The sequence below is a fragment of the Pseudomonas sp. FeN3W genome (assembly GCA_030263805.2).
GTDB classification, from domain to species: domain Bacteria; phylum Pseudomonadota; class Gammaproteobacteria; order Pseudomonadales; family Pseudomonadaceae; genus Stutzerimonas; species Stutzerimonas stutzeri_G.
Genome location: CP136010.1, coordinates 515970 through 573640, shown reverse-complemented (window position 1 = coordinate 573640; position 57671 = coordinate 515970). Strand labels below are relative to the sequence as shown.

Here is a 57671-nt window from a genome sequence, read left to right as displayed (position 1 = left end):
TAGCGAATACGCCGCGGTGCACGAGCGCGGGCTACAGGTAAACAGTGCCGTTCATGGATCGTTGTTGTTGGAGCGGCCGCAGGTCTATCGCGATGCGGCAAAGATGCCGGCGTGCGACTGGTTGCTGGTCGGTGCCAAAAGCACCAGCAATGAAGCACTCGCGCCGATCATCGCGCAGCTGGCCGCTCCTGATTGCAAGGTCGTTGTACTGCAGAACGGTTTGGGGGTGGAAGATGCCATCAGGCCATTCCTCCCTGACACCGTACATCTGCTCGGTGGCTTGTGTGCGATCTGTGCCCATCGCTCGGCGCCCGGCGTGGTGGAGCATCAGGCACTGGGCGGGGTGAATCTCGGTTACCACTCGGGACCTGCCAGCGGCGACGAGCAGGCGCAACTTGCGCTGCTGAACGCGATGGTCGAGATGTTCCGTCAGGCAGGCGTGGACTCATCGCCGATGCCCAGCCTGGCACAGGCGCGCTGGATGAAGCTGGTGTGGAATGTCCCGTTCAACGGGCTGTCGGCGTTGCTCGACGCGGGCACCGAGTCACTGCTCAGTAGCGATCACTCGCGCGCGCAGGTCAAGGCGATCATGCAAGAGGTCTGCACGGCGGCGCACGCGCTGGGCTGTTCGCTGCCGGAGGACTTTCCGGAAAAGCTGCTGATGGGCACTGCGCGTATGCCCGATTACCTGCCCAGCATGTATCACGATCGTTTTCAGAACCGGCCGATGGAGCTTGAAGCGATCTATGCGGCACCGCTCGCTGCCGCAGCGCAGGCTGGCGTTTCGATGCCCAGGACGGAGATGTTGTATCACCTGTTGCGTTTTCTGGAGCAGCGCACTGGCGGCTGAGCAAACGCCGGGCCCGATTTTCGCCGCGCTGCTAAGCTCAACGGCAGTCGCGGCGAGTCAGACCAAAGGTCGCACAGCAAACGCCAGGCGGAACATCTATCATCCGTTGGCGCGTCGCTCATAAGGTTATAAGTGTTGCGGCAGGCGCAGTGGTGCCTTTGCCTTGAGGGATTTCTATGAAGCTTCAACAACTGCGTTACATCTGGGAAGTGGCGCACCATGACCTCAACGTTTCGGCAACGGCGCAGAGTCTGTTCACCTCGCAACCCGGGATCAGCAAGCAGATCCGACTGCTGGAAGACGAGCTCGGCGTCGAGGTGTTCGCCCGCAGCGGCAAGCATCTGACCCGTGTCACGCCAGCGGGGGAGCGCATCATCACGACGGCAGGCGAGATCCTGCGCAAATGCGAGAGCATCAAGCAGATCGCTCAGGAGTTCTCCAATGAAAAGAAGGGAACCCTGAGCATCGCCACCACCCATACCCAGGCGCGCTACGCGTTGCCCCAGGTCATTAGCAGCTTTATCAAGCAATACCCTGACGTTTCCCTGCACATGCACCAGGGTACGCCGATGCAGATCGCCGAGATGGCCGCCGACGGCACCGTCGACTTCGCCATTGCCACCGAAGGACTGGAGTTGTTCGGTGATCTGGTGATGATGCCCTGCTATCGCTGGAACCGTTGTGTGATCGTGCCTCAGGGGCATCCGTTGGCAAAGCTCGAAAAGCTCACGCTCGAAGCGCTCGCCGAGCATCCAATCGTGACCTACGTGTTCGGCTTCACCGGTCGGTCCAAGCTCGACGAGGCGTTCGGGCATCGCGGGCTTTCGCCGAAGGTGGTGTTCACCGCTGCCGACGCCGACGTGATCAAGACCTATGTGCGGCTTGGGCTGGGCGTCGGCATCGTTGCGCGGATGGCTGTGGATTCCAAGCTCGACTCGGATCTGGTGGTACTGGATGCCAGCGAGCTGTTCGAATCCAGCGTGACCAAAATCGGCTTCCGTCGCGGCACCTTCCTGCGTGGCTTCATGTGCGACTTCATCCAGCAGTTTGCCCCGCACCTGGATCGGGACATGCTGGAGAAGGCGATCCAGTGCCGTAATAAGGCAGAGCTGGATGAGCTGTTCGACGGTATGGAGCTGCCGACTTATTGAGTCACGCAGAGCAGGCCGGGAGCCCAGCCTGCTGTCCTTTTATCGTTGCTTTGCTGCCGGTCTTGGCTGAGCGTCAGTTCTTGGCGATCAGATTGCCGGCATGCAGCCCGCATTCCTTGTGGGTGGCTTCTTCCCACCACCAGCGTCCTTCACGCTCGTGCTGGTTGGGCAGAACCGGGCGGGTGCAGGGCTCGCAGCCAATGCTGATGAAACCGCGCTCATGCAGGCTGTTGTAAGGAATTTCCAGCATGCGGATGTAGCCCCAGACTTCCTCGCTGGTCATCTGCGCCAGCGGGTTGAACTTGTACAAGGCGTTTTCCACTGTGGAGAAGGCCGTATCCAGTTCAAGCACCGATACCCGGCTGCGCGTGCCGGGGCTCTGGTCGCGGCGCTGCCCGGTGGCCCAGGCGCGGACGGTGGACAGCTTGCGGCGCAGCGGTTCGATCTTGCGAATCCCACAGCATTCGCCGTGACCGTCACGATAGAAACTGAACAGGCCTTTCTCGTTTACCAGCGGCTGCAGTAATGCCGGGTCCGGAGTCATGATCTCGATTGCGATGCCGTAATGTTCACGCACCTGTTCGATGAACCGGTAGGTTTCGCTATGCAGTCGTCCGGTATCAAGGGTGAACACCTTGACGTTCTTGTTCAACTTCCAGGCCATGTCCAGCAGCACCACGTCTTCGGCGCCACTGAAGGAAATCCACAGGTCATCGCCAAACAGGTCGAAGGCGAGCTTTAAAACGTCTTGCGGGGATTTCTCGGCGTAGGCGGTGGCCAATGCGGCGACGTCGATAGATGGGCTCATCGGGCGGCTTCCTTATAGATGGCAATGGCGCTTCGGCGCTCTGAGGCGGCGGATGGTAGCAAAAGGCATTTATGCCGCTAAATAACGTTTAGGTACTCTGATCAGCTGCTTCGGGTATAAGCCTTGCGTTGCTTCAGTGGCGAGCTGCCGTTAGAGTGCCGCCTTCAATTTTCTGCATTGAGGAGTGGCCCCGTGGAAATAGCCTGTCTCGACCTGGAAGGTGTGCTGGTTCCGGAAATCTGGATCGCCTTTGCCGAGGCCACCGGAATCGAATCGCTCCGGGCGACCACGCGGGACATTCCCGACTACGACGTGCTGATGAAGCAGCGCCTGCGCATCCTGGATGAGCACGGCCTGAAGCTCGCCGACATCCAGAAGGTGATTGCGACGTTGAAGCCGCTGGAAGGTGCAGCGGAGTTCGTCGACTGGCTGCGCGAGCGCTTCCAGGTGGTGATCCTGTCCGACACCTTCTACGAATTCTCGCAGCCGCTGATGCGCCAGCTGGGATTCCCGACGCTGCTTTGCCACCGCCTGATCACTGACGAAAACGATCGCGTGGTCGACTATCAGCTGCGTCAGAAAGATCCCAAGCGCCAGTCGGTCATCGCGCTGAAGAGCCTGTACTACCGCGTGATCGCCGCGGGCGATTCCTACAACGACACCACCATGCTCAGCGAAGCCCATGCCGGCATCCTGTTCCATGCGCCGGACAATGTCATCGCCGAGTTCCCGCAGTTCCCGGCAGTGCATACCTTCGACGAGCTGAAGCAGGAATTCCTCAAGGCATCGAATCGCAGGTTGGCGCTCTGAAAGCAGCGGCAAGCCGCAAGCCATAAGCTGCAAGTAAAAGTTTGACGGGCGTTTGGGCGCCGCTCCGCACACTGATTAGCTTGCAGCTTGCAGCTTGCAGCTTGCAGCTTGCAGCTTGCAGCTTGCAGCTTAAAGCCCCTCCAGCGTTCTCAGCAGAACACTCACCTTGTCGATCGACTCCTGGTACTCCGCCTGCCAATCGGAGTCGGCGACGATGCCGCCGCCGCCCCAGCAGCTGGCTTGTCCATCGCGGATGAGCAGTGTGCGAATGGCGATGGAGCTGTCCATTTCCCCCCTGACATCGACGTACAGCAACGATCCGCAATAGATTGCACGCCGGGTCGGTTCCAGCTCGTCGATGATCTGCATGGCACGAATCTTCGGCGCTCCGGTGATCGAGCCGCCGGGAAAGCTGCCGGCCAGCAGATCGAACGCATCGTGCTCATCGGCCAGTTCGCCGGTCACGCAGCTCACCAGGTGGTGCACGTTGGGATAGCTTTCCAGTGCGAACAGCTGCGGAACGCGCACGCTGCCGACGCGGCAGCTACGGCCGAGGTCGTTGCGCAGCAGGTCGACGATCATCAGGTTCTCGGCGCGATCCTTGTCGCTGGCGAGCAGTGCTTGCGCTTGTGCAGCGTCGCTGTGCTCATCCGCACCGCGTGGTCGAGTGCCTTTGATCGGGCGGGTTTCCACGTGGCCCTGCTGCAGGCGCAGGAAGCGCTCCGGCGAGAGGCTGGCAATGGCGCCGTCTTCCAGTGCGACGAAGCCGGCGTACGGCGTTGGGCAGGCTTCTCGCAGTGCGCGATAGGCGCTCCATGGGGCACCCGAGCAGCCGGCACGAAAACGCTGAGTGAAATTGACCTGGTAGCAGTCACCGGCCTGGATATAGGCCTGAATACGCTCGATGCCGTTCCGGTACGTGTCGACAGAAAGATCGGCGGTGAAACGGCTGTGCAGCCTGAACGGAGCGCTTTTGGCGGCGGTGGCTGAATTGAACAGCGCGATCAGGCGCATCTGCTCGGTGGAAGTCGTTGTCGGGTGAAACACTAACTGGCTGGTCTGCCGATGGTGATCGCTGATCAGCGCCCAGCCATAAAGGCCGAAACGTGCCAGTGGCAGACCGTTGTCGTCGAGGGCGCGCTGGGGCAGGGTTTCGAGGCGGGTACCGAAGTCGTAGCTCAACAGGCCGATCAGCCCGCCGGCAAACGGCAGCTCGCAGTCCTCGGGCAGGTCGGCAGAGCCCAGTTCGCGCAACGCCTGGCGCAAGCGCTGGAAGAAATCACGTCCTGATTCATCGTCGCGTGGCTCGTGCACAGCCAGCGGCCAGGCGCTGAGAATGTCGAAGCGTCCACGCTCGGCCTTCGGCCTGCCCGAATCGAGCAGTACCGCGCCAGAAGCATGGTGGATGCGCTCGAACCAATAGGTGGGATCGGCCTGATAGGGCAGGGCGTGCAGCGTGCAGATGGGCATGGGTCGAGTCGATGAGGGGGCAGCCCGAGAGGATACGCGGGCTGCCCGGCTTGCGTCATTCAGGCGTGGGGCGGGACGTGGCCGAACAGCTCTTGGGAGAACTTCACCCGCTCCTCCGGCGTTTCCTGGATGCCTTTCTCCTTGAGTTCCGCCAGGCGGTTCTCGACGGCATGAGCCCGGTGCGTCAGTCCGCAGTCGTTGGCGATCTGGATGTTCAGGCCAGGGCGCGCGTTCAGCTCGAGAATGAGCGGGCCCTTTTCCTGATCGAGCACCATGTCGACGCCGATATAGCCGAGCTCGCAGAGCTCGTAGCAGCCGGCGGCCAGTTTCATGAAGCCGTCCCAGTTCGGCAGCTGAACGCCGTCCACCGCGTTGGTGGTGTCCGGGTGTTTGGTGATCTTGTTGTTCAGCCAGGTACCGCGCAGGGTGATGCCGGTAGCCAGATCCACGCCGACGCCGATGGCGCCCTGGTGCAGGTTGGCCTTGCCACCCGATTGGCGGGTCGGCAGGCGCAGCATCGCCATGACCGGGTAGCCCATCAGCACGATGATGCGGATGTCCGGCACACCTTCGTAGCTGATGCTCTTGAAGATGGGGTCGGGCGTGACGCGATATTCGATCAGTGCGCGGTCACGATGGCCGCCCAGCGAGTACAGCCCGGTGAGGATATTGGAGATCTGATGCTCGATCTCCTCGTGGGTCATGATCTTGCCCGAGACGGTCTTGTAGCGGCCCTCGAAACGGTCGGCGATCACCAGAATGCCGTCGCCGCCGGCCCCCTGGGCCGGCTTGACGACGAAGTCTGTGTGGTCCTTGACGATATCCTTGAGCTTGTCGATGTCCCTTTCGGTCTCGATGATCCCGTACATCTCCGGCACATGAATGCCGGCCTCGATGGCGCGCTCCTTGGTGATGATCTTGTCATCGACGATCGGGTACAGGTGGCGCTTGTTGTACTTGAGCACATAGTCCGCGTTGCGGCGGTTGATGCCCATGATTCCCTTGGCCTCGAGGGCCTTCCACGTCTTGATCAGACCGAACATGGCTCAATCCTTCAAAAAGGCTTTGAAGCGGAACAGCTCGGTCAGGCGGTAGCCGCGGTAGCGACCCATCGCCAGCATGAAGCCCACCATGATCAGCAGCACCGCCGGGAAGGTGAAGATGAAGTAGGTCAGCTCCTGAATGTTCATCAGCATGAATGCCAGGCTCGCGGCGATCAGGGTGCCGACCGCCACCTTGAAGGCATGGCCGCCGCCACGTTCTTCCCAGGTGATCGACAGGCGCTCGATGGTCATGGTCAGAATCACCATCGGGAACAGGGAGACCGACAGCCCGCGTTCGAGGCCGAGCTTGTGGCTGAGCAGGCTGATCACCGCGATCAGCACCACGACGAAGGTCAGCACCACCGACAGGCGCGGCAGCATCTGCAGCTTGAGGTGTTCCAGGTACGAGCGCAGCGACAGGCCGAGTGCGGTGATCAGCGTGAACAGGATGATGCCGAAGCCGATCTGGGTTTCGCGGAACGCCAGGGCGATCAGCACCGGGGTGAAAGTGCCGAGGGTCTGCAGGCCGCCGAGGTTGCGCAGGATCAGGATCACCAGCACGCCGATCGGGATCATGATCATGATCTGGTAGGTCTGCTGGGTCTGCAGGGGCAGGCCATACAGCGAATACTCGAGGAAGTCGGCGTCGGTATTCTCGTCGGTCAGCTTGGCCAGGCGGATGGCGTTCATTTCGCTGTTGTTGAGCGTGAAGGTCACCTGCGGATTGCGTCCGCCTTCCAGATTGATCAACGGCTCGTCACCGGTCCACCAGACCAAGCGGTCATTTGGCAGGCCTTGCTCGCCGGTGCCTGGGTTGAAGAACAGCCACTTGTCGCCGTTGAAGCTGCGTAGCCAGAGCTCCGGAGTTTGCGGCTGCTCGGCATTCAGGCGAATGGTATGCACACGCTCCATCGGCACGTGAGCGATGGACAGCAGCAATTCGATGACGCGCGCCTTGTTCGGGATGGATGCATCGCCGCCCAGGAGCAGCTTGACGTTGTCATCGTTGGGATTGTTGACCCGCTTGATGGCTTCGCTGATGAAGGTCTCGACGTCCGCCGAGTGCTGGCGAATGGGGGAGAGCAGGGCTTCGGCGGCGATCTTCTCGGCGCCTTCGACCGGAATGCTGTCGCGGAAGATCGGGCCGCTGGGCTTGGTCTGCTCGCCGCTGTAGCGCTTGGTCAGAACCAGGCGGTAGTAGAGGGTCTGGTTGCCGCTGGCGCGACGCGCCGACCAGGTGACACGGCGGTTGCCGTCGACGCGGTTGATGCTGACGCCGTAGTTGTTGGAGATGAAGCTTTCGTTGAGGCTGACGAACTCCTGGTTCAGCGGCGGTACGAACATCTGCAGCTTGACCGGCTCGCGCGGGCTGGCCTGGAACTCGACCTTGGCGTCGATATTCCACAGGTCATCGGTTTCGTCTTCGGTAACCGGAATGCCCAGTATGAAGATCTGGTAGGCGGTGATCGAAATTCCCAGAGCGACGAGGATGAAGATCAGGATTTTCAGATGCAGAGTGAGAGCGCGCATGGGTATTACTCGTCAGCGTCGGATTCGTTGAGGCAACCGGGTTTGCCGGCAATAAAGGTGCGACTGGGGTCGACCAGGGCGCCGAAGCGGGTGAGCGCATCGGAACCGATCAAAAGTGGGTATTGGAAAGCGGTACGGTCCGTGAGGTTCACTTCGATTGTGCGTTTGGCCTTGCCCATGCACAGATCGAGCTCGATAACCGGGCGCGCTGTATAGGTTTTTTCCTCTTCCGGATCATAATCGCCAGCCCGGCGTTTGATCTTGCTGATGCGCGCCAGCGGGCGCTCGATGGGATGTGCGTGGGCGCTGTCGACGGCGAGGTAGAAGCGCACCCACGACTCGCCTTTACGTTTGAATCGGGTGATGTCACGCGCACTGAGCGAAGCGGTCTGGGCGCCGGTGTCGAGCTTGGCTTCCACTTCCAGATCGAAGTCGGGGATTCCAACGTGTTCGTTCAGACCGTAAATCGTGTTGTCGGCAGCGATGCCGATCGCGGGCAGGAGCAAGGTACAGAACAGCAGGAAGTGGGCTTTTACTCTCATGGAACCTGTTGTCTTTAAGGAAGGGATGACTGGATATCGAGCGGCGACAGGCATTGCGGGCAAGCGCCGGGGGCGCGAAAGGCTGGCATTCTAGCATGCTGGTTTCCCGGTGCTACAAGGCGCTCTTGGCCGGCTCAAGCTAGCTCGACCAAGGCTGCCGCTTTTACGACTTTAGTAAAGGTGTCGACAATCTGTGGCGGCGGTCTGTTGACTGGTCGGCAATGCAGGCGTACTTTCGCCGCATCGAAAACTGAATTGTCGACAATCATGCTGGATACCGTTGAGCTTCATCCATCTGCGCAACAGCTCGACAGTGGCACCCTGGCCGAGCACGTGTTTCGTCTGATCCAGGCGGCCATCGTCAAGGGCGAGATTGCCCCGGGTAGCAAGATCTCCGAGCCGGAGCTGGCGCGTACCTATGGCATCAGCCGCGGGCCGCTGCGCGAGGCGATCCATCGGCTGGAAGGGCAGAAGCTGCTGGTTCGCGTGCCGCATGTTGGTGCGCGGGTGGTGTCGCTCAGCCATGCCGAACTGATCGAGCTCTACGAGATTCGTGAATCACTGGAAGGCATGGCCTGCCGCCTGGCGGCCGAACGCATGAGTGAGGCGGAAATCGACGACCTGCGCCGGGTACTGAGCACCCATGAGCGCGATGAGGCGTTCCAGGCCGGTGTCGGCTACTACCAGCAGGAAGGCGACTTCGACTTCCATTACCGAATCATCCAGGGCAGCGGCAACCGCACGCTGGCCAAGCTGCTGTGCGACGAGCTTTATCAGCTGGTGCGCATGTACCGCATCCAGTTCTCCACCACGCCGAACCGTCCGCATCAGGCCTTCGCCGAACATCACCGGATTCTCGATGCCATCGCCGAACGCGATGGCGAGCTGGCGGAGCTGCTGATGCGCCGCCATATCGCCGCTTCCAAGCGCAATGTCGAACGCCACTTCACGGGCGTTCTTGAGCAAACACCACATGAAAGGGGTAATGCATGACTCTTCCTTCTGCCGGTCAGCGTTTCCGTGACGCCGTCGCCAGCGAGCATCCGCTTCAGGTAGTCGGCGCGATCAACGCCAACCACGCCTTGCTGGCCAAGCGCGCCGGCTTCAAGGCGATCTATCTGTCCGGCGGCGGCGTCGCGGCCGGCTCGCTGGGTCTGCCGGATCTTGGCATCACCGGCCTCGACGACGTACTGACCGACGTGCGTCGCATCACCGACGTCTGCGATCTGCCGCTGCTGGTGGACGTGGACACCGGTTTCGGTTCCTCGGCCTTCAACGTGGCGCGCACCGTCAAGTCGATGATCAAGTTCGGCGCGGCGGCGATCCACATCGAGGACCAGGTCGGCGCCAAGCGCTGCGGCCATCGTCCGAACAAGGAAATCGTTTCGCAGCAGGAGATGGTCGATCGCATCAAGGCGGCCGTCGATGCGCGCACCGACGACAGCTTCGTGATCATGGCGCGTACCGATGCGCTGGCGGTGGAAGGTCTGAACTCCGCACTGGATCGTGCCGCTGCCTGCATCGAGGCCGGTGCGGACATGATCTTTCCCGAGGCCATCACCGAACTGGCGATGTACAAGACCTTCGCTGATCGGGTGAAGGCGCCGATCCTGGCCAACATCACCGAATTCGGCGCGACTCCGCTGTACACCACCGAAGAGTTGGCCAGCGTCGACGTCTCCCTGGTGCTGTACCCGCTGTCGGCGTTCCGCGCCATGAACAAGGCGGCCGAGAACGTTTACACCGCGCTGCGCCGTGACGGCACGCAGAAGAACGTGATCGACACCATGCAGACCCGCATGGAGCTCTACGATCGCATCAACTACCACACGTTCGAGCAGCACCTCGATGCGCTGTTCGCGCAGAAGAAGAACTGACGAGAGGGCCCCGCTGGGTTTGCCAACGGGGTCTTTGCGATCCATTTTTCAACGTGATTTGCAGTATCCAGAACAAATCCAAGAAGGAGATAGCAATGGCTGAAGCAAAAGTTTTGAGCGGCGCGGGCCTGCGTGGACAGATCGCCGGACAGACCGCCCTGTGTACCGTGGGCAAGACCGGTGCCGGGTTGACCTATCGTGGTTACGACGTGCGTGACCTGGCGGCCGAATGCGATTTCGAGGAGGTGGCCTACCTGCTGTTCTACGGTGAACTGCCGAATACTCAGCAGCTGGCCGATTACAAGAATCGCCTGAAGACCATGCGTGACCTGCCACAGGCACTGAAGGAAGTGCTCGAGCGCATCCCGGCAAGCGCCCACCCGATGGATGTCATGCGTACCGGTTCGTCGGTGCTTGGCACGCTGGAGCCGGAGCTCAGCTTCGACCAGCAGCGCGATGTGGCCGAGCGCCTGATGGCCGCTTTCCCCGCGATCATGTGCTACTGGTATCGCTTCACCCACGACGGTGTGCGCATCAACTGCACCAGCGACGAAGAGACCCTGGGCGGGCATTTCCTCGCGCTGCTGCACGACAAGAAGCCGAGCGATCTGCACGTCAAGGTGATGAACGTCTCGCTGATCCTCTACGCCGAGCACGAGTTCAACGCCTCGACCTTCACCGCGCGTGTCTGTGCTTCGACCCTGTCCGACCTCTATTCCTGCGTGACGGGCGCCATCGGTTCGCTGCGTGGCCCGCTGCACGGCGGCGCCAACGAAGCGGCGATGGACATGATCGAGCAGTGGCAGAGTCCGGAAGAAGCTCGCGAAGCCATCCTCGGCATGCTCGAGCGCAAGGACAAGATCATGGGCTTCGGCCATGCGATCTACAGCGTTTCCGATCCACGCAACGAGGTCATCAAGGTCTGGGCCAAGAAGCTCGCTGACGAAGTGGGCGATACCGTGCTCTACCCGGTCTCGGTGGCCGTCGACGAAACCATGTGGGAGCAGAAGAAGCTCTTCCCGAACGCCGACTTCTACCATGCGTCCGCCTATCACTTCATGGGCATCCCGACCAAGCTGTTCACGCCGATCTTCGTCTGCTCGCGCGTTACCGGCTGGGCGTCCCATGTGTTCGAACAACGCAGCAACAACCGGATCATTCGGCCGAGCGCCGAGTACATCGGTCCGGAGCAGCGCAAGGTTGTCCCGATCGCCCAGCGTTGATCGGAGCGGGGAGCTCGTCGCCGGGCTCCCCGAACCTCGCCCCACAGAACATTACTGGATTGAGTTCTTCCGGCATGAATACAGAACACCGCAAACCTTTGCCAGGCACTGGGCTTGACTACTTCGACACCCGCGAGGCGATCGAAGGTATTCAGCCGGGTGCCTACGACAAGCTGCCCTATACCTCCCGCGTACTGGCCGAACAGCTGGTGCGTCGCTGTGAGCCCGAAGCGCTGACCGATTCGCTGAAGCAGATCATCGAGCGCAAGCGCGACCTCGATTTTCCGTGGTATCCGGCTCGCGTGGTCTGCCACGATATCCTCGGTCAGACCGCGCTGGTCGACCTCGCCGGCCTGCGTGATGCGATCGCGGAGCAGGGCGGCGATCCGGCCAAGGTCAACCCGGTGGTGCCGACGCAGTTGATTGTCGACCACTCGCTGGCGGTGGAGTATGCCGGCTTCGATCCGGAAGCGTTCGAGAAGAACCGTGCCGTCGAGGAGCGTCGCAACGAAGACCGCTTCCACTTTATCGAGTGGACGAAAACGGCCTTTAAGAACGTAGATGTCATCCCGGCCGGCAACGGCATCATGCACCAGATCAACCTGGAGAAGATGTCGCCGGTAATCCAGGCCCGCGGCGGCGTGGCCTTCCCGGACACCTGCGTCGGTACCGACTCGCACACGCCGCATGTCGATGCGTTGGGTGTGATCGCCATCGGTGTCGGCGGCCTGGAAGCGGAAACCGTGATGCTCGGCCTGCCGTCGATGATGCGCCTGCCTGACATCGTTGGCGTGCGCCTGACCGGCAAGCGCCAGCCGGGCATCACCGCCACCGATATTGTTCTGGCGCTGACCGAGTTCCTGCGCAAGGAGCGTGTGGTCGGGGCTTGGGTCGAATTCTTCGGTGAAGGTGCCGACAGCCTGACCATCGGCGATCGCGCGACCATCTCCAACATGTGCCCGGAATACGGTGCCACCGCTTCGATGTTCTACATCGACCAGCAGACCATCGATTACCTCAAGTTGACCGGTCGCGAGCCGGAGCAGGTTGCGCTGGTCGAACAGTACGCCAAGGAAACCGGGCTGTGGGCGACCGCGCTGGAAGGCGCCGAGTACGAGCGCGTGCTCGAGTTCGACCTGTCCAGCGTGGTGCGCAACATGGCCGGTCCGAGCAACCCGCACAAGCGCTTGCCGACCTCCGCATTGCACGAGCGTGGCATCGCCGACGAGGCCAAGCTGGCCGCTGCACGTGCCGAAGAGGCCGAAGGTCTGTTGCCGGATGGTGCGGTGATCATTGCCGCTATTACCAGCTGTACCAACACCTCCAACCCGCGCAACGTGGTCGCCGCCGGCCTGCTGGCGAAGAAAGCCAACGAGCTGGGCCTGTTGCGCAAGCCATGGGTGAAAACGTCCTTCGCCCCGGGTTCGAAGGTGGCCAAGCTGTATCTGGAAGAAGCGGGCCTGCTGCCGGAGCTGGAGAAGCTCGGTTTCGGCATCGTCGCCTATGCCTGCACCACCTGTAACGGCATGTCCGGCGCGCTGGATCCGAAGATCCAGCAGGAAATCATCGACCGCGACCTGTACGCCACCGCCGTGCTGTCCGGTAACCGCAACTTCGATGGTCGCATCCATCCCTATGCCAAGCAGGCGTTCCTCGCCTCGCCGCCGCTGGTGGTCGCTTATGCCATCGCCGGTACCGTGCGCTTCGATATCGAACAGGATGTGCTGGGCACCGACAAAAGCGGAAATCCGGTCACCCTGAAGGATCTCTGGCCTTCGGACGAGGAGATCGACGCCATCGTCGCGTCCTCGGTCAAGCCGGAGCAGTTCAAGCAAATCTACATCCCGATGTTCGATCTGGGCACCATCGAGCAAGCCAAGAGCCCGCTGTACGACTGGCGTCCGATGTCCACCTATATCCGTCGTCCGCCTTACTGGGAAGGCGCGCTGGCTGGCGAGCGCACACTGAAAGGCATGCGTCCGCTGGCGATCCTGCCGGACAACATCACCACCGATCACCTGTCGCCATCCAACGCGATCCTGCTGGATTCGGCTGCCGGTGAGTACCTGGCGAAGATGGGCCTGCCGGAGGAGGACTTCAATTCCTACGCCACCCATCGCGGCGACCACCTGACTGCGCAACGGGCGACGTTCGCCAACCCGCAGCTGGTCAACGAGATGGCGGTGGTCGACGGCAAGGTGCAGAAGGGTTCGCTGGCGCGCGTCGAGCCGGAAGGCCAGGTGATGCGCATGTGGGAAGCCATCGAAACCTACATGAACCGCAAGCAGAACCTGATCATCGTGGCTGGTGCCGACTACGGTCAGGGCTCTTCGCGTGACTGGGCTGCCAAGGGCGTGCGCCTGGCAGGTGTCGAGGTGATCGTCGCCGAAGGCTTCGAGCGTATCCACCGTACCAACCTGGTGGGCATGGGCGTGCTGCCGGTCGAGTTCAAGCCGGGTACCACGCGCCTGACCCTCGGCCTCGACGGCACCGAAACCTTCGATATCGAAGGTGAACTGTCGCCGCGCTGCGACCTGACCCTGGTCATTCACCACAAGAGCGGTGAAGAAACCCGTGTTCCGGTCACCTGCCGCCTCGATACCGCGGCGGAAGTCAGCGTGTACCAGGCCGGCGGCGTGCTGCAGCGTTTCGCCAAGGACTTCCTCGGGCAGGCGTGACCGTCCGGCCTCGTAGGGTGGATGGCGCTTTTCCATCCACCGCACCCGCCTGCGCAGTGGATCGTTGACGCGCGATCCACCCTACGGTCCATCCATTTCTCAGCCAGGAGTCACTCATGGCTCATCAACCTCAGATCAAGATTCCCGCGACGTACATGCGCGGCGGCACCAGCAAGGGTGTGTTCTTCCGGCTACAGGACCTGCCGGAAAGCTGCCAGGTGCCAGGCACTGCGCGCGACAAGCTGTTCATGCGCGTAATCGGCAGCCCCGACCCATATTCGGCGCACATCGACGGCATGGGCGGTGCCACATCGAGCACCAGCAAATGCGTCATCCTGTCGAAGAGCAGTCGGCCCGATCACGACGTCGAGTACCTCTATGGTCAGGTGTCGATCGACAAGTCCTTCGTCGACTGGAGCGGCAACTGTGGCAACCTTTCCACGGGTGCCGGCGCTTTTGCACTGCATGCCAGCCTGGTGGATGCCGAGCGTATTCCGCAGAACGGTACCTGTGTGGTGCGCATCTGGCAGGCCAATATCGGCAAGACGATCATCGCCCACGTCCCGGTCGCTGATGGCCAGGTGCAGGAAACCGGCGATTTCGAGCTGGACGGTGTGACCTTTCCGGCTGCCGAGATCGTGCTGGAATTCCTCGATCCGTCCGACGACGGCGAGGAGGGCGGTTCGATGTTCCCCACCGGCAACCTGGTTGACGAGCTGGAGGTGCCTGGTATCGGTACGCTCAAGGCGACCATGATCAGCGCGGGTATTCCGACGGTGTTCGTCAATGCCGAGGACATCGGCTATCAGGGCACGGAGCTGCGTGAGGACATCAACGGCAATCCGGACGCTCTGGCTCTCCTGGAGTCGATTCGTGTGGCCGGTGCGCTGCGGATGGGCTTGATCAAGACCGCGGAGGAGGCGCTGACCCGTCAGCACACACCGAAGGTTGCGTTCGTTTCCCAGCCGAAAAGCTATCGGGCGTCCTCCGGCAAGAACATCGAGGCAGGTGAGGTCGATCTGCTCGTGCGGGCGTTGTCCATGGGCAAGCTGCACCACGCCATGATGGGCACCTGTGCGGTGGCCATCGGAACGGCGGCGGCGGTGCCCGGTACGTTGGTCAATCTCGCGGCGGGTGGTGGCGAGCGTCAGGCCGTGCGCTTTGGGCACCCGTCCGGCACGCTGCGGGTCGGTGCCGAGGCGAAGCAGATCGACGGCCAGTGGACCGTTACCAAAGCGATCATGAGCCGCAGCGCGCGCGTGCTGATGGAAGGCTGGGTACGCGTGCCAGGCGACTCTTTCTGATGCGCTTTCAGCTGCCGGAAGCGAATTCTTCCTGCTGAAAAACGCAAAAAGTCCGCACCAAGCGGACTTTTTGTTGTCTAGCGAAGCGGCACTTATTTGAGTCGACGCTCGACACCTTTCTCCACGAGGATCTTTGCAGAAATTTCTTCGACGGAGAAATGGGTCGAGTTGATGTAGTTGATGTTCTCGCGGCGGAACAGGCTTTCCACCTCGCGGACCTCGAATTCGCACTGAGCGAAGCTGGCATAACGGCTGTTGGGTTTGCGCTCGTGGCGAATGGCGGCAAGGCGATCCGGATCGATGGTCAATCCGAACAGCTTGTCCTTGTACTCCTTGAGGGCGCTCGGCAACTGCAGGCGCTCCATGTCGTCTTCGGTCAAGGGGTAGTTGGCAGCGCGGATGCCGTACTGCATCGCCATATACAGGCAGGTCGGTGTTTTGCCGCAGCGGGAAACGCCGACGAGGATGAGGTCAGCCTTGTCGTAGTAGCGAGTGCGGGCGCCGTCATCGTTATCGAGGGCGAAGTTGACCGCCTCGATACGCTCCATGTAATTGGCGTTGTGGCTGATGGAGTGGGATTTACCAACGGAGTAGGAGGAACGTGACATCAGTTCATGTTCCAACGGAGCAAGAAAGGAAGAGAAGATGTCGATCATGAAGCCATTGGATTCGGCCAGAATGTCACGGATTTCCTGGTTCACCAGGGTGTCGAAGATGATCGGTCGGCCACCGTCCCTTTCCGCGGCATTATTGATTTGCTGTACCATGGCCCGCGCTTTTTCGGCGGTGTCTATGTATGGGCGGGTCAGTTTCGTGAAGGTAATGTTCTCGAACTGTGCCAGAAGACTCTGGCCCAGGGTTTCCGCGGTGATGCCTGTGCCATCAGAAATGAAGAAAGCAGTTCGTTTCATGTGCCTTGGGCCTTAAGTCGAGAACGGTTCCCAGCTATAGTAGGCCCTTCGCCGAGCCCGGTTGGCGGGCATTGTTACTTATTTTGCAGGGTCGGGCCACAGTCGTGCGGTCAGGCTCCGGTTGAGTTTCCAACACTAATGTGGAGAGATCACCTTGGTAGAGTACGTAGTTTCCCTCGATAAGCTCGGCAATCATGACGTTGAGCGTGTAGGGGGCAAGAACGCCTCCCTCGGCGAGATGATCAGCAACCTCGCAGGCGCGGGTGTCTCGGTGCCTGGCGGTTTCGCCACTACGGCCCAGGCCTATCGTGATTTCATGGAGCTCAGCGGTCTCAACGAGCAGATCCATGCGCTTCTCGATGCGCTGGACGTGGATGACGTCAATGCCCTCGCCAAAGCCGGCGCGCAGATTCGCGGCTGGGTGATGGAAGCTGAATTCCCGCCTCAACTGGATGCCGACATCCGCACCGCATTCGCGCAAATGTCCGGTGGTAATGACAACATGGCGGTAGCGGTACGCTCCTCGGCCACCGCCGAAGATCTGCCGGATGCCTCGTTCGCCGGCCAGCAGGAAACCTTCCTGAACATCCGCGGCGTGGACAATGTGATCCGCGCAACCAAGGAAGTGTTCGCTTCCCTGTTCAACGACCGTGCGATTGCCTATCGCGTACACCAGGGCTTTGACCACAAGCTGGTTGCCTTGTCCGCCGGCGTGCAGCGCATGGTGCGTTCGGAAACCGGCACTGCAGGCGTCATGTTCACTCTGGATACCGAATCCGGTTTCCGCGACGTGGTGTTTATCACTGGCGCCTACGGTCTGGGTGAGACTGTCGTTCAGGGTGCGGTCAATCCGGACGAATTCTATGTCCACAAGCACACGCTGGAAGCCGGTCGCCCGGCGATCCTGCGCCGCAACCTGGGCAGCAAGGCGATCAAGATGGTGTACGGCGCCGAAGCCAGCGCCGGCAAGTCGGTCAAGACGGTCGATGTCGATCAGGCCGATCGCATGCGCTTCTGCCTGACCGACGAAGAAGTGACCAACCTCGCCAGGCAGGCCATGACCATCGAAAAGCACTACGGGCGTCCGATGGACATCGAGTGGGCCAAAGATGGCGACGACAACCAGCTGTATATCGTCCAGGCGCGTCCGGAAACCGTCAAGAGCCGCAGCAGCGCCAATGTCATGGAGCGCTACCTGCTGAAGGAAAAAGGCACCGTACTGGTCGAAGGCCGTGCCATCGGTCAGCGTATCGGTGCCGGTCCGGTCAAGGTCATCCACGACGTCAGCGAAATGGACAAGGTCCAGCCGGGCGACGTGCTGGTTTCCGACATGACCGACCCGGATTGGGAGCCAGTGATGAAGCGCGCCAGCGCCATCGTCACCAACCGCGGTGGGCGTACCTGCCATGCGGCGATCATCGCCCGCGAGCTGGGTATTCCCGCTGTGGTGGGTTGTGGCAACGCCACCGAGCTACTGAAAGACGGCCAGCGCGTCACCGTTTCCTGCGCCGAAGGCGACACTGGTCTGATCTTCGATGGCGAGCTGGGTTTCGACATCCGCCAGAACTCCATCGACGCCATGCCGGAACTGCCGTTCAAGATCATGATGAACGTCGGTAACCCGGACCGCGCCTTTGACTTCGCACACCTACCCAACGAAGGCGTCGGCCTGGCCCGTCTCGAGTTCATCATCAACCGTATGATCGGCGTGCACCCCAAGGCACTGCTGAACTTCGACGGTCTGCCTGCAGATGTGAAGAGCAGCGTGGAGAAGCGCATCGCCGGCTACGACGATCCGGTCAACTTCTACGTCGAGAAGCTGGTCGAGGGCGTAAGCACTCTGGCCGCTGCGTTCTGGCCGAAGAAGGTCATCGTGCGCCTGTCGGACTTCAAGTCGAACGAGTACGCCAACCTGATCGGCGGCAAGTTGTACGAACCGGAAGAAGAGAACCCGATGCTCGGCTTCCGCGGTGCCTCCCGCTATATCAGCGATTCGTTCCGTGACTGCTTCGAACTCGAATGCCGCGCGATGAAGAAGGTCCGCGACGTGATGGGCCTGACCAACGTCGAGCTCATGGTGCCTTTCGTTCGTACCCTGGGCGAAGCGTCACAAGTCGTCGATCTGCTGGCCAAGTACGGCCTCAAGCGCGGCGAGAACGGCCTGCGAGTCATCATGATGTGCGAGCTGCCGTCCAATGCGCTGCTGGCAGACGAGTTCCTGGAGTTCTTCGATGGCTTCTCCATCGGCTCGAACGACATGACCCAGCTGACCCTCGGCCTGGACCGCGACTCCGGGATCATCGCCCACCTGTTCGATGAGCGTAATCCGGCGGTGAAGAAGCTGCTGGCCAACGCCATCCAGGCGTGCAACAAGGCTGGCAAGTACATCGGTATCTGTGGTCAGGGGCCTTCGGATCACCCGGATCTGGCCAGGTGGCTGATGGAACAGGGCATCGAGAGCGTCTCCCTGAATCCGGACTCGGTGCTCGATACTTGGTTCTTCCTGGCCGATCGTGAGATCTGACGGTTGAGTCGGTAACAGAAACGGGGCGTCAGCCCCGTTTTTGTTGGTGCTGATAATCGTCATTCCAGCGATTTCGTTCCGCCTAGAGCATCCAGCAGCTAATATGCGCGCCTAAAATGGCTGTACGCTGGATGTCGCCGTAATTTCCAAGCAGAAGGAGTTTCCCATGCAATACGTCACGCCCGATCTGTGCGATGCCTATCCGGACCTGGTGCAGGTCGTCGAGCCGCTGTTCAGCAACTTCGGTGGTCGCGATTCCTTCGGTGGCGAGATCGTGACCATCAAATGTTTCGAGGACAATTCGCTGGTCAAGGACCAGGTCGACGTCGACGGAACCGGCAAGGTGCTGGTGGTCGACGGCGGTGGCTCGCTGCGTCGTGCACTGCTGGGCGACATGCTTGCGGAAAAGGCGGCGCGCAACGGCTGGGCAGGCTTGGTCATCTATGGCTGTGTTCGTGATGTTGACGTGCTCGCGCAGACCGAACTGGGCGTCCAGGCACTAGCTAGCCATCCGATGAAGACGGACAAGCGTGGGATCGGTGATCTCAACGTTCCGGTGACGTTTTGCGGTGTGACGTTCCGTCCCGGTGAATACGTATATGCCGACAACAACGGCATCATCGTGTCGCCTGAGCCGCTTTCCATGCCGGAGTAAACCGGCTTTAAGGCTGTATTTGCCATCACTCCTGAGCCCGGCGATGCCGGGCTTTTCATGACTAGCGACGGAACGGATAGATGCGGGAAACCGAAAGCGAACAGCACGGGCTGATCCACGCCTTTGTTCTCGATGGCAGCGGCGGGGCTCGCCAGATTGCCTATAGCGATCTGCCTGAACTGCAGCTTGCGGCCAATGAGAGCGTCTGGCTGCATTGGGACCGCGGCCAGCCCCAGGCGCAGGATTGGCTGCGCAGGCGAAGCGGGCTCAGTGGGTTCGCTTGCGATGTACTGCTTGAGGAAAATACGCGTCCGCGCGTCTTGGCATTGCCGCAGGAAGAGCTCTTGCTGTTCTTGCGAGGGGTGAATCTGAACCCCGATGCCGAACCGGAAGATATGGTTTCCGTACGTGTATTTGCCGATCGAAAGCGGGTCATTTCGCTTCGCCTTCGGCCACTGCGCTCCACCGAAGTAGTGATTGGATTGCTGTCGGAGGGTAGGGGGCCGAAATCGACCTCTGAACTGCTGCTCTATTTGGCAGAGGCGATGACCGAGCGAGTCGATGACCTGGTCACTCAGCTGACTGAGCGCATTGACGCCGAGGAAGAGCGGCTCGAGGGTGATGAGCAATACACCTTGGAGCACGCTTCGATGCTTTCCTTGCGCCGGCAGGCCGCGAGCTTGCGGCGCTTCCTGCTGCCACAGCGTGAGCTCTACGGCCAGATGACGCGTAATCAACCGAGCTGGTTTGCCGAGGATGACACAGAGTACTGGAACGAGTTGAGCAACCGGCTCATCCGTTACCTGGAAGAACTCGAGATGGTCCGCGAGCGCGTGAACCTGGTGTTGGAGTCGGAACATCGCCGGTTGAGCGAGCGGATGAACCGCACCATGTACCTGCTTGCTGTCATCACCGGCTTTTTCCTGCCGCTGAGCTTTTTGACCGGGCTGCTGGGGATCAACGTGGGTGGTATTCCTGGAGCAGAGTTTTCCTACGGGTTCGTCGTTGCCTGCATGCTCATCGGCGGTGTTGCGCTGTTGCAGTGGTGGGTCCTGCGCCGACTGCGTTGGGTGTGAATGTGACTCCCACCTAACTGAAAGCCGTCTAGCCCACATACTTTAGCGAGGTTTGCATGCGCGATCCCTTTGAAGAATCCCTGCGCGACCTGCTCAACAAGCCCTCGGCTCATGACGACGACGCTTGTCTGGGCCGTGTCCTGAAAACGGCCAACCGGCAGGTTGGCGCTGGCGACCTGTTCGGACTGATCGGTCATTGGCTGCAGGCCTTGATGATCGCAGTCAGCAGCGGCTCAGGTCATGTCGCTCCGGTTTCCCGCCGGGAAACACCCAACTGTTCGTTCGATAAGGCTGACTGATCATGGAATTCGATCCCTGGACCCAAAGTCTGTTGTCGGCGATGAGCTCCCTCTGGGCCTCTGTCGCCGCGTTCATCCCCCGGTTGTTCGGCGCTTTGGTCGTCGTCCTGCTTGGTTTCGTCGTCGCGAAGCTCCTCGATACCCTGCTTTCCAAAGTGCTTGCCAAGGTGGGCCTGGACCGACTGATGGCGGGTACCGGGCTGACCAAGCTGCTGGGGCGGGCGGGGATCCGGATTCCGGTTTCCGCTCTGATCGGCAAGGTCGTGTACTGGTTCGTGTTGCTCATCTTCCTGGTTTCGGCTGCCGAATCGCTGGGGCTGGAGCGAGTATCGGCGACGCTGGATATGCTGGCCCTCTACGTACCCAAGGTTTTCGGTGCGGCACTGATCCTGCTCGCTGGCGTTCTCCTGGCGCAGTTGCTCAGCGGCCTGGTTCGTGGCGCGGCAGAGGGCGTCGGGCTGGATTATGCCAATGGCTTGGCGCGTATGGCGCAAGGGCTGGTGATCATCATCAGCATCTCTGTTGCGATCGGGCAGCTCGAGGTCAAGACCGAACTCCTCAACTATGTCATCGCCATCGTGCTGATCACTGTCGGTCTGGCAGTTGCGCTTGCGTTTGGCCTCGGTAGCCGCGAGCTGGTATCGCAGATTCTGGCTGGCATCTACGTGCGTGAGCTTTACGAGGTGGGGCAGCGAGTGAGCTTGGCGGATATCGAAGGACAGATCGAGGAGATCGGAACGGTCAAGACATTGCTACTGACCGACGACGGCGAACTGGCTTCTGTTGCTAACAAAGTGCTGCTCGAACAACGCGTTGGCAGCCGTTAGCCTTGCGATTCTGGTAAAGTACGTCGCCTTTTTTCCGGTTTGCTTAAATGGCGGCCGTGCCTCCGACTGTCGGCTCGAAGCGTCTTGACTAAAACCCCATCGTCCATATCGCGCTACGACCCCCGCCAGCTCACCGACGAAGAGCTGGTGCAGCACGCTCATGTCGAACTATTTCATATAACGCGCGCATATGAAGAGCTCATGCGGCGATATCAGCGCACGCTGTTCAATGTATGTGCGCGTTACTTGGGGAACGAGCGGGACGCCGATGATGTATGTCAGGAAGTTATGCTCAAGGTTTTATATGGGCTGAAAAACTTCGAGGGAAAATCGAAATTCAAGACGTGGCTATATAGCATCACGTATAACGAGTGTATTACTCAGTATCGCAAAGAACGCCGTAAGCGGCGCTTGCTTGACGCGCTCAGTCTCGATCCGCTTGAAGAGGCGTCCGACGAGAAAGCGCCGAAGATCGAAGAGAAAACCGGGCTCGACCGTTGGCTCGTGCATGTGAATCCGATCGATCGAGAGATATTGGTGTTGCGTTTTGTTGCTGAACTTGAGTTTCAGGAAATCGCGGACATCATGCATATGGGTTTGAGCGCAACGAAGATGCGTTACAAGCGAGCGCTCGATAAGCTGCGCGAAAAATTTTCCGATACTACTGAAACTTAATCCTGGAAATTTGTCTGATACCTTGCGAACAGCTTGGGCATACAGACAGCCGGTTTCCTTAGATTGTTCTGATTCTAACCACCAGATGGGGATTTACGGATGAAACTTAAAAACACCTTAGGCGTAGTTATCGGTTCGATGGTTGCCGCCACTTCTCTCAACGCGCTGGCCCAGGGTCAGGGTGCCGTAGAAGTGGAAGCGTTCGGTAAGCACTATTTCACCGATAGCTCGCGTGACGTGCAGCGTGACGGCGAGCTCTACGGCGCTGGCGTCAGCTACTTCCTTACCGACGACGTGTCTCTGGGCCTGTCCTACGGTGAATATCATGACCTGACTTCCAAGGATCCGGTCGGCGCCGATGGCAGTCACAAGAACATCAAGGGCAGCCTTACTTCTCTGGACGCTGCCTACCACTTCGGCGCGCCAGGCGTAGGCCTGCGTCCGTACGTCTCTGCTGGCGTGGCTCATCAGAGCATCGGTCAGGCGGCTCGTAGCGGCCGTGACAGCAGCACCTTCGCCAATGTTGGTACCGGTCTGAAGTACTACTTCACCGAGAACTTCTTTGCCAAGGCCAGCGTCGACGGCATGTACAACATCGATGCAGACGAAGCCGAGTGGATGGCTGGCGTTGGTGTCGGTCTGAACTTCGGTGGCGGTGCTCGCGAGGTTGCAGCGGTCGAGCCGACTCCAGAGCCGGCACCGGCTCCGATCGTGGACACTGAGCCGGAGCCAGCTCCTGAACTGGTCCGCGTCGAACTGGACGTCAAGTTCGATTTCGACAAGTCGCGCGTTCGTGAAGAAAGCTACAGCGACATCAAGAACCTCGCTGACTTCATGCAGCAGTACCCGCAGACCAACACCACTGTCGAAGGTCACACCGACTCCGTTGGTACTGACCAGTACAACCAGCGTTTGTCCGAGCGTCGTGCCGAAGCAGTGCGCAACGTTCTGGTCAACGAGTACGGTGTTGAAGGCGGTCGCGTGAACTCCGTAGGTTACGGTGAGTCCCGTCCGGTTGCTGACAACGCCACCGAGGAAGGTCGTCAGATCAACCGTCGCGTTGAAGCAGAAGTGGAAGCTCAGGTTCAGTAATCTGGGTTAGCTATATCTAGAAAGGCCCGGCTAGTCCGGGCTTTTCTTTGTCCGTAGGAAAAGCAACTATTTCTACGTGATGATTTTGCTGTGGCGGGTGCTGCACGGTGATGGCTGGTTGACCGACACGGCATTGCTACAGCGGATACGTGTGTAGACGTTGGTCGCCGTTTCGATGGAAGTAGACGGGCAACGACGACAGCCAGGCAATAAAAAACCCCGCCGAGGCGGGGTTTTTTATTGCTTTACGGCGTCATCAGACTTCGACGACCTTGATCTTGGCCTTCTCCGCAGCGTCACGGAATTCGGCGATCTGGTCGAAAGACAGGTAGCGATAGATATCGGCAGCCATGCTATCGATGTTCTTCGCGTACTCCATGTATTCCCCGACTGTCGGCAGCTTGCCGATAATGGAGGCTACCGCTGCCAGTTCGGCCGATGCCAGGTAGACGTTGGTGGCGTCGCCCAGGCGGTTCGGGAAGTTACGGGTCGACGTGGACACGACAGTCGAACCGGTCTGAACGCGAGCCTGGTTACCCATGCACAGGGAGCAGCCCGGCATTTCCATACGCGCGCCCGCTTTGCCGTAGATGCCGTAGTAGCCTTCCTCGGTCAGCTGGTGAGCGTCCATCTTGGTCGGCGGAGCCAGCCACAGGCGGGTCGGAATGCCACCCTTGACCTTGTCGAGCAGCTTGCCGGCAGCGCGGAAGTGACCGATGTTGGTCATGCAGGAACCGATGAAGACTTCGTCGATCTTCTCGCCAGCAACGGTGGACAGCAGGCGCGCATCGTCCGGGTCGTTCGGTGCGCAGAGCACGGGCTCTTTCACTTCGGCCAGGTCGATTTCGATCACTGCAGCGTATTCGGCGTCCTTGTCTGCTGCCAGCAGCTTCGGATCGGCGAGCCATGCTTCCATCGCCTGAGCGCGGCGCTCCAGAGTGCGGGCATCACCGTAACCCTCGCTGATCATCCAGCGCAGCATGGTGATGTTGGACTTCAGGTACTCGGCGATCGAGTCTTCCGGCAGCTTGATGGTGCAGCCAGCAGCCGAACGCTCGGCGGAAGCGTCGGACAGCTCGAATGCCTGCTCCACGGTGAGCTGGTTGAGACCTTCGATTTCGAGGATGCGGCCGGAGAAGATGTTCTTCTTGCCCTTCTTCTCGACAGTCAGCAGGCCCTGCTGAATGGCGTAGTAGGGGATGGCATGAACCAGGTCGCGCAGGGTGATGCCAGGCTGCATCTGACCCTTGAAGCGCACCAGTACGGATTCCGGCATGTCCAGCGGCATGACGCCAGTGGCGGCAGCGAAGGCGACCAGGCCGGAACCGGCCGGGAAGGAGATACCGATCGGGAAGCGGGTGTGCGAGTCACCACCGGTACCAACGGTATCCGGCAGCAACATGCGGTTCAGCCAGCTGTGGATGATGCCGTCGCCCGGACGCAGGGACACGCCGCTGCGGTTCATGATGAAGTCCGGCAGGGTGTGGTGGGTGTTGACGTCGATCGGCTTCGGATAGGCAGCGGTATGGCAGAACGACTGCATGACCAGGTCGGCGGAGAAGCCCAGGCAAGCCAGGTCCTTCAGCTCGTCGCGGGTCATCGGGCCGGTGGTGTCCTGGGAGCCGACTGTGGTCATCTTCGGTTCGCAGTAGGTGCCCGGACGTACGCCCTGGCCTTCCGGCAGGCCGCAGGCGCGACCGACCATCTTCTGCGCGAGGGTGAAGCCTTTGCCGCTGTCGGCCGGCGCTTCCGGCTTCTTGAACAGCGTGGACGGTGCCAGACCCAGCTCGGCGCGGGCCTTCTCGGTCAGGCCGCGGCCGATGATCAGCGGAATACGACCGCCAGCACGGACCTCGTCCAGCAGGACGTCGGTTTTCAGTTCGAAGGTGGTGATGACTTCATCGGTGCCGTGCTTGCAAACCTTGCCAGCGTACGGATAGACGTCGATCACGTCGCCCATGGCCAGGTTGCTGCAATCGAATTCGATCGGCAGGGCGCCGGCGTCTTCCATGGTGTTGTAGAAGATCGGAGCGATCTTGGTGCCGAAGCAGAAGCCACCGGCGCGCTTGTTCGGCACGTTCGGGATGTCGTCACCGAAGAACCACAGTACGGAGTTGGTGGCCGACTTGCGCGAGGAACCGGTGCCGACCACGTCGCCGACGTAAGCAACCGGGAAGCCTTTGGCCTTCAGTTCTTCCATCTGCTTGATCGGGCCGACCGAGCCCGGTACGTCCGGGTTGATGCCGTCGCGGGCCATTTTCAGCATGGCCAGGGCGTGCAGCGGGATGTCAGGGCGCGACCAGGCATCCGGAGCAGGCGACAGGTCGTCGGTGTTGGTTTCGCCGGTGACCTTGAATACGGACAGGGAGACTTTTTCGGCGACTGCCGGGCGGTTGGTGAACCACTCGCCGTCGGCCCAGGACTGCATCACAGCCTTGGCATGCTCGTTACCGGCTTTGGCTTTCTCGGCTACGTCGTGGAAGGCGTCGAACATCAGCAGCGTGTGCTTCAGCTGCTCGGCGGCAACTGCGCCCAGCTCGGCGCTGTCCAGCAGATCGACCAGAGTGGCGATGTTGTAACCGCCCTGCATGGTGCCCAGCAGCTCGACGGCGCGCTGCTTGCTCAGCAACGGCGAGGAGGTTTCGCCTTTGGCCAGGGCGGACAGGAAACCGGCCTTGACGTAGGCGGCTTCGTCGACGCCAGCAGGGACGCGGTTGGTGATCAGATCAACGAGGAATTCTTCTTCGCCGGCCGGCGGGTTCTTCAGCAGCTCGACCAGACCTGCGGTTTGCTCGGCGTTCAGCGGCTGGGGCACGACGCCCTGGGCGGCACGCTCTTCTACGTGTTTGCGATAGGCTTCAAGCACAGTTTTTACCCTCATCATTGGTCCCTTGGGTGTTTCGGGACGCGCATCCGGAAGCTGTTTTCAAAGTTTTACGCCGGGCAGGCGAGGCCGGATGGGCAGGAGAGAGGCAAATCCGCGCATCCGGCACGCAGCCGGTTCAACTGTGCTCGTGACGCTTTGAAAACAGCTTCGTATGGAATGTGGCGCCAAAAACGGCGGGCCGATACTACTGGAAATGGCCCCGAAAGTTAAGTCGAGCGCCAGTGGTGATCGCCGCGTAGGCTGCGTGAGCTTGCGCGACAGATTTCGCTCGGGCCCGCGGGGCCTGGGCCTGTGGCGATGTGCGAGGTGTCCGCGCTTCAAACAAGGGTGACCCTGGTAGGACAAAAGTCTAAGATGCTCGACCCGCCATCAACCTGCTTCAGTCATGTCCTCACAGCGCATCAAAACTCCCTGCATTGGTCTTTGCTCGACGGTGTACGGCGATATCGTCTGCCGTGGATGCAAGCGATTCCATCATGAGGTGGTTAACTGGAACGCCTATGGCGAAGAGGAAAAACGGGCGGTGTGGCGGCGTTTGGAAATCCTCCTGGCACAGGTCATGGCAGCCAAGCTTGAAGTGTTCGATGCCGAGCTGTTGCGCCAGCAGCTGGAGACGCGGCAGATCCGCTTCGTAGTGGGGCAGTCGCCTTATTGCTGGGCCTATCAGTTGATCGCGCGCGGTGCACGGGTGATTCAGCAGCTCGAAGCTTATGGCGTTGCTTTGCTACCCGAATTCCGTGACCGACCGCTGCCGGAACTGCGCGACGCGATCGATCAGGAGTTCTTCCTGCTTTCCGAGGCGCATTACGAACGCTACATCGCGCCGCGCTTCTTGGCTGAAGGTATCGACTCCAGGGTCTGATGAAAGCCCTGCGGACCAGCGCTTTCGCTCAGATTAGCCTGACTCAGTGGCGAACCAGGTCTTCGAGGTGATCGATTATGTCGTTGGGCTTGAGCACCAGGACGTCGCTTTCCAGCGTGTCGAGCACTACCTCGGCAGTGTTACCCATCAGCGCGCCAGAAAATCCGGTTCTTGCCACGGTGCCGATCACGGTGACGACGGCCTTGAGCTGATGGCAAACGCGCGGAATCAGCGCATCGGCCGGACCCTCCTCGACATGTAGCTGGGCGTCGGGAATCTGGAACTCTTCCTGGAACTGCTTGCAGGCGTCTCTGTAGCGGGCTTCGATGGTTTCCTTGAGCTGGAATGCCGGGTCGGCGGCCGAAAGCATCGCTGAAGGATGCGCACTGATGACGTGCAGTTTGCCGTCGGCGAGGCTGGCGATCTCATAGCCGTGATTGATGATCGTCGCGTGCAGCGTGCGGTGTTCCAGATCGGCGTTGCCGACGTCCACCGCGGCGAGAATGTTTCCACCTGTCCAAGGCTTGTCGGTTTTCACCATCAGTACCGGGCTGGGGCAATAGCGCAGCAGCTTCCAGTCTTCGGGGGTGAGCAGGGCGCGCTTGAGGGGATTGTCCGGCACGTGCTGCTTGACCACCAGTCCGCAACCTTCGGCCTGCTGCACGTTGATGATGGTCTGATGGATGCTCTCGTGCCACGCCTGTTGGGTGGTCACTTGATGGCCTTCGCCCGTCAGTTGCTCGCTCAATGCAGTCAGATGGGCACTGTGGTCGTGCTTGGCATCGCACACCAGCAGATGCAGGTGGGACTGGCTGACACTTGCGATCAGTCGCGCACGTTTGAGTGCCAGCTCTTGTGGCTGGTTCGGGTCAATTACCACGAGGATGCAGCGAATGGCTTGCATGATCGGCTCCATTTCCAGATTCGGGTTGGTCAACTATAGACAAGCCTGCGATGCCGGCCGTGATGTATATCAAGCAAGGCTGGCTGCTCCGCGCGGCATTCGCAATAATGCCCGCCCAGTGTTCGGCGGTGCCATGTAACTGCCGGCTTATTATGTTCCTGAATATGCAAGGCTAGACATGCTTCCTGATCTCAACGAATTTCTCGGTTGTGCCACACCTGCCGCATGGGTGGATGCAGCGTTGCAGAATCAGGATGTGATGCTGATCGATCATGGCAATTGCGAGAAAAAGGCGGCAGGCGCGGCGTTTCAGTTGATGTTCCGCTACGTCGATAAGCCGGACCTGCAGAACAAGATGTCGCGCCTCGCCCGTGAGGAGTTGCGTCATTTCGAGCAGGTGCTGGCGATCGTACGCCGACGGGAGATCCCCCTGAAAAACGTTGGCTCGTCACGCTACGCAGCTGGGCTGCGCGAACTCGTACGTAATCATGAGCCGTACCGGCTAACCGATACGCTGGTGATCGGTGCCTTTATCGAGGCACGTTCCTGCGAGCGTTTCGCCATGCTGGTTCCGCATCTGGATGAGGAGTTGGGCAAGTTCTACCACGGGCTGCTCAAATCGGAAGCGCGGCACTTTCAGGACTATCTCAAGCTGGCGTACCAATACGGCGATGCGGCCGATGTCGATGCGACGATCATCCGGGTGCGTGAACGCGAGCGCGAGCTGATCGAAAGCCCGGACGCCGAATTTCGCTTTCACAGCGGCGTACCGCTGGCGGCTTAATTCAGATCGAATGGGGCTTGCTGGAAGCCGCTCTCGTCGACCTGTAACGCCCAGCCTTGCTGGTCCCAATCGCCGAGCACGATACGCCGCGCCGGGTGGCCGTCGACTTCCAGTTCATGTGTCGCGGGGCGATGGGTGTGGCCATGTATCAGGGTCCGCACGCCATGCTCGGCGAGCACGCGAGGGATCAGTTCCGGGGTGACATCGATGATGTCCGAAGCCTTCATGCGCGTCTGGGCGCGACTTTCATCGCGCAGTTTGCGCGCCAGTTTTCGGCGAGTGGACAGCGGTAGATTACGCAGGATGAACAGGCTGAGCGGATTGCGCAGCAAGCGCCGTAGCCGCATGTAGCCTTCGTCGCGGGTACACAGGCTGTCGCCATGCATCAGCAGGACACGCTCACCGCCGAACTCGACCACACTGGGGTCGCCCAGCAGCGTGCAGCCCGCCGCGCGGCAGAAGCCCTTGCCCAGCATGAAGTCACGATTGCCATGCATCAGGTAGATGCGCGTACCGCGTTCGCTCAGGGCGCGTAACGCGTTGGCGATAGATTGCTGGAAGGGCGTCATGGCGTCGTCGCCGATCCAGACCTCGAAAAAGTCGCCGAGGATGTACAGCGCTTCGGCCTGGCGGGCGCGAGTGGCGAGAAAATGCAGAAACGCCCGGGTAATGTCCGGGCGTTCCTCTTCCAGGTGCAGATCGGAGATCAGCAGGATCACTCGCGGTTACTCGACGATTTCCGCTTTCTCGATCACCACATCCTCCACCGGAACGTCCTGGTGGCCGGACTTCATGGTGGTCGCCACGGCCTTGATCTTTTCGACCACGTCCATGCCTTCGGTTACTTCGCCAAACACGGCGTAACCCCAGCCCTGAACGGTTGGCGCGCTGTGGTCGAGGAAGTCGTTGTCCTTCACGTTGATGAAGAACTGCGCGGAAGCGGAGTGTGGCTCCATGGTGCGGGCCATGGCCAGGGTGCCGGTCTTGTTCGACAGGCCGTTGTTGGCCTCGTTCTTGATGGGCGCGCGAGTCGGCTTTTGCTTCATGCCAGACTCGAAACCGCCACCCTGGATCATGAAGTTGCTGATCACGCGATGGAAGATGGTGCCGTCGTAGTGACCGCTCTTCACGTATTCCTTGAAGTTGGCAGTGGTTTCCGGCGCTTTGTCTTCGAACAGGTTGACGGTGATGACGCCATAGTTGGTGTGCAGTTTGATCATCGGGGAGAGATTCCGTTTTCGTGGGGCTGGCCAAGTGCGGGGCAGGCCGCTGCAAGGGTCGTCGTACCGAACGCCGTCAAGCGCTGATGGCAATGCCGCCTTGGGCGTATTGCTCTGTCAGGGGGTTGACGGGTCCGCTATGATAAGCGCTTTGATTTGGTCGGCCTACCCTGAGCCGCACTCGCTGATCGTTAAGGACATCATGAGCAAGCCCGAGACTCCCGCCGCTAGCAACTTTCTCCGTCCGATCGTCCAGGCCGACCTGGATTCCGGCAAGCACGCCAAGATCGTTACCCGCTTCCCGCCTGAGCCCAATGGCTACCTGCATATCGGCCACGCCAAATCGATCTGCCTGAATTTCGGTCTGGCGAAGGAGTTCGGTGGTGAGTGCAACCTGCGCTTCGACGATACCAACCCGGCCAAGGAAGACCAGGAATACATCGACGCCATCAAGAGTGATGTCGAATGGCTGGGCTTTCAGTGGGCGGGCGAGGAGCGCTATGCCTCCAACTATTTCGATCAGCTGCACGAGTGGGCTGTCCACCTGATCAAGGCCGGCAAGGCCTATGTTTGTGATCTGACGCCTGAGCAAGCGCGTGAATATCGTGGCAGCCTGACCGAACCCGGCAAGAACAGCCCGTTCCGGGAGCGGTCGGTGGAGGAAAATCTCGATCTGTTTGCGCGCATGAAAGCCGGCGAATTCCCGGATGGTGCCCGTGCGCTACGGGCGAAGATCGACATGGCTTCGCCCAACATGAACCTGCGCGATCCTATCCTCTATCGCATTCGCCACGCGCATCATCACCAGACCGGCGACAAGTGGTGCATCTACCCTAGCTACGATTTCACTCATGGCCAATCTGACGCGATTGAGGGCATCACGCATTCGATCTGCACATTGGAATTCGAGGATCACCGTCCGCTGTACGAGTGGTTCCTGGCCAGCTTGCCGGTGCCGGCGCAGCCGCGTCAGTACGAATTCGCCCGCCTCAACCTGAACTACACCATCACCAGCAAGCGCAAGCTCAAGCAGCTGGTCGATGAGAAGCATGTGAGTGGTTGGGACGACCCGCGGATGTCGACGCTTTCGGGCTTTCGTCGTCGCGGTTACACCCCGGCGTCGATCCGCAACTTCTGCGACATGATCGGTGTGAATCGCGCCGGTGGCGTCGTCGACATCGGTATGCTGGAGTTCGCCATCCGCGAAGATCTCGATGCCAACGCAGCCCGTGCCATGTGCGTGCTCAAACCGCTCAAGGTGGTGATTACCAACTATCCGGAAGGTCAGGTCGAGAACCTCGAACTGCCGCGCCATCCCAAGCAGGATATGGGCGTACGGGTGCTGCCATTCAGCCGCGAAATCTATATCGACGCCGGCGACTTCGAGGAAGTCCCTCCGGCAGGGTTCAAACGGCTGATTCCGGGCGGCGAGGTCCGCCTGCGCGGCAGCTACGTCATTCGTGCCGATGAAGCCGTCAAGGATGATCAGGGCAATATCCTGGAGCTGCGCTGTTCCTATGACGAGAACACCCTCGGCAAGAATCCGGAAGGACGCAAGGTCAAGGGCGTGATCCACTGGGTGCCGGCCGCCGAGAGCGTAGAGTGCGAGGTGCGCCTGTACGATCGCCTGTTCCGCTCGGCCAATCCGGAAAAGGACGAGGAGGGCGGTAGCTTCCTCGACAACATCAATCCGGAGTCGCTGGTCGCGCTCAAGGGTTGCCGTGCAGAGCCATCGCTAGCCAATGCCGAACCTGAGGAGCGGTTTCAGTTCGAGCGCGAAGGCTATTTCTGCGCCGACATCAGGGACAGTAAGCCGGGCGCCCCTGTCTTCAACCGCACCGTCACGCTGCGTGACTCCTGGGGTCAATGATGGCGCTGTCGATCTACAACACGCTGACCAAGACCAAGGAAGCGTTCCGCCCGCTGGAAGACAACAAGGTGCGCATGTACGTCTGTGGCATGACGGTCTATGACTTCTGCCACATCGGTCATGCACGGGTGATGATCGCGTTCGACGTGGTCACCCGTTGGCTGCGCCATCGCGGCTACGATGTGACCTACGTACGTAACATCACCGACATCGACGACAAGATCATTCGTCGTGCCAGCGAGAACGGCGAGCCGTTCCAGGCGCTGGTCGAGCGCATGATCGCCGCCATGCACGAGGACGAAACTCGCCTCAACGTGCTGCGTCCGGATATCGAGCCACGTGCGACGGACCATATCGCCGGCATGCACACGATGATCCAGACGCTCATCGATAAAGGCTTCGCCTATGCACCGGGCAATGGTGATGTCTATTACCGGGTCGGCAAGTTCGTCGGTTACGGCAAGCTGTCGCGGCGCAAGATCGAGGACCTGAAGATCGGCGCGCGCATCGAGGTCGATGAGGCCAAGCAAGATCCACTGGATTTCGTGCTGTGGAAGGGCGCGAAGCCAGGTGAGCCGAGCTGGGATTCGCCCTGGGGTGCCGGTCGTCCGGGCTGGCATATCGAGTGCTCGGTGATGTCGACCTGCTGCCTGGGCGAGACCTTCGACATTCATGGTGGTGGCCCGGACCTGGTGTTCCCGCACCATGAGAACGAGATCGCGCAGAGCGAAGCAGCCACCGGCAAGCAGTACGCCAATGCCTGGATGCACGCCGGCGCGGTGCGTGTCGATGGCGAGAAGATGTCCAAGAGCCTGGGCAACTTCTTCACCATTCGCGAAGTGCTGGAAAAGTACCATCCCGAGGTGGTGCGCTATCTGCTGGTTTCCAGCCACTATCGCAGCCCGATCAACTACTCCGAAGACAGCTTGCGCGAAGCCAAGAGCGCGCTGGAGCGTTTTTACAATGGCCTCAAGGGTCTGCCGGAGGCTCAGCCTGCCGGCGGCGATGAGTTTGTTGCGCGCTTCGCTGCGGCGATGGATGACGACTTCAACTCGCCGGAAGCCTGCGCGGTGCTATTCGAGATGATCCGTGAGGTGAACCGTCTGCGTGAGTCCGATCTGCCCGCCGCGGCGGCGCTGGCTGCACGTCTCAAGGAGCTGGCGGATGTATTGGGCGTGCTGCAACTCGAGCCTGAAACTTTCCTGCAAGCTGGTGCGGCGGGGAAAGTCGATGCCACTGAGGTCGAGGCGTTGATCGCTGCGCGCCTCACGGCTCGGGCTGAAAAGAACTGGGCGGAATCCGATCGTATCCGCGACCAGCTCACCGCGATGGGGGTGGTGCTGGAGGATGGCAAAGGCGGGACGACCTGGCGTCTGGCTGAGTAAGTAGCGTCGGGATAAAAAGACGGCACCGAAAGGTGCCGTTCTTGTTTCATCTTCTGCAATTACCGATGCAGATGCTCGGCGGCGTGCAGCGTATTTTCCAGCAGGCAGGCACGAGTCATCGGGCCTACTCCACCCGGAACCGGGGTGATCCAGGCGGCGCGTTCGCTGGCTGGTCCGAATTCGACGTCGCCCAGTAGGCGCCCGTCGGCCTGGCGGTTGATGCCTACGTCGATGATGATCGCTCCTGGCTTGATCCATTCACCCCTCACCAGGCCGGTGATGCCCGTCGCTACCACGACCAGATCGGCACGGCGAACGTGCTCTTCGAGGTTGCGGGTGAAGCGGTGGGTAACGGTGGTGGTGCAGCCAGCCAGCAGCAGCTCCAGCGCCATTGGGCGACCGACAATGTTGGATGCACCCACAACGACCGCATCCAGGCCATGCAGATCGACACCGGTGCTCTCCAGCAACGTGATGATTCCCTTTGGCGTGCAAGGGCGCAGCAGCGGCATGCGTTGGGCGAGGCGGCCGACGTTATAGGGATGGAAACCATCCACATCCTTGTCCGGACGGATGCGCTCGAGCAGTTGCGAAGCATCGAGGTGCTTTGGCAGCGGCAGTTGCACAAGGATGCCGTCGATGGACGTGTCGTCGTTGAGCTGATCGATCAGCGCAAGCAGATCTTCCTGACGAGTATCGCTCGGCAGGTCATGGGCCACGGAGTTGAAGCCCACTTCCTCACAATCCTTGCGCTTGTGCGCCACATAAACCTGGGAAGCTGGGTCGCTGCCCACCAGGATCACGGCGAGGCCGGGAGCGCGAAGCCCTTGGGCGCGGCGTTCGGCAACACGACCGGAGATCTGTTGGCGAATGTTGGCAGCAATCGTTTTACCGTCGATCAGTTTTGCGGTCATGACGCTTGGTTAACCATTGGAGAGGACTTGGAAAGGGCGCGTATTCTCGCATGTCGCGGCGATGTGGCAAAGGCGAAGCAGCCATCAGCACCTGTAACTCCTTTATCTAACTGAAATTTTTTTCAATTTGCTGTTGACGACTGTTTGGAGCCTCTATAACATTCGCCCCGCTTGTCGAGCACAGCCTGCTGCTGGGTAAGATGGCTTTCGGAGAGGGTGACTTCTTCAATAGCCGGAGCTTCAAGTCTGCGCTCCGAACAGAATGCAGATAAAGCGCCCGTAGCTCAGCTGGATAGAGCATCCGCCTTCTAAGCGGATGGTCGCAGGTTCGAGTCCTGCCGGGTGCGCCATTTCGGGCTCTGGCACAAGCAAATGCAATATGGTGGGCGTAGCTCAGTTGGTAGAGCACAGGATTGTGGCTCCTGGTGTCGAGGGTTCGATCCCCTTCGTCCACCCCATATTCCAGAAAGCGCCAGGCATTGCCTGGCGTTTTCGTTTAAGTCCTGCTTGGCGGACGTGGTGAAATTGGTAGACACACCAGATTTAGGTTCTGGCGCCGCAAGGTGTGAGAGTTCGAGTCTCTCCGTCCGCACCATCACATGATTTCGAGGCTTTGCAAGAAGAATCGAAAATCTCTAAAAGCCCCGTAACAGGGGCTTTTTTGTATCTGCGATTTTAATACGTGAGGTTACGATTCCGTACTGCCGCGGTTTGCGTGCTCACCAGCAGAGTATGCGTAGTGCAGTATGGGTTTATCCTCGTTGCCACAGACGACTCAGTCGATGCCGTGCGGAGCGTTGCAGCTCCGGTGGTTCGGGCCAGTGGGGCTTCTTGTTTTCGCATTGTACGATGCCGCTGGTCCCGAGCCTCAGGCGCCAGCGCTGGGCTGACGGAAAGTGCTCGCCGGGATTGGTATGCAACAGCAACAGGTTGTAGTCGTGCTGCTTTTCGATGGGGTGGGCCTGGACTGAACCTTTGCTGTCATCGCTAGCGGAATCATCGTCTTCGGCCTGGACAAACAGCTTGTTGTGGCTCGCCTGGATCATCGCGCAAAGCTGTTCGCAATCCAGCGTGAGCCGCTCCCGAATTTCGTCGTGCTCCAGTGCCGCCTTGTCCAGCGTCAGCAGAACGCGATAGCAGATGATCTGTCGCTCTTCGTTGGCGGCCCACTTGCCGGAGTGTTCCCGAACCAACGGCGGCAGATCAGGCAGCTTGCGATAGTCGAGCCAGACCCGTTGCTGTGCGAGTACCTTACGGGTGTAGGGCATCAGCAGGCGAATCTTCCAGCGCGGCTTGCCTTTGCGCAGTCTGCGGGTGATGGCAGTGATCATGTCGTCGCGCAGCAGATCGCGGATGGCATAGACCAGCGCGATCACCAGCAGAAGGGTGAGCGAGAGCTTCTCACTGGCATCCCGCGCGTTGAACAGGAAGTAGGTGAAAAGCGACATGATCAGCATCGTCGACATCGCCTTGACCAGTTTGTGGGTGCCGGCCCCAAGCTGCGTAATCTTCGAACGCAACAGTACCGGGTACTCGAGCAGCCGGTGATACAGCGCCATGCGGTTCCATATCCGTGTAGGGGTTCCGTGGAAGTCGCTCAGATATCCACACTCCTTGCGGTATCTGCGTTCCTGGCGCAGGAACTTCGCCACCGATTGCTTGAGTTCTTCGTCGAGCGCCGCGTAGCCCTCGAGGGTCATGCTTTCCAGCAGGAATTGCTCGGCATGCCACGAGAAATAGATGTCCATCTGGCGGAAGTAGCGCTGCTGGTTGCTCTGCTTCGGGCTGGATTTGCGCAGGCGTTGCGCAAAGTTCTGACTGAGTCGCAGGGCGCGCGCTACGGGTTCTGCCACAGCCTGGGATGCGAGCATCTGCTGGCGCAACCGCTCCATCGAGGCCTGGTACTGGAAGAACCAGGAGCCGTACATGATTTCGTAGTGCGGTGAGAGTAGGACGAAGGATTGGTCAGCCTTGCTGATGCGGTCCTTCGATGGCATGCCAAGCAGCCCGAAACTATGCGTCAGGGTGGTAAAGAAAAACTGCTCTTCCGAGAGGGTCCAGGCCGACAGGTTGCTCTCGTGCGGAGTGAACAGATACAGCTCGATCTTGTGCCGTCCAGGCTGCTTCAGCGTGCGGGTCAGCTGCAGGCGGAAATCACCTTTGCGCTTGAGTGAAAACACGGAACCCCCAATGACAGTAGAGCGCGGCCAGCTTATCAAGCTTCGTTATCGCGTACGCCAGGCTGGCGGGTTTCTCTCTGAGCATTGCCATAGCTCCTTTTGCCTGGTCCCAGGCTATGCAGGAACGAGAGGACAACTGCTCGCCGTATTCGCAAGGTTGCGCTAGTTCACCGCGGCTGACCGCGCTCGCGGCATCTCCAGGCAATGCGCTTGTCTGCCGCTCACAGTTTGCTGCTGGCAAATTGAACCATCGAGTTGTAGATGGAGCAGGATTCATCCTATGATCGAAACATAGGATGAATTTGAAGGTGAACCAATGTCGCTGCAGCACACCTCACGCTCTTCGCTTGTAGAGCGGGTGATCGAGCAAATGCGGTCACAGATCAATGCTGGCGAATGGTCGCCGGGTATGCGAATTCCTACCGAAAACCAACTCAGCAACTTTTTAGGCGTTGGCAGAAATACCGTCAGAGAGGCAGTGCGGGCGCTGGTTCATACCGGGGTGCTGGAGGTTCGCCAGGGTGCGGGGACGTTCGTGCTTTCCAGTCGAGACCCGTCTGGATTGCTTCAGCGACTCGACCACGCCGCGCTGCATGACCAGCTCGAAGTCCGACGGGCGCTGGAGGTCGAAGCCGCGCGTCTGGCAGCGTCGCGGCGCACGGAACAGGACCTGCAGGCTATACATGATGCTCTCGGAGCACGGGGGACCTGGAGCGATGAGGCGTCACTCGGAGCGTTCGTCGAACGAGACGCCGATTTTCATCTGAGCATTGTCCGCGCCAGCCACAACGCCACGTTGCTGGAAATGTATCAGTTCTTTTGGGCGGGGCTGCAAAACACCATTGCCAAGACGGAGGGTGAACAACAGCTCCCGGAGCCCACTTATGCGGCACACGCGGCCGTCTATGACGCCATAGCCCGGGGCCGCCCCGAGCAGGCAGCCATAGCGGCCAGCGAACTATTGGCCCCGGCGCTCGAAGCGCTGGCCAGCACGCTGGAAACTGATTCTCGAAACGCGGACGCAAGGGAGTAGAACTTTCATGGATCATTCGATCACGACGTGGGCAATTCTGCTGGTTGCCGCTTTTCTTGGCGGCGGGCTGAACGCCATTGCCGGTGGCGGTAGTTTTTTCACATTCCCGGCATTGGTTTATGCCGGCGTGCCTGCTGTGGCGGCGAATGCTTCAGGGACGCTCGCGCTTCTACCTGGTTATTTTGCAAGTACCTGGGGCTATCGAGAGGATCTGCGCCCGCCCGCAACGCTGTCGATGGGGACGCTCGTTGCCATCAGCCTGGGCGGTGGTGCAGTAGGGGCGGGCCTGTTACTGACCACGCCTGATGACGTATTTCGTGCGATCGTCCCCTGGCTATTGCTTGTTGCGACGTTGCTGTTCGCTTTCGGACCTTGGTTATTGCGTAGGTTCAAGCGCGATTCGACCGGGGATGAGGCGAATGCACTGGTGCAGGGTTTCACCTTGGCCCTTGTCAGCGTCTATGGTGGCTACTTCAATGGCGGTCTCGGCATCGTGCTGCTCGCTGCGTTCAGCTTGCTCGGCCATCGATATATCAACTCGATGCAGGGGCTCAAGAATCTGGTTTCGTCTGTACTGACCGCGATCGCCGTGTCTGTATATGCATTCGGCGGTGCGATCCTGTGGCGCGAAGCGCTGGTGATGATGCTAGCGGCGACTGTCGGCGGCTATGTCATGGCACGTGTCGGTCGCCGGCTCCCTGCAAGCCTCGTTCGGGCGGTCGTCATCGTCACCGGATCAGTCATGACAGTGCTCTTTTTCCGCGGTTGAAGCAGATGATGGCCTGTGGGCGGGGTCGTTCTCGCTTTCGTCTGTCGTAAGGGCCGGACGCACCGGGCCTTTGCCCGAGAAGTACGAAATGGCCCTGCATTGAGCTGATAGCGGTCAATGTAGGGCCACTTGATGTTGGCAGGGGTAAGCTTGCAGTCGACTACTCTGCCAAAGGGGCAGACGTCCGAGGCTATCAGCTCAGAGCCAGGCGGACGTTGATGTTCCCGCGGGCTGCTTTGGTACGGGCAAACCTGATGTGCGGCGTCGATCAGGCTTTGGGCCAGCTCACGGTCAAGGCTTGGCAGGCTGAGCTGCAGCTCGACCTCGAGGCCGAAACCACCGGGAATCTGGCCGATACCGACGATGGCGGTAACTGCGGTGTTGGCTGGCAGCGCTTGCTTTTGCTGGCCAGTGACGAACTTCAGAGTGCCAATAACGCATGCTGAATATCCGACCGCAAACAGCTCCGGGGCGTCGCATCGCCGCCCTGACCACCCTGCTCGCGAGGAGCGCTCAACGTGACGAAGATTGCCTTCCGACGAAACGGCTTGGCCATCACGATCTCCTGTGGCCGCAACGGTTGCAATGTAGAGAGACGGTGTGAAATTTAATTTGCGCTAATTAAATTTCATAAGGACGGTAGCCAGGATTTACTTATTGCTGTTCGACTGCTTGGCCGGTGCCGCGTTTGACGAGGCTGGCGAAAGAGCTCGATGTTTGAAGTGGAGTTTTAAACTTAAAAAAGATTGTAGTTAGGAATCCATTGCATGCCGTTTTAATTGATAGGAGAACTTTGAAATCTGACCGTTCGTCGGGCAATTCTTTGCCTAAAAGACTCCTTCGGCTCGCTACCAGGATTAATCCCTCATCCAGCAGCCTGGCTGCGAGAGCCATGCAGGTCTTGACTTATATCAAATCTACTTCGAGTAGGTATTAATACCTAATCAATTATTCTGAACTTTAAATAAACTTCTTTTGATTTATTGGCGAGCCTGGAGGTTTTTCTTCCGGCGGCTGTTTTTCTCATGGCTAGACTAACGATCGAGATTAACTCGGCGTTAAGAGGCTCAGGCATGTGTCATTTATTTAGGCTTCTGCTGCTCGCGTTGCTTGTTTTGCCAACTGCCCTTTGGGCACAGGCGAAGTCCAGTAGCGATGTAAGTTACCGCCCAGATGTCACGATTACGCTTAGAACCGATATCGCGGATGGAAAGCTCGTCTATGTCAGTGAGTCCGGCCCGACACGTGGTGAGGTGAATCCTGAATTGCGGGTGCCGGAAGGTGCGGTGGTACAGATCAATCTGATCAACGGCGACGGCGCAGTGCACGATATCGCCATACCTGAATTCGATGCCGCGTCCAGCGAAGTTTCAGGTAAGGGTGCGGCAACCGGAATCGTGTTTCGGGCTACCAAGAGCGGGACGTTCGAATACTACTGCACGCTGCCGGGCCACAAGGCTGCGGGCATGGTCGGCAAGCTGATCGTGGGCGATGGACCGGCGGCGGTCGCCGAACAAGGCAAGGATCTATCCAAGGACCCGACTCAGGTAGGCGAGCCGGTTGGTGATCGTGAACCGAGGAGCATCACCCTTGACCTGCGCACGACCGAGGAGGAGGGCCGCCTCGCCGACGGCAGCACCTACAAGTTCTGGACCTTCGACGGCACGGTACCCGGCCCCATGGTGCGGATACGCGAGGGCGATACCGTCACCCTCAATCTCAGCAACGAGCCGGACAGCGCGCATATCCATTCCATCGACCTGCACGCCGTGACCGGCCCGGGAGGTGGTGCGGCGGTTACTCAGGTGGCACCTGGGCAGACACGCTCTTTCACCTTCAAGGCACTGCAGCCGGGGCTCTACGTCTATCACTGCGCGACCCCAATGGTTGCGCAGCACATCAGCAATGGCATGTATGGCCTGATTCTGGTCGAGCCCGAGGGCGGACTGCCGAAGGTCGATCACGAGTTCTACGTAATGCAGGGTGAGCTGTACACCGCCAGCCCCAGGGGCGCACGCGGCCTGCACGAGTTCTCGTTGGACATGCTGCTGGCTGAAACGCCGCAGCACATGATGTTCAACGGCGCTACCGATGCGCTGACCAAGACCCACAAGATGGAAGTCAACGCCGGTGACAGCGTGCGCATCTTCTTCGGAGTCGGTGGCCCCAACCTGATCTCCAGCTTTCACGTGATCGGTGAAATCTTCGACAAGGTATTCGACCAGGCTTCGCTGACCAGCCCGCCGCTGACGGACGTGCAGACGACCCTAGTGCCTGCCGGCGGCGCAACCATGGTCGAGTTCGTCGCGGATTACCCGGGCAGATACATCCTGGTGGATCACGCCCTGTCGCGCGCCGAGAAAGGACTGAGCGGTGTGCTGACGGTGAAGGGCGACGCGGACTCTTCGATCTTTTCCAGCCCCGAACCGATCGACCCGCACTCCGGGCACTGAGCGCGGTTTGCGCATACGGCAGCTGACGCTGCGAAGGAGAAGGCATGCAGGCTCGAAAGCTCTATGGCCCATTGAAGATCCTGAGTGCGGTCGTGCTGGCGCTGATGTTCAGCGCAATGCTCTACGCGTTCACGATGACGCTCATCCACTGGACAGGCATCAATGTCTGAGGGCACGCCATGAACAACCGCCAAGCGAGGCTCTTCGCAATTGCCGCAACCGGTGTGGCGACGCTCGTGTTCATCGGGCTGACAGTGGACAGCCACCGGCAGTTTCCCCAGCTGACCAACGCCGACAGCATCACGGCGGAGGTCAAGCACGGGATGGACGTCTGGCACAAATACAACTGCATCAACTGTCACACGCTGTTCGGCGAAGGCGCCTACTACGCGCCCGATCTGACGAAGATCACCCAGCATCGCGGCGAGCCATATCTGAAGGCTTATATGCGCGATCCCTCGAAGTTCTACGACGAGAAGATCCATCGGCGCCTGATGCCCAAGCAGGATCTGGCCGAAGACGAAATCAATGACCTGATCGCCTTTCTCGACTGGGTCAGCAAGGTGGACAACCAGGGCTGGCCGCCGCGGCCGATCCTGGTGACCGGCAGTTTCGTTCCGGGTGCAGACACGCTGAGGACCGGCGGCGAGCAACGTAGCGACTTGCCGCCTGGGGCTCGACCAGTGGATGCGGGGGATGACGAGCGTGCCCTGGGTGAGCAGGTTTTCCGCGGCGCGGTGCCTGCCTGCAATGCCTGCCACTCCACTGCGCCCGGCGCCGATATGGCGGGCCCTACGCTTGCCGGTATCGGGACCCGGGCGGCGACTATCGTCGCGTCGCCCGACTACCAGGGGCAGGCGCAGGACGCGCGCGGCTATATCCGCGAGTCGATCGTGTCACCCAGCGCGCACATCGTGCCGGGTGCGATGTACTCGGCAGACGGCACTTCGTTCATGCCGACCGGTTACGACGGCAGCCTGACGGATGAGCAGATCGATCAACTGACGGCCTATCTCGAAACGCTCAAGTGACACGAACGGCCAAGCCGACCCACGTTCGCTTCAAGGGGAAACTACGATGCGCTATCAGTCCCAATCGGTCGCTTACTGGTACTTCGCCGTCGCGATGGTGTTGTTCGGCCTGCAGCTGGTGTTCGGCCTGCTCTCGGCGACCAAGTACATCGGGCCGGACCCACTGCTGTACATCCTGCCGTTCGACGTGACCAAGGTGATCCACACCAACCTGCTAATCGTCTGGGTGCTGACCGGCTTCATGGGCGCTACCTACTGGATGATTCCGGAGGAGTCCCGCGCCGAGTTGCATAGCACCAAGCTGGCCTATGTCCAACTGGTGCTTTGGACGTTGATGGGCGTGACGGCGATCATCGGCTACCTGTTCCGCTACGGCACCGGCAACAAGCTGCTCGAGCAACCGCTGCCGCACAAGATCGTCATCGTCATCTGCATGCTGATATTTCTCTACAACATCGGCATGACGATCCGCAAAGCGGGGCGCTTCACGACGACGGAGGCGGTGCTGATGATCGGCTTCGTCAGCGCCGCACTCCTGTACTTGCCGGCATTGCTGCACTACGAGAACTACACGGTTTCGATCTTCTATCGCTGGTGGACGATCCACCTGTGGGTCGAGGGTGTCTGGATGATGATCATGGGCGGCTTTCTGGCCTATCTGTTGATCCGATTGTCCGGCGCGGATCGGGAAGTCATGGAGAAGTGGCTGTACGTGATCGTCGGCCTGGTGTTTCTCGCCGGTATCCTCGGGACGGCGCACCATTATTACTGGGTCGGCGTGCCGACCTACTGGTTGCCGATTGGCGGTTTCTTCAGCGCGCTCGAGCCACTCGCACTCGTAGGCATGGCGGCCTATGCCTACGGCGCGATGCGGCGCTCGGGGCTGGCGCACCCGAATACGCTGGCATTGCACTGGACCATCGGCAGTGCGCTGTTCTCCCTGTTCGGTGCCGGGCTGCTGGGCCTGGCGCATACCTGGCCGAGCGTCAACAAGTGGACCCACGGCACCCTGATCACCGCGATGCACGGCCATGCCGCGTTCTACGGTGCCTACGCGATGATCGTCATGGCGATGATCAGCTATGCCTTGCCATCGCTGACCGCGGGGCGCCGGGAGCAGGGCACTGCGCTGGGCTACTGGGCGTTCTGGCTGCAGATCACCGGCATGTTCGGCATGACCTTGTCCTTCGCCACGGCCGGTATCGCACAGGTTTATCTGGAGCGGATCATGGGCATGGGCTATCTGGATGCGCAGCTAAAGATCCAGATCCATTTCGTGATGCTGATCACCACCGCCTCGCTGTTCACGGTAGGCGTAGCGTTGTTCATCTATGACTTCTTCCGCTACACGCCACGCTTCGTCTTGAACGATACGGAGTCTGGGCTGGCAGAAACGGAGGTACGCCCGACGTGACGTTGCCCGAATATCCGCCATCGGCGCAGGCAAGCGAAGGGGCGCCGTTCTACGTACCGTGCGGCAACGAGGTCGCGCTGTTCGAGCGATGCCATGCGCGTGGCCTGGCGGTCATGCTCAAGGGGCCGACCGGCTGCGGCAAGACCCGCTTCGTCGAACACATGGCCTGGAAGCTGGGCCGGCCGCTGATCACGGTGGCTTGCCACGATGACCTGTCGGCCAGCGATCTGATTGGGCGCTTCCTCATTCGTCATGACGGCACTGTCTGGCAGGATGGCCCACTCACCCGCGCCGTACGTGAGGAGGCCATCTGCTACCTGGATGAAGTCGTCGAGGCGCGGCAGGACACCGTGGTGGTGCTGCACGCTCTGACCGATCACCGGCGCCTGCTGCCCATCGACAAGACCGGCGAATTGCTGATGGCCGCGCCGGGCTTTCAGTTGGTGATCTCGTACAACCCGGGCTATCAGCGCATGCTCAAGGATCTCAAGCCGAGCACACGCCAGCGCTTCGTGGCCACGGATCTGGATTTCCCGGACGAAGAGAAGGAGGCGAAGATCGTCGAGCACGAAAGTGGTGTCGATGCACCGACCTCACGTGCTCTGGTCACTCTGGCGCGCAGGCTGCGAGCGCTGCGAGAGCGTGGCCTGGCCGAGGTGCCCAGCACCCGTCTGCTGATCGCCGCGGGCGCACTCTGCGCCGATGGCATACCGGTTCGGCAAGCTTGCCTGGCGGCAATCGTCTCGCCCCTTTCGGACGACGAAGCGCTGGTCGGGGCGATGCGCGATCTGGTCGACGGAACCTTCATCTAGGCCATGGCCGAAGCTGAAGAAGTTCTTACCGACGCGGCGCGGCATGCGACGGTCTTCGCCCAGCGCCTCTGGCGTCGCTACAACCCTGCGCCGGATGCACCGGCAAGCCTGCCGCTGAGCGAGGTGGCCGAGCGCCTGGAGCTGCTGCTGGCGGCGGTGTTCGGCAATAACTACAGGTTGCGCATCGCCCAGCCGCCGGCGCGACCGACCTTGCTGGGCCGCTGGTTCGGCCGCACGCCCGGGCCGCAGCGACTGGCGGCAGTACCGGCAACCGATGGCACGAACATCTGGTTGCCGCGCACGCTGGATATCCCTGATCGAGCACTGGCGGCGACTCTCTATAAAGTGATGGCCTTGCAGCAGGCCATGCGGATTCGCCGCGGTAGTGCACTGAGCCATTGGCGCAGCCTCCCGCCACTAGTCGGGGCGCTGTACCACCTGTTGGAAGCCCACGCAGCCGAGCGCGAGTTGCTAGAGGAAATGCCGGGGCTTGCTGGCTCGGTGCAGGCATTGCGGGCCTGTGCACTCGCGCATCGTCCACCGCTGAGTGCATTCGGGGCGGCACGGCGCCCTTTAGAGATTAGGGTGCGCGAACTGCTGGCTGGCCAGACTGGGGATTTCCCTCAGTCGCCTACACCAGAATCCTCGTGCGAATGGGGGGCTCGATTGGTGGCTGACTGGGCTTTGCAACCTGCTTCTGAAGGGCGCATCGGTCAGGAGCCGCTGTTCGCGGACTGGTGGACTGGAACGTTGCTGGCTCCTGCAATGCGCCATCAGCAGCATGCGCTCGCCGCTCAGGTTTCACTCGACCCTACTCAGCCGGCGCCTCAGAGTGTGCGGCTCGAACGGCGACCCGATGTTCGCCAAGCGGGTCCTGATGAGGATGAGTCGGAGGAAAGCGGGCCACTGATGATCCAGCTGGACGAGCCACATCCCCACGCCGAGGACCCGATGGGCTTGCAGCGGCCGATCGACCGGGATGATGCGGATGCCGAGCTGTTCGGTGAAATGCTCGGCGATCTTCCTCAGGCGCGTCTGGTGGCTTCGCCTGGGCGACCCAAAGAGGTGCTGCTGGCTGATGATCCTCCGGATGCTTCGTCTACCGTGCTTGGGCCCGGCGTTTCGGCTGCGCAGCGAGGGATTGCCTATCCCGAATGGGACTACCGCACGCAGCATTACCGCGAGCAGAACGCCCTCGTACAGGTACGCACGGCTGCGCCAGGTAATGCAGCCTGGGTGGCGGAAACGCTCGAATCCCATCGAGGATTGCTCGAGGGGATTCGCCGCCGTTTCGAATTGCTGCGCACCTATCGGACCTGGTTGCGCGACCAGGTCGATGGAGACGAGCTGGACCTGGATGCCTATGTCGATGCGGTTGCGAATCTGCGGGCTGGCAGCGGGCTGACCGATCGTCTGTACCGCACACAGCGTTGCGCGGGTCGGAGCCTGGCCATCCTGTTGCTCATTGATGTCAGCGGATCGACCGATAGCTGGATATCCCAGGGGCGGCGTGTGATAGACGTCGAGCGCGAAGCCTTATTGCTGGTCAGCATCGCGCTGCAGAGCCTGGGTGCGCCCTATGCGATACAGGCATTTTCGGGGCAGGGCAGGGACGCGGTAGTGGTGCGCGATATCAAGACTTTCGAGGAGGCTTATGGTCGAGAGGTGGCGCTACGCATCGCCTCCCTGGAGCCGGAGCATTACACCCGCTGCGGCGCGGCTGTCCGTCACGCCAGCGCCAATCTCATGCGCCAGCCGGCGGCCCGTCGGCTGCTGCTGGTGTTGTCCGATGGAAAGCCCAGTGACAACGATGGCTACGAAGGCCGATACGGAGTCGAGGATTCCCGCCAGGCAGTTCTGGAAGCTGTGCTGCAAGGCATATCGCCGTTCTGCCTGACCATCGACCGACAGGCCAGCGCCTATCTGCCACGTATATTTGGTGCAACACGCTATGCGCTGTTACCACGCCCTGATCTGCTGCCTACCGTTCTACTCGACTGGATGAAGCGTCTGGTGCAGGGATAGCTGGCCAGCATATGCCTGTGGTTTTCGACCGGGCTGAAGTAAGCAGTGATTAGCCGGGCGCGATTCGGCTTTTGCTCGGCGCGACGGGCAGGGTGACTTATGTCAACCGAGCCACTAGAATGCTTGCCCATTCTGGGGCCGGAACGCCCGGCTTATGTCTGTGCAACGAGGAAAATCCATGCAAGTTTCTGTTGAAAGCACCTCCGCTCTTGAGCGCCGCATGACCATCGGCGTGCCGGTCGAGCGCATCGAGACCGAAGTCAACAAGCGTCTGCAACAGACCGCCAGCCGTGCCAAGATCCCTGGTTTCCGTCCCGGCAAAGTGCCGATGAGCGTGATCCGCCAGCGTTACGAAGAAGCCGCCCGCCAGGAAGCCCTGGGCGATCTGATCCAGGCGACCTTCTACGAAGCCATCGTCGCCGAGAAGCTGAACCCGGCTGGTGCCCCGTCCGTCGAGCCGAAAGTGTTCGAAAAGGGCAAGGATCTGGAATACGTCGCCACCTTCGAAGTGTTCCCCGAGTTCGAAGTGGCCGGTTTCGAGGCCATCGAGATCGAGCGTCTGCAGGCTGAAGTGGCCGACGCCGACGTCGACAACATGCTGGAAATTCTGCGCAAGCAGAACACCCGTTTCGAGAACGTCGAGCGCGCTGCCGAGAACGGCGACCAGCTGACCATCGATTTCGTCGGCAAGATCGACGGTGAAGCCTTCGCCGGCGGTTCGGCCAAGGGCACTCAACTGGTGCTGGGCTCCGGTCGCATGATTCCTGGTTTCGAAGACGCCCTGGTCGGCGCCAAGGCCGGCGAAGAGCGCGTGATCAACCCGACCTTCCCCGAGGACTATCAGAACCTCGACCTGGCCGGCAAGACTGCCGAGTTCACCGTTAACGTGAGCGCCGTCGCCGCTCCGCAACTGCCCGAGCTGAATGACGAATTCTTCGCCCAGTTCGGCGTGCAGGAAGGTGGTGTCGAAGGCTTCCGTGCTGAAGTGAAGAAGAACATGGAGCGCGAGTTGCGTCAGGCCATCAAGACCAAGGTGAAGAACCAGGTCATGGAAGGTCTGGTCGCTGGCAATCCGATCGAAGTGCCCAAGTCGTTGATCGACAACGAAGTGAACCGTCTGCGTGCGCAGGCCGTTCAGCAGTTCGGTGGCAACATCAAGCCCGACCAACTGCCGGCCGACCTCTTCCAGGAGCAGGCCAAGCGCCGCGTCGTGCTGGGCCTGATCGTCGCCGAGGTGGTCAAGCAGAAAGAGCTCAAGCCTGATGAGGCCCGTGTTCGCGAGCTGATCGAGGAGATGGCTTCGGCCTACCAGGAGCCAGAGCAGGTCGTCGCCTGGTACTACAAGAATGCCGAGCAGTTGAACGAAGTTCGCTCGGTTGTGCTCGAAGAGCAAGTTGTAGATACTGTCTTGCAGCAGGCTAAAGTGACCGATAAGTCGGTCTCCTACGAAGAAGCTGTCAAGCCTGCGGAAGCCCCGCAAGCAGCCTGATTTCTTCATATATTCGAGTGCACAAACATAAGCCAGCCTCGTGCTGGCTTATGTCTTTTGAGGCATGACATAGGGAGTATCGTTGGAACATGTCCCGCAATCCTTTTATGCAAGCTCCGGACATTCAGGCCGCCGGCGGCCTGGTCCCGATGGTGATCGAGCAGTCGGCACGCGGCGAGCGCGCCTATGACATCTATTCCCGTCTCCTGAAGGAGCGGGTGATCTTCATGGTCGGCCAGGTCGAAGACTACATGGCCAACCTGATCGTCGCGCAGATGCTGTTCCTCGAGGCCGAAAACCCCGAGAAAGACATTCACCTGTATATCAATTCTCCAGGTGGCTCGGTGACTGCCGGCATGTCGATCTACGACACCATGCAGTTCATCAAGCCGGATGTGTCGACCATCTGCATCGGCCAGGCGTGCTCCATGGGGGCCTTGCTGCTGGCTGGCGGCACCGCCGGCAAGCGTTACTGCCTTCCGCATTCGCGGATGATGATTCACCAGCCGCTGGGCGGCTTCCAGGGCCAGGCCTCGGACATCGAGATCCACGCACGTGAGATCCTGACCATCCGCGAGCGCCTGAACAAAGTATTGGCTCACCATACCGGTCAGCCGATGGACGTGATTGCCCGCGACACCGACCGCGATAACTTCATGAGCGGTGAAGAAGCCGTCAAGTACGGCTTGATCGACCAGGTTCTGACCCAGCGCCAACTGGCGGTCTGATCCCTGCAGCCTGCGATATGTGGCTGCTCCGTGGGCTTGAAAAAGCCCACGATTGCCTTCATCTTGTGTTTCAAGCCTTCCCGATTGGATCGATCGAATGACTGACACCCGCAACGGCGAGGACTCCGGCAAACTGCTCTATTGCTCTTTTTGCGGCAAAAGCCAGCATGAAGTACGCAAGTTGATCGCCGGGCCCTCCGTTTTTATCTGCGACGAGTGCGTCGACCTGTGCAACGACATCATCCGCGAGGAGGTGCAGGAAGCGCAGGCCGAAAGCAACGCGCACAAACTGCCTGCGCCTAAGGAGATCAGCGGCATTCTCGACCAGTATGTCATTGGTCAGGAGCGCGCCAAGAAGATCCTGGCAGTGGCTGTATACAACCACTACAAGCGCTTGAACCAACGCGACAAGAAAGAAGAAGTCGAGCTGGGCAAGAGCAACATTCTGCTGATCGGTCCAACCGGCTCGGGCAAGACGTTGCTGGCCGAAACACTGGCACGCCTGCTCAATGTTCCTTTCACCATCGCCGATGCCACCACCCTCACCGAGGCGGGCTATGTGGGCGAAGACGTCGAGAACATCATTCAGAAGCTGTTGCAGAAGTGCGATTACGACGTTGAGAAGGCCCAGATGGGCATCGTCTACATCGACGAAATCGACAAGATTTCCCGCAAGTCCGATAACCCGTCGATCACTCGGGACGTATCCGGCGAAGGCGTGCAGCAGGCACTGCTCAAATTGATCGAAGGTACCGTTGCTTCCGTTCCGCCACAGGGTGGGCGCAAGCATCCGCAGCAGGAGTTTCTGCAGGTCGATACGCGCAACATCCTGTTCATCTGCGGTGGTGCCTTTGCCGGTTTGGAGAAGGTCATCCAGGGGCGTTCGACTCAGGGCGGCATCGGTTTCAATGCCGAAGTTCGCAGTAAGGACCCGGGCAAGAAGATCGGCGAAGCATTGCGTGCCGTGGAGCCTGATGATCTGGTCAAGTTTGGTCTGATTCCTGAGTTCGTTGGTCGTCTGCCGGTGATCGCGACGCTCGACGAACTCGATGAAGCTGCGCTGATCCAGATTCTGACCGAGCCGAAGAATGCATTGACCAAACAGTACGCCAAGCTGTTCGAACTCGAAGGCGTGGACCTGGAGTTCCGCCCGGATGCACTGAAGGCAGTCGCTTCACGTGCTCTTGAGCGCAAGACAGGTGCACGTGGTCTGCGTTCGATTCTCGAAGGTGTGTTGCTCGACACGATGTACGAAATTCCTTCGCAGAAGGACGTCAGCAAGGTTGTCATCGATGAAAGCGTGATCGAAGGCACATCTCAGCCTTTGCTGATTTACGAGAACACCGAGCCGCCAGCCAAGGCGGCGCCTGAGGCGTAATCGAACAAAGGGGCCTGCGGGCCCCTTTGCATTTGGTCCACCGCCTTGTTTTTTATGGTGCGTGCCCTCATCTTTGCTGCAAGGGCATCGCCCATCCGTTTACCGCCGAATGGCCGCCGTAGAGCTGAATTTATGAAGACAACCATCGAATTGCCCCTTTTGCCGCTGCGCGATGTGGTGGTTTACCCGCACATGGTGATCCCGCTTTTCGTTGGCCGTGAAAAATCCATCGAAGCGCTCGAATTCGCCATGGCCGGCGATAAGCAGATTCTCTTGCTGGCGCAGAAGAACCCGGCTGATGACGATCCAGGTGAAGATGCGCTGTACCGCGTCGGTACGGTGGCTACCGTGTTGCAGCTTCTCAAACTGCCTGACGGAACCGTCAAGGTACTGGTCGAGGGCGAGCAGCGTGGCGTGATCGAGCGTTTCGTCGAGGTGGACGACCACTGTCGCGCCGAGGTTTCCTTGATCGAAGAGGCCGAGATAGATGCGCGCGAGTCCGAGGTTTTCACCCGCAGCCTGCTCAGCCAGTTCGAACAGTACGTGCAGCTGGGCAAGAAGGTTCCCGCCGAGGTTCTTTCCTCGCTGAGCAGCATCGATGAGCCCGCGCGGCTGGTCGATACCATGGCTGCGCATATGGCGCTGAAGATCGAGCAGAAGCAGCAGATTCTCGAAATAACCGACCTCCCGGCGCGCGTCGAACACGTTCTGGCACTGCTCGACGCCGAGATCGACCTGCTACAGGTCGAAAAGCGCATTCGCGGTCGCGTGAAGAAGCAGATGGAGCGCAGCCAGCGCGAGTACTACCTGAATGAGCAGATGAAGGCCATTCAGAAGGAGCTTGGCGATATCGACGAGGGCCACAATGAAGTCGACGAGCTGAAGAAGCGTATCGAGAACGCCGGCCTCAGCAAAGACGCCTACACCAAGGCCCAGGCCGAGCTCAATAAGCTCAAGCAGATGTCGCCGATGTCGGCCGAGGCGACCGTAGTTCGCACCTATATCGATTGGCTGGTGAACGTGCCGTGGAAGGCTGCCAGCAAGGTACGCCTGGATCTGGCGAAAGCTGAAGAGGTTCTCGATGCCGATCACTACGGGCTGGAAGAGGTCAAGGATCGCATTCTCGAATACCTCGCGGTGCAGAAGCGCGTCAAGAAGCTGAAAGGGCCAGTTCTGTGCCTGGTAGGTCCTCCTGGCGTCGGTAAAACCTCGCTGGCCGAGTCCATTGCGCGTTCGACCAATCGCAAGTTCGTACGCATGGCGCTGGGCGGCGTGCGTGACGAGGCGGAGATTCGTGGTCACCGCCGCACCTACATCGGCTCCATGCCCGGTCGTCTGATTCAGAAGATGACCAAGGTAGGCGTTCGCAACCCGCTGTTCCTGCTCGACGAGATCGACAAGATGGGCAGTGACATGCGAGGTGATCCGGCGTCGGCTCTGCTGGAAGTGCTCGACCCCGAACAGAACCACAATTTCAACGATCACTATCTCGAGGTCGACTATGACCTTTCGGACGTGATGTTCCTCTGCACCGCCAATTCGATGAATATCCCCGCGCCGCTGCTCGATCGCATGGAAGTCATCCGGCTGCCGGGTTACACCGAGGACGAGAAGGTCAACATTGCAATTCGTTACCTGGCGCCCAAGCAGATCGAGGCCAATGGCCTGAAGAAAGCCGAACTGGAATTTCAGGAAGCGGCGATTCGCGACATTATCCGCTATTACACCCGTGAGGCTGGTGTGCGCAGTCTCGAGCGTCAGCTGGCCAAGGTTTGCCGCAAGGTCGTCAAGGAGCATGCCGCGGAGAAGCGTTTCCACGTGATAGTGGACGCCGATTCCCTCGAGCATTTCCTGGGCGTTCGCAAGTTCCGTTACGGGCTTGCCGAGCAGCAGGACCAGGTAGGGCAGGTGACAGGCCTTGCCTGGACTCAGGTTGGCGGCGAACTGCTGACCATCGAGGCTGCGGTGGTGCCCGGAAAAGGGCGCCTGACCAAGACCGGATCACTGGGCGAAGTCATGGGTGAGTCAATCACAGCGGCTCTGACAGTGGTTCGCAGCCGTGCCGCGACTCTGGGCATGGCGGCTGACTTCCACGAAAAACAGGATATTCACATCCACGTTCCCGAAGGTGCGACGCCGAAAGACGGCCCGAGCGCCGGTATCGGCATGTGCACAGCGCTGGTTTCCGCGCTGACTCAGATTCCGGTGCGCGCAGATGTCGCAATGACCGGCGAAATAACATTGCGTGGGCAGGTGCTTGCAATTGGCGGATTGAAGGAGAAACTTCTGGCTGCTCATCGGGGTGGGATCAAGACCGTGATCATTCCGGAAGAAAATCAGCGTGATCTGAAAGAGATTCCTGAAAATATTAAGCAAGACCTGCAGATTAAACCGGTCAAGTGGATTGACGAGGTCCTGCAAATTGCGCTGCAATACGCGCCGGAGCCCTTGCCCGATGCGGCTCCCGAGATTGTTGCAAAGGATGACAAGCGCGAGCCTGATTCCAAGGAGCGAATCAGCACGCATTAGTCTGGAAGGCCACGTTGACACACTTCAGGCGCCCTTGTTTAATCGGCCTCTTGTGTCATAGCCATCTAGCACCGCTTTGCTTACACCCGAAAATTAAAGATACGACTCAACAGAAATAAGGGGACTTAGAGTGAACAAGTCGGAACTGATCGATGCCATCGCTGCATCTGCTGATATCCCAAAAGCTGTTGCTGGCCGCGCGCTGGATGCAGTGATCGAATCCGTCACCGGTGCCCTGAAGGCTGGTGACTCCGTGGTACTGGTTGGTTTCGGTACTTTCGCTGTCAAGGAGCGTGCTGCGCGCACCGGCCGCAACCCGCAGACTGGCAAGCCGATCAACATCGCTGCTGCCAAGATCCCTGGCTTCAAAGCTGGCAAGGCTCTGAAAGACGCTGTCAACTAAGCGTCTTTCTACCCGGTCAGTCAGCTCGCGCTGCACTGGCTCGGGGCGGTTGTCGAGCAGGCTTGCCCTGTTGCAATCTGGCTTGGGGGAATAAGCCCAACCGCTCCAAAAGCTCCGAGAAGGCGCATCCCTGGATGCGCCTTTCTTTTATCCGGTTTCCACCCGCGTTGCGCATCCGATCGCGCCGCAGACTCCTGGGGGTCGCATGCTTCAGAACATCAGGGACAATTCGCAAGGCTGGATAGCCAAAACCATCATCGGCATCATCGTCATGCTGCTGGCGCTGACGGGTTTCGAGGCTATCTTCAATGCCGCGAGCAACAACCAGAATGCCGCAGAGGTCAACGGCGAGGAGATCTCCCGTTACGAGCTTGACCAAGCGATGAACATGCAGCGGCGCCAGCTTGCGCAACAACTTGGCCAGGATTTCGATGCCTCGTTGCTGGATGATCGTCTGTTTCGTGATTCCGCGCTCGGTTCGCTGATCGATCGCATGTTGCTGTTGCAGAGTGCCAAGAGCGCCAATTTTGCCTTCTCCAGCGAAGCGCTCGACCAACTGATCCTGCAAACCCCCGAGTTCCAGGTTGACGGCGCTTTCAGCGCTGCACGTTTCGATCAGGTTATCCAGCAGATGGGTTATTCCCGTCTCCAGTTCCGTCAGCTGCTCGAGCAGGAAATGCTTATCGGACAGCTGCGGGCCGGTATCTCTGGAACCGGTTTCGTCACCGATCAGCAGGTTGAGAGCTTTGCGCGCCTCGAAATGCAGACGCGTGACTTCGCCACACTCACCGTGCCTGCTCAGCAGGAGTCGATTGAGGTCAGCGACGAGCAGATCAAGGAGTACTACGACGAAAACGCTGAGCGTTTCCGTACGCCAGAGCAGGTCATCGTCGAGTACGTCGAGTTGAAGAAGGAGTCATTCTTCGACCAGGTCGAAGTGTCGGACGAGGAGCTGCAGGAGCTTTATCAGAAGCAGATCGCCAATCTGGCCGAGCAGCGTCGCGCTGCCCATATCCTCATCGAGACCGGCGGTGAGTTGAGCGACGACGAGGCCAAGGCCAAGATCGATGAGATTGCTGCGCGGGTGAAGAGCGGTGACGACTTCGCTGCGGTTGCCAAGGAAGAGTCCCAGGATCCGGGTTCTGCGAACGAGGGTGGTGATCTTGGCTTCGCCGGTCCGGGCGTGTATGACCCGGCATTCGAAGATGCACTCTATGCCTTGAACGAGGGCGAGGTCTCGGCTCCGGTCCAGTCCGAATTCGGCTGGCATATCATCAAGCTGCTGGGTGTTCAGTCGCCGGAAGTTCCTGCCTTCGAGAGCATGAAGCCTGAACTGGTACGCGAGCTCAAGGCGCAGCAGGTTGAGCAGCGCTTCGTGGAAACCAGCAAGCAGCTGGAAGATTCGGCATTCGAGGCATCCGATCTGGCCCAGCCCGCTCAGGAGCTCGGCTTGATGGTGCAGACCACCGAAGCCTTCGGGCGTGACGGTGGCGAAGGCATCACGGCCAATCGTCAGGTGATCCAGGCTGCATTCAGCGACGAAGTACTGGTGGATGGCGCCAACAGCAGCGTCATCGAACTCGACCCCGATACCTCCATTGCACTGCGCGTGAAGGAACACCTGAAGCCTGCGGCGATCCCGCTTGCGGATGTGCGTGAGGATATCGTTCAGCAGCTTCAGCGCAGCCTGGCTGCCGAAGCGGCCCGTGCCAAGGGTGAACAGTTGTTGGCGGACCTGCGCAAAGGACAGCAGCCTGATGACAGCCAATGGCAAGCCGTGGAGGCCGCCACGCGCAGTCAGGAAGGCGTTGCACCAGCTCTGCTGCAGGCGGTATTCCGCATGCCGCGGCCGGAACAGCAGGACAAGCCCAGCTATTCCGGAGTGGCGTTGAGCAACGGTGACTACGCGGTTGTACGCCTGAACGGCGTCAATGAGCCGGAAGCCGCGCTAACCGATGAAGAGAAGCTCAATTATCGACGCTTCCTTGCATCTCGCGTCGGCCAGCAGGACTTCGCAGCGTTTCGGCAGAAGCTGCAGGCTGAGGCGGAAATCGAAAGGTTCTGACCGCCCGCTGATAGACGAAACCACTCGGTTTCGCCTATCGAACAGACAACGCCCCGACTGGTTCGGGGCGTTTGTCGTTTAGACCTGCGGATGAGGGTCAGCGGAGCAGCTTGTACCCCAGCCAAGGCCCTTGCCGGAGCAGTGCGGCGTGAACCTGCACCAGTTCCGCGCCTGCACGCACTCGCGCCTGCAGGTGGCTGGCGGTCTGGATGCCGCCAACCGAAAGCAAAGCGATGTCCTTTCCGCAGAACCGACGCAAATGCTCGATCTGTTCGCAGGCTTGAGCCTGTCGTCGCGGGTCTTGCCAGGCCAGATAACGTTCGCGCGTCGCCGGTGGCCCAGGATCGTGGGCAGCGAGTAGCCCGTCGAATTCAAGCCTCAATAGCAGCTCGGCGAGCGAGAAAGGAATCTGCTCAGGCAGGCAGCGCAGCTTGGCTATCAGCGGTACTCGACGTTCGCCTTTCTGATTCAGATGATGCAGCTCTTCACGAAGCGCGCTCAGCAGGTTGTGCAGCTGCTCGCCCTGATGAAGCAGCGGGGCGCTGGCCGGGCCGATCAGGTTCAGCGCGAGATAGTCAGCATGCTGCCAGGCACCGCGCAGCAACGCGCAGGTCTCGGCGATGGAGCATTTGGCATCCAGGGTCAGATTCACACCCAGGCGCGCCTCGCCTGGCGAGATTGGCTTCAGCCGGACGAGCGCAGCCGCTGTCAGGCTGCCGATCTCGTTGAAGCCGAACCCCAGCGGGGCGACACGCCGTCCGAGCGCACCGTTGCGATCGAAGCCGGCCGCAATGCCCACGGGTGAGGGAAATTCCAGCCCCATTACCGTGACTGGGCGGCGCGGCACCGCGCTCAGGTGGCACGCGACGCTGGTGAGCTTGAGGGCGATACGATTGCGCAGCGTTTGCCAATCCATCGGTTTATCCATGGTGTCGCTCGAAGTCCGCCATGAAATCCACCAGCTGTTGCACACCCGACAGTGGCATCGCGTTGTATAGGCTGGCCCGCACGCCGCCAATAGCAGCATGCCCACGCAAATGAGTCAGACCGCGTTGCTCGGCCTGGGCAAGAAAGATGTCGGTCACTCCTGCGTCGGTAAGCCGAAAGCAGACATTGATCGACGAGCGATCCTGGATCTTCTGCGGGCAGTGGTAGAAATCGCTGCCGTCGATGTAGCGGTACAGCTGCGTGCTCCGTTGCCGAGCAGCCAGTGCCATCGCTTCAGTGCCGCCTCGTTGCTTGATCCAGCGCAGCATCAAGGCAGCGACATACAGGGCGAAGGTTGGTGGTGTGTTTAAACGGCTCTGCTGCTCGGCCTGAACCACGTAGCTGAACGCGGCAGGGAGGCCAGCTGGCGGCGCCTGCAGAAGATCGTCGCGCACGATGACGACGCACAGCCCTGCTGCGCCAAGGTTCTTCTGCGTGCTGGCATAGATCACTCCGAAGCGTTCGACTGGAACGGGGCGGGTGAGGAAATCCGATGTCATGTCCACGACCAGTGGCACCGGAAGCACGGGAAACGCCTGCAGTTGCAGGCCATTGGCGGTTTCGTTGCTGGTGATATGGCAGTAGCCAGCGAGTGGATCGAGCTGCCAGTGCTCCGGTGAGGACAGGGCGGTGAAGTTCTGATCCGCCGCGCTGGCGATGATGTTCACTGGTGCGTGACGGCGCCCCTCGGCAATTGCCTTGCGTGCCCAGTGGCCGCTTTCCAAGTAGTCCGCGCCTTGTCCCGGGCGCAGCAGATTGAGCGGCAGCAGGCCGAATTGTGCCGAGGCGCCACCTTGCATGAAAAGCACGCGATAGTTGCTCGGAATCGCCAGCAGGGCGCGCAGGTCGGCTTCGGTTTCGGCCATCAGTTGCCTGAAGGCCGCGCCGGTGAAGGGCTGTTCCAATATGGAAAAGCCGCTGCCACGCCAGTCCAGCATTTCCTCGCGAATCTGCGCCAGTACTTCGCTAGGCAGCATCGCCGGGCCGGCAGCGAAGTTGTAGTGCCCGGACCGCTCAGAACAGATGCAGGCCATGACCACCACTCGCCATTAGGAACAGCAGGGGAAAGGACAGGATGGTGTTGCTGCGCGATGAAAGAAAAGTGATCCGCGAGCAGCGCACACGCTCTTCCAAGGTCGCCGGGACGAAGCCGAGCAGCTTCTTCTGGTGCGGCCAGAGCACCAGCCAGAGGTTGAGCAGCATCGCCGTACCAATCCAGGCACCAAGACCGATCACCGCCAGATGGCCCTGCAGCAGCAGCGCATCGACCAGCCAGTCGCGCTGCCAGAGCATGGACATGCCGGATGCCCAGACCACCACTGAGGCGTAGCGGAAGATGCCGTGTTCACGTTTCATCCGCGCTTCCAGATCGCGGTTCAGCATGGCGGTGTCGATGCCGTTTTGCAGTGGCACGAAGCGTGGGTTCTGGATGAAGTTGGCATAGTTGTGCCCGACCCAGACCAGCGCGAACAGCAGGTGCGCGTAGCGGGCCAGCAGATCGAGAATCGGCAGCTGCATGCTCAGTTCGCCAGCCAGTAACGCAGCAGCAGGTAGCAGCCGAGCGTCAGTGCGAGACCAGCGCTGACGGTACCGCCGAAGGAGTCATGGGGCAGTTTCAAGTTCCACCCCCTGGCTGGCCTGTCGGGCGATCAGAGTACCTTGCGGCCGCGTGGCATCCTGCGCCAGTTCAACGGCCTGGCGAATCAGCTGATGATGCGGGGATTTATTGCAGGCCGGATCGGTGTTGGCGCCGTTGCCGGTCAGCAGCAATGCCTGGCAGCGGCAACCGCCAAAGTCCTTATCCTTCTCGTCACAGCTGCGACAGGGTTTGGGCATCCAGGCGTCGCCGCGGTAGAGGTTGAATACCGGCGAGTCGTGCCAGATCTGCTCCAGTCGTTGCTGACGCACGTTGGGGAAGGTCAGGTTCTTGAAGTTGCTGGCCTGGGAGCAGGGCAGCACGTTGCCATTCGGCGCGATGGTGACGTGAATGGCGCCCCAGCCGTTCATGCAGGCCTTGGGGCGACCTTCGTAATAGTCGGGGATGACGAAGAAGATGGTCAGGCGATCACCGAAACGCTCGCGTGCCTTGTGCACCTCGTCTTCGGCTTTGCGCAGCTCGGCATGGGTCGGCATCAGCGCATCGCGGTTGAGCAACGCCCAGTTGTAGTACTGCACGTTCGCCAGTTCGAGGTACTCGACCCCCA

General features: G+C 60.2%; 49 protein-coding genes, 3 tRNA genes and 1 pseudogene (2 of these 53 cut by a window edge). 36 read left to right on the top strand and 17 right to left on the bottom strand.

The genetic code is table 11. From position 1 onward, the window contains the following. Window positions 1-850, top strand: partial view of a putative 2-dehydropantoate 2-reductase gene (locus tag P5704_002595; GenBank protein WOF79411.1) — the 3' portion only. It extends 107 nt beyond the left edge of the window; only the last 850 of its 957 coding nucleotides appear in the window; its start codon lies off the left edge, out of view; its stop codon occupies window positions 848-850. A gap of 176 nt (window positions 851-1026) precedes the next feature. After that, entirely contained in the window at window positions 1027-2001 is a 975-nt protein-coding gene (cysB, locus tag P5704_002590) for an HTH-type transcriptional regulator CysB (GenBank protein ID WOF79410.1), read from the top strand. A 73-nt stretch (window positions 2002-2074) separates the two neighbouring features. On the opposite strand, the gene P5704_002585 is transcribed toward cysB, so the two are convergent. After that, complete coding sequence (locus P5704_002585) at window positions 2075-2809, bottom strand: phosphoadenylyl-sulfate reductase (GenBank protein WOF79409.1); 735 nt, start codon at window positions 2807-2809, stop codon at window positions 2075-2077. A 192-nt stretch (window positions 2810-3001) separates the two neighbouring features. Between P5704_002585 and thrH the strand changes: the two genes are divergently transcribed. Beyond that, window positions 3002-3619, top strand: a complete 618-nt coding sequence (gene thrH, locus P5704_002580; protein WOF79408.1) for a bifunctional phosphoserine phosphatase/homoserine phosphotransferase ThrH — start codon at window positions 3002-3004, stop codon at window positions 3617-3619. A gap of 129 nt (window positions 3620-3748) precedes the next feature. Here thrH and pabB read toward each other — a convergent pair whose 3' ends face one another. Genes pabB through P5704_002560 form a run of 4 tightly spaced genes read right to left on the bottom strand, consistent with a single transcriptional unit; the run spans window position 3749 to window position 8204 of the window. Beyond that, entirely contained in the window at window positions 3749-5089 is a 1341-nt protein-coding gene (gene pabB, locus P5704_002575; GenBank protein ID WOF79407.1) for an aminodeoxychorismate synthase component I, read from the bottom strand. A gap of 59 nt (window positions 5090-5148) precedes the next feature. Then, on the bottom strand, window positions 5149-6132 hold the full coding sequence (locus P5704_002570; protein WOF79406.1) for an alpha-L-glutamate ligase-like protein: 984 nt from the start codon (window positions 6130-6132) through the stop codon (window positions 5149-5151). Between the two features lie 3 nt (window positions 6133-6135). Next, window positions 6136-7662, bottom strand: coding sequence for an inactive transglutaminase family protein (locus tag P5704_002565; protein ID WOF79405.1), 1527 nt, complete (start codon window positions 7660-7662; stop codon window positions 6136-6138). Between the two features lie 5 nt (window positions 7663-7667). Continuing rightward, window positions 7668-8204: an ATP-dependent zinc protease gene (locus tag P5704_002560; GenBank protein ID WOF81152.1), complete on the bottom strand. Its 537-nt coding sequence runs from the start codon at window positions 8202-8204 to the stop codon at window positions 7668-7670. A 267-nt stretch (window positions 8205-8471) separates the two neighbouring features. On the opposite strand from P5704_002560, the gene P5704_002555 reads away from it, so the two are divergent. From P5704_002555 to prpF, 5 genes are all read left to right on the top strand, one after another. After that, window positions 8472-9197 carry a GntR family transcriptional regulator gene (locus P5704_002555; protein ID WOF79404.1) on the top strand — a complete coding sequence of 242 codons (726 nt, stop codon included), beginning with the start codon at window positions 8472-8474 and terminating at the stop codon, window positions 9195-9197. Beyond that, window positions 9194-10081, top strand: coding sequence for a methylisocitrate lyase (prpB, locus tag P5704_002550; GenBank protein WOF79403.1), 888 nt, complete (start codon window positions 9194-9196; stop codon window positions 10079-10081). The genes P5704_002555 and prpB overlap by 4 nt, the downstream gene beginning before the upstream one ends. Window positions 10082-10176: 95 nt before the next feature. Further along, window positions 10177-11304 carry a 2-methylcitrate synthase gene (prpC, locus tag P5704_002545; protein ID WOF79402.1) on the top strand — a complete coding sequence of 376 codons (1128 nt, stop codon included), beginning with the start codon at window positions 10177-10179 and terminating at the stop codon, window positions 11302-11304. Window positions 11305-11378: 74 nt separating this feature from the next. After that, complete coding sequence (gene acnD / locus P5704_002540) at window positions 11379-13982, top strand: Fe/S-dependent 2-methylisocitrate dehydratase AcnD (GenBank protein ID WOF79401.1); 2604 nt, start codon at window positions 11379-11381, stop codon at window positions 13980-13982. A 116-nt stretch (window positions 13983-14098) separates the two neighbouring features. Further along, a complete protein-coding gene (prpF, locus tag P5704_002535) occupies window positions 14099-15286 on the top strand; it encodes a 2-methylaconitate cis-trans isomerase PrpF (protein ID WOF79400.1) in 1188 nt (395 codons plus the stop codon). Between the two features lie 92 nt (window positions 15287-15378). Here prpF and P5704_002530 read toward each other — a convergent pair whose 3' ends face one another. Next, on the bottom strand, window positions 15379-16197 hold the full coding sequence (locus tag P5704_002530) for a pyruvate, water dikinase regulatory protein (GenBank protein WOF79399.1): 819 nt from the start codon (window positions 16195-16197) through the stop codon (window positions 15379-15381). Between the two features lie 154 nt (window positions 16198-16351). Here P5704_002530 and ppsA point away from each other — a divergent pair, with 154 nt between their 5' ends. The 7 genes from ppsA to P5704_002495 all read left to right on the top strand — a co-directional run bounded on the left by ppsA (window position 16352) and on the right by P5704_002495 (window position 23345). Beyond that, entirely contained in the window at window positions 16352-18721 is a 2370-nt protein-coding gene (gene ppsA, locus P5704_002525) for a phosphoenolpyruvate synthase (protein WOF79398.1), read from the top strand. A gap of 166 nt (window positions 18722-18887) precedes the next feature. After that, on the top strand, window positions 18888-19376 hold the full coding sequence (gene rraA, locus P5704_002520) for a ribonuclease E activity regulator RraA (protein WOF79397.1): 489 nt from the start codon (window positions 18888-18890) through the stop codon (window positions 19374-19376). Between the two features lie 80 nt (window positions 19377-19456). Next, complete coding sequence (locus tag P5704_002515) at window positions 19457-20452, top strand: zinc transporter ZntB (protein ID WOF79396.1); 996 nt, start codon at window positions 19457-19459, stop codon at window positions 20450-20452. A gap of 56 nt (window positions 20453-20508) precedes the next feature. After that, entirely contained in the window at window positions 20509-20751 is a 243-nt protein-coding gene (locus tag P5704_002510) for a CrfX protein (GenBank protein ID WOF79395.1), read from the top strand. Window positions 20752-20753: 2 nt separating this feature from the next. Further along, the gene (locus P5704_002505; protein ID WOF79394.1) at window positions 20754-21578 is read left to right on the top strand and encodes a mechanosensitive ion channel; all 825 of its coding nucleotides are present in this window, start codon (window positions 20754-20756) and stop codon (window positions 21576-21578) included. An 84-nt stretch (window positions 21579-21662) separates the two neighbouring features. Continuing rightward, window positions 21663-22253, top strand: a complete 591-nt coding sequence (sigX, locus tag P5704_002500) for an RNA polymerase sigma factor SigX (protein ID WOF79393.1) — start codon at window positions 21663-21665, stop codon at window positions 22251-22253. Window positions 22254-22352: 99 nt separating this feature from the next. Next, complete coding sequence (locus P5704_002495; protein WOF79392.1) at window positions 22353-23345, top strand: OmpA family protein; 993 nt, start codon at window positions 22353-22355, stop codon at window positions 23343-23345. 256 nt (window positions 23346-23601) lie between these two features. On the opposite strand, the gene acnB is transcribed toward P5704_002495, so the two are convergent. Beyond that, window positions 23602-26211, bottom strand: coding sequence for a bifunctional aconitate hydratase 2/2-methylisocitrate dehydratase (gene acnB / locus P5704_002490; GenBank protein WOF81151.1), 2610 nt, complete (start codon window positions 26209-26211; stop codon window positions 23602-23604). A gap of 406 nt (window positions 26212-26617) precedes the next feature. On the opposite strand from acnB, the gene P5704_002485 reads away from it, so the two are divergent. Beyond that, a complete protein-coding gene (locus tag P5704_002485) occupies window positions 26618-27094 on the top strand; it encodes a DUF1289 domain-containing protein (GenBank protein WOF79391.1) in 477 nt (158 codons plus the stop codon). 43 nt (window positions 27095-27137) lie between these two features. On the opposite strand, the gene P5704_002480 is transcribed toward P5704_002485, so the two are convergent. Further along, window positions 27138-27998, bottom strand: a complete 861-nt coding sequence (locus P5704_002480; protein ID WOF79390.1) for a universal stress protein — start codon at window positions 27996-27998, stop codon at window positions 27138-27140. 178 nt (window positions 27999-28176) lie between these two features. Between P5704_002480 and miaE the strand changes: the two genes are divergently transcribed. Beyond that, complete coding sequence (gene miaE / locus P5704_002475) at window positions 28177-28782, top strand: tRNA isopentenyl-2-thiomethyl-A-37 hydroxylase MiaE (GenBank protein WOF79389.1); 606 nt, start codon at window positions 28177-28179, stop codon at window positions 28780-28782. Here the strand turns inward: miaE and lpxH are convergent. Then, a complete protein-coding gene (lpxH, locus tag P5704_002470) occupies window positions 28779-29501 on the bottom strand; it encodes a UDP-2,3-diacylglucosamine diphosphatase (protein WOF79388.1) in 723 nt (240 codons plus the stop codon). The two genes, miaE and lpxH, sit on opposite strands and share 4 nt — an antisense overlap. Before the next feature lie 6 nt (window positions 29502-29507). Beyond that, window positions 29508-30002, bottom strand: coding sequence for a peptidylprolyl isomerase (locus tag P5704_002465; protein WOF79387.1), 495 nt, complete (start codon window positions 30000-30002; stop codon window positions 29508-29510). A 202-nt stretch (window positions 30003-30204) separates the two neighbouring features. On the opposite strand from P5704_002465, the gene P5704_002460 reads away from it, so the two are divergent. Next, window positions 30205-31872, top strand: coding sequence for a glutamine--tRNA ligase/YqeY domain fusion protein (locus tag P5704_002460; GenBank protein ID WOF79386.1), 1668 nt, complete (start codon window positions 30205-30207; stop codon window positions 31870-31872). Further along, window positions 31872-33257: a cysteine--tRNA ligase gene (gene cysS, locus P5704_002455; protein ID WOF79385.1), complete on the top strand. Its 1386-nt coding sequence runs from the start codon at window positions 31872-31874 to the stop codon at window positions 33255-33257. The genes P5704_002460 and cysS overlap by 1 nt, the downstream gene beginning before the upstream one ends. 59 nt (window positions 33258-33316) lie before the next feature. On the opposite strand, the gene folD is transcribed toward cysS, so the two are convergent. Next, on the bottom strand, window positions 33317-34171 hold the full coding sequence (folD, locus tag P5704_002450; protein WOF79384.1) for a bifunctional methylenetetrahydrofolate dehydrogenase/methenyltetrahydrofolate cyclohydrolase FolD: 855 nt from the start codon (window positions 34169-34171) through the stop codon (window positions 33317-33319). Window positions 34172-34444: 273 nt separating this feature from the next. Here folD and P5704_002445 point away from each other — a divergent pair. The 3 genes from P5704_002445 to P5704_002435 all read left to right on the top strand — a co-directional run bounded on the left by P5704_002445 (window position 34445) and on the right by P5704_002435 (window position 34766). Then, window positions 34445-34521 (top strand) — tRNA-Arg (locus P5704_002445). A 32-nt stretch (window positions 34522-34553) separates the two neighbouring features. Further along, a tRNA-His gene (locus tag P5704_002440) sits at window positions 34554-34629 on the top strand. 52 nt (window positions 34630-34681) lie between these two features. Further along, window positions 34682-34766 (top strand) — tRNA-Leu (locus tag P5704_002435). A gap of 157 nt (window positions 34767-34923) precedes the next feature. Here the strand turns inward: P5704_002435 and P5704_002430 are convergent. Then, entirely contained in the window at window positions 34924-36351 is a 1428-nt protein-coding gene (locus P5704_002430) for a hypothetical protein (protein ID WOF79383.1), read from the bottom strand. A 316-nt stretch (window positions 36352-36667) separates the two neighbouring features. Here P5704_002430 and P5704_002425 point away from each other — a divergent pair, with 316 nt between their 5' ends. Both P5704_002425 and P5704_002420 read left to right on the top strand, forming a co-directional pair. Then, complete coding sequence (locus P5704_002425; protein ID WOF79382.1) at window positions 36668-37384, top strand: FadR/GntR family transcriptional regulator; 717 nt, start codon at window positions 36668-36670, stop codon at window positions 37382-37384. A 7-nt stretch (window positions 37385-37391) separates the two neighbouring features. Continuing rightward, complete coding sequence (locus P5704_002420; protein ID WOF79381.1) at window positions 37392-38153, top strand: sulfite exporter TauE/SafE family protein; 762 nt, start codon at window positions 37392-37394, stop codon at window positions 38151-38153. Between the two features lie 193 nt (window positions 38154-38346). On the opposite strand, the pseudogene P5704_002415 reads toward P5704_002420, so the two are convergent. After that, window positions 38347-38740, bottom strand: a pseudogene (locus tag P5704_002415) (organic hydroperoxide resistance protein). Between the two features lie 666 nt (window positions 38741-39406). On the opposite strand from P5704_002415, the gene nirK reads away from it, so the two are divergent. The 12 genes from nirK to P5704_002355 all read left to right on the top strand — a co-directional run bounded on the left by nirK (window position 39407) and on the right by P5704_002355 (window position 54480). Continuing rightward, window positions 39407-40606, top strand: coding sequence for a copper-containing nitrite reductase (gene nirK, locus P5704_002410; protein ID WOF79380.1), 1200 nt, complete (start codon window positions 39407-39409; stop codon window positions 40604-40606). A gap of 44 nt (window positions 40607-40650) precedes the next feature. Continuing rightward, the gene (locus P5704_002405; GenBank protein ID WOF79379.1) at window positions 40651-40776 is read left to right on the top strand and encodes a hypothetical protein; all 126 of its coding nucleotides are present in this window, start codon (window positions 40651-40653) and stop codon (window positions 40774-40776) included. 9 nt (window positions 40777-40785) lie between these two features. Next, window positions 40786-41637 carry a c-type cytochrome gene (locus P5704_002400; GenBank protein WOF79378.1) on the top strand — a complete coding sequence of 284 codons (852 nt, stop codon included), beginning with the start codon at window positions 40786-40788 and terminating at the stop codon, window positions 41635-41637. Window positions 41638-41683: 46 nt separating this feature from the next. After that, the gene (locus tag P5704_002395) at window positions 41684-43051 is read left to right on the top strand and encodes a cbb3-type cytochrome c oxidase subunit I (protein WOF79377.1); all 1368 of its coding nucleotides are present in this window, start codon (window positions 41684-41686) and stop codon (window positions 43049-43051) included. Continuing rightward, the gene (locus tag P5704_002390) at window positions 43048-43863 is read left to right on the top strand and encodes a CbbQ/NirQ/NorQ/GpvN family protein (protein WOF79376.1); all 816 of its coding nucleotides are present in this window, start codon (window positions 43048-43050) and stop codon (window positions 43861-43863) included. Before P5704_002395 ends, P5704_002390 begins: the two co-directional genes overlap by 4 nt. A 3-nt stretch (window positions 43864-43866) precedes the next feature. Beyond that, entirely contained in the window at window positions 43867-45888 is a 2022-nt protein-coding gene (locus tag P5704_002385) for a hypothetical protein (GenBank protein WOF79375.1), read from the top strand. 178 nt (window positions 45889-46066) lie between these two features. Continuing rightward, window positions 46067-47377, top strand: coding sequence for a trigger factor (tig, locus tag P5704_002380; protein ID WOF79374.1), 1311 nt, complete (start codon window positions 46067-46069; stop codon window positions 47375-47377). Between the two features lie 89 nt (window positions 47378-47466). Next, window positions 47467-48105, top strand: coding sequence for an ATP-dependent Clp endopeptidase proteolytic subunit ClpP (clpP, locus tag P5704_002375; protein WOF79373.1), 639 nt, complete (start codon window positions 47467-47469; stop codon window positions 48103-48105). A 97-nt stretch (window positions 48106-48202) separates the two neighbouring features. After that, a complete protein-coding gene (gene clpX, locus P5704_002370; protein ID WOF79372.1) occupies window positions 48203-49483 on the top strand; it encodes an ATP-dependent Clp protease ATP-binding subunit ClpX in 1281 nt (426 codons plus the stop codon). 132 nt (window positions 49484-49615) lie between these two features. Next, window positions 49616-52012: an endopeptidase La gene (gene lon, locus P5704_002365; GenBank protein WOF79371.1), complete on the top strand. Its 2397-nt coding sequence runs from the start codon at window positions 49616-49618 to the stop codon at window positions 52010-52012. A 130-nt stretch (window positions 52013-52142) separates the two neighbouring features. Next, window positions 52143-52415 (top strand): nucleoid-associated protein HU-beta, encoded by a 273-nt coding sequence (gene hupB / locus P5704_002360; GenBank protein ID WOF79370.1) that lies wholly within the window; start codon window positions 52143-52145, stop codon window positions 52413-52415. A gap of 205 nt (window positions 52416-52620) precedes the next feature. Further along, the gene (locus P5704_002355) at window positions 52621-54480 is read left to right on the top strand and encodes a SurA N-terminal domain-containing protein (GenBank protein ID WOF79369.1); all 1860 of its coding nucleotides are present in this window, start codon (window positions 52621-52623) and stop codon (window positions 54478-54480) included. 97 nt (window positions 54481-54577) lie between these two features. Here the strand turns inward: P5704_002355 and P5704_002350 are convergent, their stop codons facing one another. The 4 genes from P5704_002350 to pqqE form a co-directional block, all read right to left on the bottom strand. After that, entirely contained in the window at window positions 54578-55396 is an 819-nt protein-coding gene (locus P5704_002350; protein ID WOF79368.1) for a phosphoserine aminotransferase, read from the bottom strand. A gap of 4 nt (window positions 55397-55400) precedes the next feature. Next, entirely contained in the window at window positions 55401-56501 is a 1101-nt protein-coding gene (gene serC / locus P5704_002345; protein WOF79367.1) for a 3-phosphoserine/phosphohydroxythreonine transaminase, read from the bottom strand. Beyond that, window positions 56482-56985, bottom strand: coding sequence for a urate hydroxylase PuuD (locus P5704_002340; GenBank protein WOF79366.1), 504 nt, complete (start codon window positions 56983-56985; stop codon window positions 56482-56484). Before P5704_002340 ends, serC begins: the two co-directional genes overlap by 20 nt. A gap of 84 nt (window positions 56986-57069) precedes the next feature. Next, on the bottom strand, window positions 57070-57671 hold the 3' portion of the coding sequence (pqqE, locus tag P5704_002335; GenBank protein WOF79365.1) for a pyrroloquinoline quinone biosynthesis protein PqqE. It continues 544 nt past the right edge of the window; 602 of the gene's 1146 nt are visible here — the last part of the coding sequence; the start codon falls outside the window, past its right edge; the stop codon is at window positions 57070-57072.

Coding starts and splice junctions, on each gene's coding strand:
- cysB (WOF79410.1), top strand. CDS start 1,027: ATGAAGCTTCAACAACTGCGTTACATCTGGGAAGTGGCGCACCATGAC.
- P5704_002585 (WOF79409.1), bottom strand. CDS start 2,809: ATGAGCCCATCTATCGACGTCGCCGCATTGGCCACCGCCTACGCCGAG.
- pabB (WOF79407.1), bottom strand. CDS start 5,089: ATGCCCATCTGCACGCTGCACGCCCTGCCCTATCAGGCCGATCCCACC.
- P5704_002570 (WOF79406.1), bottom strand. CDS start 6,132: ATGTTCGGTCTGATCAAGACGTGGAAGGCCCTCGAGGCCAAGGGAATC.
- P5704_002565 (WOF79405.1), bottom strand. CDS start 7,662: ATGCGCGCTCTCACTCTGCATCTGAAAATCCTGATCTTCATCCTCGTC.
- P5704_002560 (WOF81152.1), bottom strand. CDS start 8,204: ATGAGAGTAAAAGCCCACTTCCTGCTGTTCTGTACCTTGCTCCTGCCC.
- P5704_002555 (WOF79404.1), top strand. CDS start 8,472: ATGCTGGATACCGTTGAGCTTCATCCATCTGCGCAACAGCTCGACAGT.
- prpB (WOF79403.1), top strand. CDS start 9,194: ATGACTCTTCCTTCTGCCGGTCAGCGTTTCCGTGACGCCGTCGCCAGC.
- prpC (WOF79402.1), top strand. CDS start 10,177: ATGGCTGAAGCAAAAGTTTTGAGCGGCGCGGGCCTGCGTGGACAGATC.
- acnD (WOF79401.1), top strand. CDS start 11,379: ATGAATACAGAACACCGCAAACCTTTGCCAGGCACTGGGCTTGACTAC.
- prpF (WOF79400.1), top strand. CDS start 14,099: ATGGCTCATCAACCTCAGATCAAGATTCCCGCGACGTACATGCGCGGC.
- P5704_002530 (WOF79399.1), bottom strand. CDS start 16,197: ATGAAACGAACTGCTTTCTTCATTTCTGATGGCACAGGCATCACCGCG.
- rraA (WOF79397.1), top strand. CDS start 18,888: ATGCAATACGTCACGCCCGATCTGTGCGATGCCTATCCGGACCTGGTG.
- P5704_002515 (WOF79396.1), top strand. CDS start 19,457: ATGCGGGAAACCGAAAGCGAACAGCACGGGCTGATCCACGCCTTTGTT.
- P5704_002510 (WOF79395.1), top strand. CDS start 20,509: ATGCGCGATCCCTTTGAAGAATCCCTGCGCGACCTGCTCAACAAGCCC.
- P5704_002505 (WOF79394.1), top strand. CDS start 20,754: ATGGAATTCGATCCCTGGACCCAAAGTCTGTTGTCGGCGATGAGCTCC.
- P5704_002495 (WOF79392.1), top strand. CDS start 22,353: ATGAAACTTAAAAACACCTTAGGCGTAGTTATCGGTTCGATGGTTGCC.
- P5704_002485 (WOF79391.1), top strand. CDS start 26,618: ATGTCCTCACAGCGCATCAAAACTCCCTGCATTGGTCTTTGCTCGACG.
- P5704_002480 (WOF79390.1), bottom strand. CDS start 27,998: ATGCAAGCCATTCGCTGCATCCTCGTGGTAATTGACCCGAACCAGCCA.
- miaE (WOF79389.1), top strand. CDS start 28,177: ATGCTTCCTGATCTCAACGAATTTCTCGGTTGTGCCACACCTGCCGCA.
- P5704_002465 (WOF79387.1), bottom strand. CDS start 30,002: ATGATCAAACTGCACACCAACTATGGCGTCATCACCGTCAACCTGTTC.
- P5704_002460 (WOF79386.1), top strand. CDS start 30,205: ATGAGCAAGCCCGAGACTCCCGCCGCTAGCAACTTTCTCCGTCCGATC.
- cysS (WOF79385.1), top strand. CDS start 31,872: ATGGCGCTGTCGATCTACAACACGCTGACCAAGACCAAGGAAGCGTTC.
- folD (WOF79384.1), bottom strand. CDS start 34,171: ATGACCGCAAAACTGATCGACGGTAAAACGATTGCTGCCAACATTCGC.
- P5704_002425 (WOF79382.1), top strand. CDS start 36,668: ATGTCGCTGCAGCACACCTCACGCTCTTCGCTTGTAGAGCGGGTGATC.
- P5704_002420 (WOF79381.1), top strand. CDS start 37,392: ATGGATCATTCGATCACGACGTGGGCAATTCTGCTGGTTGCCGCTTTT.
- P5704_002405 (WOF79379.1), top strand. CDS start 40,651: ATGCAGGCTCGAAAGCTCTATGGCCCATTGAAGATCCTGAGTGCGGTC.
- P5704_002400 (WOF79378.1), top strand. CDS start 40,786: ATGAACAACCGCCAAGCGAGGCTCTTCGCAATTGCCGCAACCGGTGTG.
- P5704_002395 (WOF79377.1), top strand. CDS start 41,684: ATGCGCTATCAGTCCCAATCGGTCGCTTACTGGTACTTCGCCGTCGCG.
- P5704_002385 (WOF79375.1), top strand. CDS start 43,867: ATGGCCGAAGCTGAAGAAGTTCTTACCGACGCGGCGCGGCATGCGACG.
- tig (WOF79374.1), top strand. CDS start 46,067: ATGCAAGTTTCTGTTGAAAGCACCTCCGCTCTTGAGCGCCGCATGACC.
- clpP (WOF79373.1), top strand. CDS start 47,467: ATGTCCCGCAATCCTTTTATGCAAGCTCCGGACATTCAGGCCGCCGGC.
- clpX (WOF79372.1), top strand. CDS start 48,203: ATGACTGACACCCGCAACGGCGAGGACTCCGGCAAACTGCTCTATTGC.
- lon (WOF79371.1), top strand. CDS start 49,616: ATGAAGACAACCATCGAATTGCCCCTTTTGCCGCTGCGCGATGTGGTG.
- P5704_002355 (WOF79369.1), top strand. CDS start 52,621: ATGCTTCAGAACATCAGGGACAATTCGCAAGGCTGGATAGCCAAAACC.
- P5704_002350 (WOF79368.1), bottom strand. CDS start 55,396: ATGGATTGGCAAACGCTGCGCAATCGTATCGCCCTCAAGCTCACCAGC.
- serC (WOF79367.1), bottom strand. CDS start 56,501: ATGGCCTGCATCTGTTCTGAGCGGTCCGGGCACTACAACTTCGCTGCC.
- P5704_002340 (WOF79366.1), bottom strand. CDS start 56,985: ATGCAGCTGCCGATTCTCGATCTGCTGGCCCGCTACGCGCACCTGCTG.